The organism is Paraburkholderia sp. USG1, from assembly GCF_031570135.1.
Lineage (GTDB): Bacteria > Pseudomonadota > Gammaproteobacteria > Burkholderiales > Burkholderiaceae > Paraburkholderia > Paraburkholderia dioscoreae.
The window spans coordinates 1-57,671 of record NZ_JAMWXW010000042.1 but is presented as its reverse complement, the minus strand read 5'-3'; the positions used below and the strand labels follow the sequence as shown (position 1 = coordinate 57,671).

Genomic DNA, 57,671 nt, shown 5'->3' with positions numbered 1-57,671 from the left:
GTGTTCGTGGTGGTCGTGATCGGCGGCTTGGGTTCGCTGGGCGGCGCGCTGGCGGCGTCGCTGCTGGTCGGCTGCGTGCAGACCCTGGCCGTGGCGAGCAACGTGTCGCTCGGCGACGTGCTGTCGATCTTCGGCACATCCCTGCCGGCCGAATGGGACGCGCTGACGCTCGCGCAACTCGCACCGCTGATTCCGTATCTGCTGCTGGTCGCGATGCTGGCACTGCGCCCGCGCGGACTTTTCGGGCGGCGTGACGAACATGCGTGAGGCACCCGACTCGTCGGCTTTGTCCGCGACCGCACCGCGTGCGCTCCGGCGCGCGCTTGCGCCGTGGCTGGCGCTCATCCTGTTCCTTGGCGTGCCGCCATTTATCTGGCCGCAAAGCTGGCTGCTCGCCTACCTCGCGCAGACCGCGACGATGATCGTGTTCGCGCTTTCCTACAATCTGCTGCTCGGCGAAACGGGGTTGTTGTCGTTCGGTCATGCCGCTTACTCGGGCCTCGGAGCACTGGTGGCCGCGCAACTGTTCAACCGGGTCGGCGTGCCGCTCGTGCTGCTGCCGCTGGTTGGCGGTATCGGCGGCGCGCTCTGCGGGCTGCTCTTGGGGTTCATTTCGACGCGGCGCGCCGGCACGGCCTTCGCGATGATCACACTCGGTCTGGGCGAACTCGTGGCGGCCGCCGCGTGGACGCTGCCCGACTGGTTCGGCGGCGAGGCCGGCGTGGCGATCGATCGCGCGAGCGGCGCGCAGTGGGCAGGCTGGAGCTTCGGCCCAGCGCGCGAGGCATATGCGCTGATCGCGGTGTGGTGCCTGCTCGCGTGCGCGGCGCTGTTCGCGCTCTCGCGCACGCCTTTCATGCGCCTCGCCAACGCCGTGCGCGACAATCCGGTGAGGGCGGCGGCAATAGGCTGCTACCCGCGCCGCATCCGCTACGGCGTGGTGGTATTGTCGGCGTTTTTTGCGGGTATCTCCGGGACGTTGGCGCTGATCAACGTGGAACTGGTGTCGGCGGAAAGCGTCGGCATGATGCGCTCGGGCGCGGTGTTGATCGCCCCCGTGATCGGCGGTACGGCGGCGTTCTTCGGGCCGGTCGCGGGCGCGGTCGTACTGACGTTTTTCAGTGTCGTGGTGGCGAGCGTCACGCGGGCCTGGCTGTTCTATCTGGGACTCTTCTTCATCGTGGTCGTGGTGATTTCGCCGGATGGCCTGGCGGGCTTCGTGCAGCGTCATACGGCGCGTGTGGCCGCATATGGCTGGCGCCGGTGCCGCGCGGCTTACCTGTGGGGCGCGGCCGCCGCGCTGCTGTGGACGGCGGCCGTCGTGCTCGCGGTGCAATGGGCCTACGCCGCGCAATTCGGCGCGGACGAGGGCGCGGCCTTAGTTGGCACGGGCGCGCTGATGGGGATGGGCGCGTCGCCGCTCGGGCTCGGCACCACGGTCTTATTGCTGGCGGCGCTGGGAGGACTCTCGGCGCATTACGCGATTCGCGCGCAAGCGCACCTCGCAGCCATGCGCTCAAGCGCCACGCACAGCGCTGGAGACGCGCGATGATCCCGGCACTCGCACTCTATGGCATCAAAAAACGCTTCGGCTCGACGCAGGTTCTGCGCGGCGTCGATCTCGCGGTCCAGCCCGGCGAACGTCACGCGCTGATCGGACCGAACGGCGCGGGCAAGTCGACGCTCTTCAATCTGATTGCCGGTGGTACCCGGCCGAACGCCGGGCGCATCGATCTGTTCGGCGCCGAGATCACCCGCCTTGCGCCGACCGCGATCGCACGCCGCGGACTCGCGCGCAGCTTCCAGAGCACCAGCGTGTTCGCGCGGCTCAGCGTGTTCGACAATCTGCGCTGCGCGGCACTGCTGGCGGAGCGCGACCGCACGCGATGGTGGCAGCGTTTCAGCGGGTCGCGCACGGTCGACGCGCGTGCCGCACAGGTGCTCGACGCGGTGGGTTTGAGCGCGCGCCGCCAAGTCCTCGCCGGCACGCTCAGCTACGCCGAGCAACGCGCGCTCGATCTGGGCATCGCGCTCGCGGGCGGCGCGCATACCTTGCTGCTCGACGAGCCGACCGCCGGCATGAACCGCGCGGAAGCGGCGCGTGCCATCGAACTGATTCGCGAGACCACGGCGGGCCGTACGCTGCTGATGGTCGAGCACGACATGAACGCGGTGTTCGCGATTGCCGATCGCATTTCCGTTCTCGTGCAGGGGCGCATCATCGCGAGCGGCACGCCGGCGGCAATCCGCGCGGACGCGGCGGTGCGCGCCGCGTATCTCGGCGAAGGGTTCGGCACATGAGTGCCCTGCTCGACATTCGCGGGTTGAACGCGTGGTACGGCGCGAGCCAGGCGCTGCACGGCGTCACGCTGGGCATCGAGGCGGGCGAGGTGCTGGCGCTGGTCGGCCGCAACGGCTCGGGCCGCTCGACGCTCGCACGCGCGATCATGGGCCTCGTGCGCAGCGAAGGTGAACTGCGTTTCGCGGGCCGTGCGCTCGGCGGTCTGCGCACCTTCGAGATCGCGCGTCTCGGGATCGGCTATGTGCCGGAACATCGCGACGTGTTTCCCACGCTGAGCGTCCACGAGAATCTGCAACTCGGTGTCGCGCCAAATGATCGCGGCCGCGCGCCGCGCTTCACCTTCGACGACGCCTACACGCTTTTCCCCGTGCTGCATGAACGCAGGCGCACGCGTGCGGGCGCGCTCTCGGGCGGCGAGCAGCAGATGCTGACGCTTGCGCGGGCGCTACTGGGCGACCCCGATCTGCTTGTCATCGACGAACCCGGCGAGGGTCTCGCGAGTCTCGTGATGGAGCAGGTCGCCCGATGCTTGCGGACGCTGCGCGATCGCGGCGTGGCGATGCTGCTGATCGAACAGCGCCTTGTGATCGCACAGGATATTGCCAGTCGCGTCGCGGTGATGGGGCATGGCGAAGTCGTGTTCGACGGCGCGCTCGCGTCGTTCTTGCAGCGGACCGATGTGATGCGGGAATGGCTCGGCGTCGGTTGAGCGCGACGCTTATTGGCTGTGTTTTTATTGCAGCGCCGCATGGCGATGGATGATCGTTTTGCTGTCCTGCTGAATGCATCGTGCGCGCGGCGCTTGAATCGCACCGATCATGCCGTTTGAATCCCATCTGCCGGCGCGCCGCTCAGGCCGCGTGCATGCGGATTTCCCATGACTCGCCGCGGCGATTCAAACGCTTGATCGTTTGGTGAGCGTCCTCCAGAAATCTTGTCGGCAGCGCGCTGACAAATAAAGACAATCGGGTAAAAGACGCGCGACGGCGGCTTGCTGTTTAAAGCCCGCGTATGCGCGACTCACCATGCCGTGCCCGGGGCGCGAGAGATGCGTCGAGGCTTCAGGAGGAGACATCATGAGAGACGGACGCGTATTGGATGAGGTATCGGCGCATGATCCGCTGCCGCTAGATTCGCGAGATTCAGAACCGAAGCGCGCCTGGCGCCCGCCGATCAGCGCGGGTGCCGCGCTGTTGACGGCCGCGTTGCTGATGTCAGCCTGCGCCGAGGCCAGTTCGACTACCGGCGATGCGGCATCCGCGCCGTCAAATGCGGCGAACAGGGCGGCCGATGCGGCGGGCGACAAAGTCAGCAGCGGCGACAGTCGGGCAAATGCGAACGCCAACGCCAACGCCTCGCCGGCCGCCGCTTCCGCCGCCCAACCCGCAGCGCTCGCCGCCCAACCCGCTTTTTCAGCACGTCCGGCCCTCGAACTCGCCAAGGCCAAACAACTGGCCGCCGAACAAAGCGTCGCGGCGCGCGTGCCATCCGCGAGCGGCATGACCGAAAAGCGCAGCCGTCCGCTGACGCTGCGCGATTCCGGCATCGACGGCGCGCTGATGTTTGCACGCGACGTGGACTTCCGCGTGACCGGCGACATCGGCTTCATGATTCACGACATGGCGGCGACACTGACTCCGGTGCGTCCCGGTCAGCCGATCGTATTCGACGATCCGACCAGCGTGACGATCAACGTTCACCGCGGCCATGTCACGCTCGACAGCGCCAAACTCACGGCGATCTTCAATCGCTACCTGTTCCAGTATCAGGGCTCGCCGCTGCGCAATATGCGCGTCGTGCCGCAGGACGGCGGCAACTTGCGCATTACCGGCGAGATGCATCGCGAGACATGGGTGCCGATCGTGCTGAGCGGATCGCTGTCCATGCGCAACGCCGCCGAGCTGGTGTTTCATGCCGATCATGTCGAAGTGGCCGGCGTCGGCGCAGACAGGCTGATGCAGGCCGCGCACGTGAAGATGGCCGACCTGCTGAAGGTGGACACGCCGATCGCGCGTCTGGATGGTGACGACGTCGTGATGCAGGTGGCCAAACTGACGCCGCCGCCCGCGTTGCATATGACGATCACGCAGATCGAGACCAGCGCCTCGGGCGTGCGCTTCGCGCTCGACGACGGCAGCGTGCCCAACATTGTCTGGCCCGCGACGATGCCCGCACGCGGCATGCTGGTGGAGGGCGGCGACGTCAAATTCATGCGCTCGATGACGATGAACATCGACATGGCGCTCACGCCGATCGACAACAAAGCGCCGTTCGTGCTGGACCTGTATCACTACCGCGATCAGATGGCGGCCGGCTATTTCACCTTCGACGAAGCGGGCGCGCTGGACGTGCATCTGCCTTCATACACGACGCTAGCCGGCGCGGACAAAGACAAGGACTCGCCACTGCAAACCGGCAGCGCGAGCGCGCGCTTTAACGACAGCTTCATTCGCGCCCAGCAGGCCGCACTCGCGCAGGCGCGGCTCGTGTGGCAACGCGTGCCGCAGTCTGTGCAAACCGCGTCGGTAGCACGCGCGATTCCGGTTGGTACGCGCGCGGCGTTTTCCGGGCAACGCATGTCGACCCCCCGTTCGGCGTTCAGCGACGAGCGCCATTCGCCGGGCGCCGCGCCGTTGATTCACGTCGAGAACGTTGACTTCTACGTGGCGGGGCGCATCGGTTTTCACGTGCGTTCGCTCGATGCGCAGATGGTGCCGAAAAAGCCGGGGCAACCCGTCGATCTGGACGATCCCGATCAGTACGATATCCATATCATCGGCGGCGACGTCGTGGAGCCGTGGCCCGCAATGGCCGCGCTCTTCAACGACTATCTGCTCGATTACGAGCCGCGCTCGCTGAACGATCTGCAGTTGAAGCCGGTGGATGGCAAGCTCGAAGTGACGGGTGGCATCAAGCTGTGGAATCACTTTCCCGGCGTGTGGCTGCCCACCACGATGAGCGGCACGATCGTCGCCAAAGACGAGCGGCATCTCGTGTATGAACCGACTTCCGTGAAAGTGCTGGGCGTGCCGCAGGCCGGCCTGCTGCGTGCGCTGGATATTCCGCTCGCTTCGCTCACGCCGTTCACGCGCAAGGGTGTCGCGCTAAAGGGCAACGAACTGGTGTTCGATCAGTACACGGTGTTTCCGCCGCCGGTTCTGCAAGGGCGTCTCGCGAGCGCGACAGTCACCGATGAAGGTCTCGTGCTGAAGTTCAAACGCGACGGCAACATCGCCGCCGCGAGGCCGCCTTCGGGCGCGGGCAGGAGCTTCGTATGGATCGAGTCAGGCGACGTGAAGATGTTCAACTCGCTGGTGACGAACACGCGCACGTTCATCAAGGACAGTTCGAATCCCGGCGTGATGAAGTTCGACCTGTACGCTTATCGCAAGGACGTAGCGAAGGGAACGGTGAGAATGGGTGAGGACGGCGGCCTGGATGTCGATCTGGCCGTCAGGAAGTAGCGCGGCCTGTTCGAAGCCCGCGCGATGCCATGTCGATGCATCGCGCAGGCCTTGAATTCAAGCGTCCTTATTGATGATCCACTCATGCGCCGGGTCGTTGCGGAAATGCCAGACCCGCTTGCCGCCCGCCATCACGTTCAGATAATACGAGTCATAGCCGTACGGTACGACCACAGGGTGATACCCGCGCGGCACCATGACGACGTCATGATCTTCCACGGCCATCGACTCGTCGATGTCGCGCATATCCGTGTACACGCGCTGAAACGCAAACCCTTGCGGCGGATCCAGCCGGTGATAGTAAGTCTCTTCGAGTGAGCTTTCCTGCGGGACATTATCGGTGTCGTGCTTATGCGGCGGGTAGCTCGAAGCGTGGCCGCCGGGCGTTCTGACTTCGACCACCAGCAGCGACTCCGCAGGTTCGGTTTGCGGAAGAATATCGCACACGTATCGCGTATTCAGGCCTTTGCCGCGTGTGGAGCGTTTCATCGAAGCGGGCTCGATCAATCTCGCGGGATACTGGCCCTTGGCCGGCGCGCTTGCTACGCCGATCTCGGCATCGCGGCCAGCGCGAACCGTCGCCCGAACGTTCGGCGGCAGATACACCGCATACGGCGCGGCGTCTTCGAACACGCTGTCGCGCGAACCGAGCGAACGCCAGGTGGCGTCCGCTGTTTCGATATCCACCGTGCCGGTGAGCACGACAATACACACTTCACGCGAGGGTTCGTGCACGTGCACGACTTCGCTCGTACCGAGGCGGTAAGCGGCAAATCCCACATACCGCCAGCATGCCGACTCCGGTGTCACTCGTGCGATCGTCTGGCCTTCGCGCTGCGCCTTTACCAATAAACTCATGCCGCCTCCTGCCTGGTCTTGTCAGCCGCGTCGAGCGGCGCATCCACCAACGCGCGCAACGTCTGGTAGCCTTTCCGTGCATACTCGTACGATGGCGCCACGACCGGATCCTGTTCGGCTTCCACCACCAGCCAGCCGCGATAGCCGTGCCGCTTCAATCGTTCGATGATCGCCGGGAAATTCACCGCGCCGTCTCCCGGCACCGTGAAGGCGCCGGCGATGACCGCGTCGAGAAAACTCCAGTTGCGATTGCGCGCGAGCTTCATGACGGCAGGGCGCACGTCTTTGCAATGCACGTGGCAGACCCGCCCGATATGTTTGTCGAGCACGGCGAGCGGATCGCCGCCGGCAAACGTGATGTGTCCCGCGTCGAACAGCAGGCCGACGGCGTCGCCGGTGCGCGACATTAGTTGATCGACATCGGCCGGCGTCTCGACATAAGCGCCCATGTGATGATGGTACGCGAGCCGCACGCCGCGGCTCAGCGTATAGCGCGCGAATTCGTCGACGCGCGCCGCATAGGCGACCCATTGCGCGTCGCTGAAAAAGCGCGGCCGTTGATAAAGCGGTTGCGGTGCGCCCTGAATCGAATCGGCGACCTCGCCGTACACCATCACCGTTGCGCCGTTCTGCACAAGCAACTCCAGGTGTGGGCCGACAGCGGTGATTTCCTCTTCCACGCTGCGCCGCGCGAGCCGCCCGGAATACCAGCCCGATACCAGCGCGAGATCGTATTGCGCGAGCAGCGTCTTCAATGCCTGCGGCTCGCGCGGAAACTTGTTGCCGAGTTCGAAGCCCTGATAGCCAATCTGGCGGCCTTCCGTCAACGCCACCTCGAGCGGCGTTTCGCCGCCGAGCGAAGGCAGATCGTCGTTCATCCACGATAACGGATTGATGCCGATACGTACGTCGAAAGCAGTCATGCGGGCGTCCTCATTCATTGTCGGTGGGGTCGATGTTCCGCGCCGAGCCGGCCGGTTCGGCGCGTGCCGCGAGCTGCGATTCGTATTTCGCACGCGCGTCACGTACGGCGGGGCGCGCTGAGACTTCCGGCACGGCCACTTCCCACCACCAGCCGCCGTCGTCGGTGGTGCGCGCGGCGTCGGTATCGATGCTGATGACGTAAGTGCGATCCGCGGCACGGGCGCGTTGCAAAGCCGTGTCGAGGTCCGCGATATTCGCGACGTGTTCGGCCCGCGCGCCAAGAGCACGCGCATGCGCGGCGAAGTCGATTTTCGGCGCGCCGAGCGGGCCTTGCTTGCAGTCTTCGAGCAGGTTGTTGAACGGCGCACCGCCGCAAGCCTGCTGCAAGCGGTTGATGCAGCCATAGCCGCGATTGTCGAGCACCACCACGATCAGCTTCGCACCGATCATCACCGAGCTCGCGATCTCGCTGTTCATCATCAGATAGCTGCCGTCGCCGACCATCACGATCACTTCGCGCGCGGGTCGGGCGAGCTTCACGCCGAGTCCGCCGGCAATCTCGTAGCCCATGCACGAATAGCCGTACTCCACGTGATACGCGCCCGGTTTGCCGGCGCGCCATAGTTTGTGCAATTCGGCGGGCAGGGTGCCGGCCGCGCAGACGACGATATCGTTCGCCGGCGAACTGGCGCTCGACCGCTGTATCGCGCCGATCACATCGCCCTCGTAAGGCAGCACGGTGTCGCGTTGCGGCGCATGGGTGAGCGTGCTCACCGTATCGCGCCAACTCGCCGCGAGCTTGTGTGCGCGTGCGGTCCAGGTGCGCTCCGCGTGCCAGCCTTGCAGGGGCTCGGCAAGGGCATCGAGCGCCAGCCGCGCGTCGGCTTCGACCACCAGCGCGCGATGCTTGAGACCGTCGAAGGCATTGGCATTGATCGCGACCACCTCGGCTTGCGTGAATAACGTGTTCGAACCGGTGGTGAAGTCCTGCAGGCGGGTGCCGATGGCCAGCACGCAATCGGCGTCGTGCGCGAGCGCGTTCGCGGCGGGCGAGCCCGTCACGCCCAGCGCGCCCACGTTCAATGGATCGTTCCAGGCGAGCGAGCCTTTGCCGGCCTGCGTTTCCGCGACCGGAACGCCGTGCGTGGTCGCGAAACGGTGCAGGGCGTCGGTGGCGTGGCCGTAGAGCACGCCGCCGCCCGCGACGATCAACGGTCGTTTGGCCTGCCGCAAGCGCGCGAAGGCGGCCTCGATTTCGTCGGCGCGCGGCGCGGGCGAATAGAACGTGACGACGCGCGGCTTGAAGAGGTCGATGGGGAAATCCCATGCCTGCGCCTGCACGTCTTGCGGCAACGCGAGCGTGACGGGACCGCACAAGGCGGCGTCAGTCAGCACGCGCACGGCGCGCGGCAGCGCACTGAGCAATTGCGCCGGATGCACGATGCGGTCGAAGTAGCGCGACACCGGTTTGAGCGCGTCGTTGGCGGAGACGCCGCCGTCGTGGAAGTCCTCGACTTGCTGCAACACGGGATCGGGGGCGCGCGAAACGAAGATGTCGCCGGGCAGCAGCAGTACCGGCAAACGGTTCACGTGGGCGAGCGCCGCCGCGGTCACGAGGTTGGTGGCGCCCGGTCCGATCGACGTCGTGACGGCCATCATGCGGCGGCGGAAATGCGCTTTCGCGTAGGCGATCGCGCTGTGCGCCATTGCCTGTTCGTTGTGGGCACGCAGGGTCGGCAGTTCGTCGCGGTGCTGGTACAGCGCTTCGCCGATCCCCGCCACGTTGCCGTGGCCGAAGATGGCGAACACGCCGCCGAACAGCGGCTCGGTGCCGTGGCCGTCCTCGGTCGCGACGCGCTGCGCGGCGAGATAGCGGACCAGCGCCTGCGCGGAGGTCAGGCGCACCGTGCCGCCCGAGCCCGCGCCCGTACGGGCGTGACTGGCGTCGTTGGCGGACGCTGCGTCATGATGCAATACGCGCTGATTCATGCGGCTTGCTCCTGATGGACATGGTTCGGCATGCCAGGTTGCGCGGCGCTCGCGCCACGCGTTGCACGCCAGGAGGCGATCAATGTTTCGAAGGTGCGGCGCACGCGCGCGATCAGTTCGTCGTCGCCGATTTCTCCGGCGAGCCACGCATGACTCGGCTCATGGAAGATGGTGCGCCCGACCGTGAAGCCGCGGCATGTCGCCGATTGCGCCGCCGCGCGGAAACCTTCGTTCAGCTGCTCGACACCCGCCGACAAACCGAGCAGGACCACGCCCCGGCAATAGGGGTCGCGCTCCGCGATCAGCATGTCGATGTTGCGCCATTGCGCGGCGTCCATCGGTTCGAGCTTCCACCATTCGGGGTAGATGCCGATGTTGTAGAGACGCTTCAACGCGCGGTACACAATGTCCGGTGCTTGCGGCAAATGCGCGTGTTTCGGTGGAATCACTTCGAACAGCAGTTCGTGGCCGCTCGCTTGCGTCGCGTCGTAGAGTGCGCGCAATTGCGTTTCCTGTTCGAGGCGCTGTTCGATGGGTTCGTCGGGATGAAACTGCACGAGACACTTGGCGATATGCTCCTGCGGCCACGGGATCAGCGTGGTGCCGATCGAACGGCCATGATCGAACACGAGCGGCACCGAGCCCGGCAGTTCCACCGGCCGGCCGATCCACCAGCCACGGCCAGTGGCCGCGTTCAGCGCGTCCTGGCCGTAACGGTCGTCGATCAGCACGCCAATGCGGTTCTGCAAACCCAACGCGCTCTCGGTTTGCGCGACGGCTTCCACGAACAGACCTTTCAGGCGCGCTATGCGCGCTTCGTCGGCGCCGGTCTGCTGCGCGAGTTCGAAGAACTGGTTGCGGTGGTCGAAGGCGAAACCGAGCACTTCGTCCCACTGTTTGCGGGCCGGCGAGACGCGATGCAGCCGCGCGAGCGCCGCGTCCCGATCCGGGCGGCGCATGCGCTGCGGATCGGCTTTCGCTTCGCGCAGGAAGTAGTCGAGTTCGGCGGGCGTCGGCATGGCGGGCGCGCAGCCGTGCCGCGAGACGACCAGCGCGCCGCTCGCGTTCGCGGCGCGCGCGCACGCTTCGAGCGGTTGATCGCGCAACCAGCCGGAGAGAAAGCCGGAGGCGAATGCGTCGCCTGCGCCGAGCACGTTCAGCACTTCGACTTCCACGCCGCCGTGAATCGGCACGTCGTCGAGCGAGGCGGGCACCTGGCCGTCGATGATCTGGCAGCCCAGCGGCCCGCGCTTGAGTACCAGCGTAGCCGGCGTGACGGCGCGCACCATCGCGAGCGCATCGACCAGTTCGGTCTTACCGCCGGCAATGCGGAATTCCTCCTCGGTGCCGATCACCAGATCGAACAGCGGCAGAATGCGCTGCAAGTGCGCGGTGACGCCTTCGCTCGCCACGAAGCGCGTTTCACCGTCGGCTTTGCCGGTGAGACCCCAAAGCACGGGGCGATAGTCGATATCGAGCACGGTGCGCACCTGGTTGCGGCGTGCGTAATCGAGCGCGCGGCGGCTCGTGCGGTTCACCTGTTCGGTGGAAAAGTGCGTGCCGGTGATCAGCAGCGCTTTCGACGATGCAATGAAAGCCTCGTCGAAATCCGCTTCATCGACCGCCATGTCCGCGCAGTTCTCGCGGTAGAAGATCAGCGGGAACGTGTCGCGGTCTTTCAGGCCGAGCAGCACGAGGGCGGTCAGGCGTTCCCGGTCGATGCGCACGTGGCTGACGTCGCAGCCCTCTTTAGTGAGCTTCTCGGTGAGAAAGCGGCCCATGTGATCGTTGCCGACGCGCGCTAGCATCGACGACGCGAGGCCGAGCCGCGCGCAGCCGAACGCGATATTCGCCGACGATCCGCCGAGATACTTCGCGAAGCTCGACACGTCTTCGAGCCGCGCGCCGACCTGCTGCGCGTACAGATCGACGGCGAGCCGGCCGAGGCAGACGATGTCGCGGCTGCGGCCCGGCGCGAAGCGGCTGGCTACCGGCGCCGGGGCGGACGTGATTGCGCTGGATGTGCTGGAATGATCCATGAAGTTTCCTGAATGGCTGTGCGCGACAGCCGGCGCAGCAGCGCCGGTTCCTCGCGCGAATGAATCAGATCGTCGCGCCTTCGAGTTCGCCGATCATCTTCTGCATCTCGGCGCCGCCGGCCATCATGTCGAGCACCTCGTCCTTGCTGATGGTTTCCTTGGTGAACGTACCGAGCGATTTGCCGCGATTGAGCACCGTGAACGAGTCGCCGATCGGATACGCGTGATGCACGTTGTGCGTGATGAAGATCACTGAAATGCCTTTCGCGCGGGCCTTGTGAATCAGCTTCAGCACGTTGAAGCTCTGCTTCACGCCGAGCGCGGCGGTCGGTTCGTCGAGAATCAGCACGCGCGCGCCGAAATGAATTGCCCGTGCAATCGCGAGACACTGCTTCTCGCCGCCGGACATGGTGCCGATCGGCTGATGCGCGTCGCGCACGTTGATGCCCATTTCGGCGAGCTTGTCGCGCGCGGTGGTGGCGCTGGTTTCGAGATCCATGACGCTCAGGAAACCGAACAGTTTCTTTTGCGGCTCGCGTCCCATGAAGAAGTTGCGTGCCACGGAGAGCAGCGGCACTAATGCCAGATCCTGATAGACGGTGGCGATGCCGAGGTCGAGTGCGTCTTTCGGCGACTCGAACAGCACCGGTTTGCCGTCTACCAGATACTGACCGGAAGACGGCTGATGCACGCCGGCGAGGGTCTTGATCAGCGTCGACTTGCCTGCGCCGTTGTCGCCGAGCAGACAGTGCACTTCGCCGCGTTTCAGCCGCAAGGTCACGCCGCTTAGCGCGATCACCTTGCCGAAGTATTTGTTGACGTTTTCGAGCGCGAGGATCACGTCGTCCTGCGCAGCGCTCGCGCTGTCCACGGCATTCGTGGCGGTATTTGTATCGGACATGGTCGTCTCCCCGTTACGCCTGCGAGACGCGGCGGCGCACATAGTGATTGAACAGCACGGCGATCAGCAGCATCACGCCGAGGAACACGCGGAACCAGTCGGAGCTGACGTTCGTGTACGTAATGCCGATCTGCACGACGCCGAAGATCAACGCGCCGAAGCACGCGCCGACCACCGAACCGTAGCCGCCCGTCAGCAAGGTGCCGCCGATCACCGCGGCGATGATCGCTTCGAACTCTTTCTGCAAGCCCCGGTCGGCCGCGGCCGAGCCGATGTCGCACACTTGCAGCACCGCGAACAGGCACGAGCAGAACGCGGTCAGCACGAACAGCGAAATCTTCACACGGCGCACCGGCACGCCCACGTTCTTGGCGGCATTGGCGTCGCCGCCCACTGCGAGAATCCAGTTGCCGGCGCGTGTTTTCGCCAGCACGAAGGCGCAGACCGCGGCGAGGCCGAGCCACCACAGAATCACCTTCGGAATGCCCGGCACGAGCGCGTGGCCGTTATCGAGCAGGGTGCCGATGCCGTGTTGCGCGAGCATCAGAAAGAGACCGCGCAGCGCGACGCCGTGAAACAGCGTATCCGCGAACCAGTCCTGCTGCGCAAGGTCGCCCACGCCGGAGACGATGGTGCGGTCCGCGAACATGATTGACAGCGCAAGCGTGAGGCCGCGCAAGATGAACAGAAATGCGAGCGTGACGATGAACGAGGGCAGGCGCGTGCGCATGACCAGATAGCCGTTCAGCGCGCCGAGCAGCATGGAGCCGGCAAACGCGAACAGGATGGCGAGAGAAATCGGCCAGTGAAAATAGACCGAAGGAATCGCCACCATCATGCCGGCGAAACCGATCATCGAACCGATCGAGAGATCGAACTCGCCGGCGATCATCAGCAGACACGCGCCCACGGCGAGAATGCCGAGATACGCGGACACCTGCGACCAGTTCATTACGCCGTCGAGGTTGAACATGCCGGAGTTGCCGGCCGTCAGCGCGAAAACGAGAAACACCAGTACCGCGCCGGAAATCGCGGCGAATTCGGGGCGGTTCAGCACATGGCCGAACCTGGATTCCTTGCGCAACCGTTCATCCGAATCGGGCAGCGACGGCGCGGCCTCGGCGGTATTCGTCTTGACGTGCGGTGGGAAGTGTTTGCCGGCTACACCCATGATGTCTCCTTGGAACCCGGTTGTGCCTGCCTTGCACGCAGATGCCTTGCGAGAGCGACAGCCGGTGAAATGCGCGGTGGCGGCGGGCGGCCCGGTATCGAAACGGTGCCCGCCGTGCGCGTGACTAACTAGAGAAAAGAATCAGCGGTACTGCCCTGCGTACTTGATGACCTTGTCGAGGTTTTCCTTGGTGATGAACCCTGGACCTGAACGGATATTCTTCGGACCATAAGACGGCGCGAGGCCATAGGTAGCAAGTCGTGCCTTGAACTTCGGATTCGCTTCGAGAATCTGGCGGATCTTCACCGGGTCGGTGGTGTGCTCTTTCTTCACGATCGCCAGCACGGCCACCGGGATATAGCCTTGCAGATACGGTTGCTGGTCGATCGCGAACTGGATCGTGCCGTTCTGGATGGCTTTGGCGATGTCGTCGGAGAAGTCGAACGTGCAGAAATAGATCTTGCCCGCCAGACCCATTTGCGTGACCGCTTTCAGCGTGGCAGAAGCCGGGGTCGGTCCGAGCGTCAGGATCGCGCCGGTGTTGGGGTGATTGCGCAGATACGCACTGACCTTCGATTGAATTTCGGTCGGGTCCTGGCCGGAGTCGATGGTGGACGACTTGTAGTCGACGCCGATCGCCTCCGCAAAACCGCGGCAACGGTCGAACGACACCGTGTTGGTGGCGAGGTGATTCACGCACAGGAACGACTTCACGCCCGCTGCCTTGGCTTTTTCGCCGGCGGCTTTGCCCGCTACATATTCGGGTTGACCCACATGCATGATCGCGCCGAGTTGCGCGCTCTGTTCCTCCGTGCCGGAATTGATCGTGACGAGCGGGATCTTCTTCGCGGTGACCTTGTTGATCGAGCTTTTCAGCACGTCGAAATCGGCGATGGTGACGATCACGCCGTCGTAGTTGCGCGCGGCGGCCTGTTCGACCAGACGCGCCATATCGGCGATGTCGCCGTTCGGCGGATTGCGGTAGTCGGTCTCGACGTTGAAGTCCTCGTCGGCCTGTTTGATGGCGTTCTTGATGGTGTTCCACCACGAGTCCGAATCCGGCGCGTGGCTGATCAGCACGAAGTGAGCGTCGGCCGCGCGGGCGGCCGAGGCCGCGCCGAATCCCGTCGCCAACGTCAATGCCGTCACCAGAATCCTGAGCGTAGCCTTGCCCTTGCAAAGTCTCATTGTCTCCACCTTTCTCGGTATGTCGTTTTTGAAGGGAGCGTCTGGCCGGCGGCTTTCCATCCGCATACAAGCCGGGTGTTTCCACCACAAGCACCATCGCTCACGACCAAGATTAGGCCATCTTCCAAGGCGTTGCAATGAAAATTTCATTACAAATAAAATTGGAAAATACGTTCCATTTGGCATGGCGCCTGCCTATAATCGGCAGCGTCAGGACGCCGTGCGGCGGCCTTCGCAGGTCGCTGACGCACTGCAATAAAACACCCAAGAGAGAGTCATGGCGGAAGAGAGCACCGAGGAATTGCCAAGCGTCGAAGAATTGATGCAACGCATCGCGGAAAACTACGATGCGTTGCCGCGTCAATTGAAGAATGTCGCGACCTATATCGAACAGCACCGCTCCAGCGTGATGGTGGATCGCACCAGCGACATCGCCGCGAGCTGCGGCGTGCATCCGTCCGCCGTGGTGCGTTTTGCGCAGCGCTTCGGCTTTTCAGGCTTCTCCGATCTGCAGGCCGTATTTCGTCAGGCTTACACCGGGCAAGGCAGTTCGTCGCCGAGTTATCAGCAGCGGATTCGTAAGCTGATCGACGAGAAGCCGGGTGCGTTGTCCGGCGGGTCGGTGGCGCGCGAATTCATTGCGGCCTCGCGTGGTGGTCTCGAAGAACTCGAAGCGGGGCTCGATGACAAGCAGTTCGACGCCGCGGTGAAAATGTTGCAGCAGGCCGACAACATTTACGTGATCGGTGTGCGGCGCTCGTTTCCGGTGGCGAGCTATATCGTCTATGCATTGCAGCACACGCCTAAACGCGTGCATCTGGTGTCCGGTTTCGGCGGCATGTACCGCGAACAGATTCGCAGCGTAAAAAAGGGCGACGTGGTGATTGCGATCAGCTTCGCGCCTTATGGAAAGGAAACGCAGTATTGCCTGCGGGTTGCGCATCATCATCAGGCGAAGACCCTGGTTATTACGGATAGCCAACTATCGCCGCTCGCCCGTTATGCGACCACGCAGCTGTATGTGAAAGAGGGCAGCGCGTTCGCGTTCCGCTCGCTGACCAGCACGATCTGTTTGTGCCAGGCGTTGTTCATCGCGCTTGCGTACAAGCTCGAATTGAATGTTGAAGAATCCAAAGACACTGGAGGATACGATGACTGATGGGGCGAAGACGATCGACGTGGCGGTATTCGGCGCGGGGCGCATCGGCAAGATTCATGCGGCGAATCTCGCGCGGCAGCCGGGCGTGCGGCTCAAGTATGTGGTCGACGTGAATCGCGAGGCCGCTGCGGCGCTTGCCGCCGAGCACGGCGCGCAGGTCGCGGATATCGACGGCGCAATGGGCGATGCCTCGGTCGGCGCGACCGTGATCTGTTCGAGCACGGACACGCATGCGGATCTGATCATGCAATCCGCCGCGCAGAAGAAGCACGTGTTCTGCGAGAAGCCGGTCGATCTGACGCTGGCGCGAGCTCAGGCTTGCGCGGAAGCGGTCGAGCGCGCGGGCGTGGTGTGCATGATCGGTTTTCAGCGGCGTTTCGATCCGACGTTCTCGGCGCTGAAAGCGCGTCTCGATGCCGGCGAGATCGGCACGCCGGAGATGCTGGTGGTGACGAGCCGCGATCCGGGTGCGCCGCCGGTCGACTACATCCGGCATTCGGGTGGCATCTTCAAGGACATGCTGATTCACGACTTCGACATCTTCCGCTGGATTCTCGACGACGAGGCGGACACGCTGCATGCCACCGGCAGTTGTTTGAGCGACCCGGCGATCGCCGAGGCCGGCGATATCGATTCGACCGCGGTGACGATTCGCACGAAGCGCGGCCGCCTGTGCCAGATCAATACCGCCCGCCGTGCCGCGTACGGCTATGACCAGCGCTTCGAAGTGCTGGGCAGCACCGGCATGCTGCAGGCGGGCAATGTGCGGCCCACGGAAGTCACGGCCTATTCAAAAACCGAAGTGTCGAGCGATGTGCCCGAAGCGTTTTTCCTCGAGCGTTATCGGGCCGCTTACGCCCATGAAATCGCGCATTTCTTCGATGCGGTGACGCACGGCAAGCCCGTGCGCACAACGGTGGCAGACGGTCTGAAAGCGCTTGAGCTCGCCGAAGCCGCGAGCCGCTCGTGGCGCGAGAGTCGCGCGGTCAAACTCGGCGAGGCGTCGTGATGACGACGGCTGCGGCACGGCTTCGGGTGGGCGTGATCGGGCTCGGCCGTCTCGGCAAGCGGCACGCGGAGAATCTGGCATATCGCGTGCCGGGCGCGTCGGTCGTGGCGGCTTGCAGTCCGGTGGAGGAGGAGCGCGAGTGGGCGCGTGAAGCGTTGCCCGCGCCGCGTCTGTACGACGATTACGCGGAGTTGCTCACCGATCGCGAAGTGGATGCGGTCTGGTTGGTCACGCCGTCTTCGTTGCATGCGCAGCAGATCATTGGTGCGTTGCGCGCGGGCAAGCATGTGTTCTGCGAGAAGCCCTTGTCGCTGGATCTCGCGGAATGCGAGCGCGTGCTGGCGGAGGCCGCGCGGTATCCGCATCTGCAGGCCACGATCGGGTTCATGCGGCGCTTCGATCCGAGCTATAAGGACGCGTTCGACAAGATTGCAGCGGGGAAGATCGGGCGGCCTTTTCTCGTGCGCTCGCAGACTGCGGATCAGAATGATAGTGACGGGTTTTTTGTGCGCTTTGCGGCGACGTCGGGTGGCATCTTTCTCGATTGCACCGTGCACGATATTGACGTGGCGCGCTGGCTGCTCGGCAAGCCGCGCGCGAAACGGGTGTTTGCAGCGGGTGCGGCGGTGATGCATGAGGGTTTGCGCGAATTCGGCGATGTCGATAACGGCGTGGCGATCTGTGAGTTCGAAGATGGGAAGCTGGCCGTGTTTTACGCATCGCGGACGCAGGCACATGGCAATGATACGCATAGCGAAGTGATGGGTACGGCCGGGGCGCTCGCTATCGGCCATAATCCGCGTGCGAATCGTGTCGAGATTTACGACGCCACGGGCATTCGGAACGAATGCACGGCCAATTTTTTTGATCGGTTCGAGGACGCGTTTTTGTTTGAGGCGCGGGCGTTTGTTGCGGCTGTGCGGGGTGGGGCGACGTCTTCCGCTGCTCAGGCCGGCGCTTCGCTTGCTGATGCATTGGAGGCTACGCGGATTGGGGTGGCGTTGAGGGAGTCGTTGTTGACCGGGCAGGCTGTTACGGTGTAGTGGGGCCCGCGATGCCCGACGTCGGCTCTTCGCCTGCGGTAGAATTGAAGTCTCCGTCCGGCGTCGCGCACGACGCCCCCGTCCCCGAAGGTCATCGTCGATGCAAATTCAGATTCACAAGGAAGTCGATGCGCGCGGGCTGATGTGCCCGCTGCCTATTTTGCGCGCCAAGAAGGCGCTCGCCGACATGGAAAGCGGTCAGATTCTCAAGGTGCTGGCCACCGATCCCGGTTCGCAGCGCGATTTCGCCGCGTTCGCTAAGCAGACCGGCAATGAAATCGTCGAAGCCTCGGCACAGGACAAGGTTTTCACGTTCCTGATGAAACGCCGCTGAATCCGGTGCGCCGGCGCGCATTCCAGTCGTGCAATCGCGCGTCCTTGAGCGGCCAAAAAAAAGGCGCTGTGCCCGCGAAAGCAGGGCACAGCGCCTTTCTACTTCAGTTCGACGCTATCGGGAGGCGGGCGTAAAAAAACCGTTCAGCCTTCCAGCACCGGCGAACGCGTGCGCAGATATTCTTCGAAATCCGCAGCCACTTCCGGGTGACGCAGCGCGAATTCAACCGTCGCCTTCAGATAACCCAGCTTGCTGCCGCAGTCGAAACGCGTGCCGTGATACTTGTACGCGAGCACCTGTTCGTCGGCGAGCAGCGATTGAATTGCGTCCGTCAGCTGCAATTCGCCCCCTGCGCCCGGCTTCAGCGCACGCAGATGTTCGAAGATGCGCGGCTTGAGCACATAGCGGCCCACCACGCCGAGATTCGAGGGCGCCACGTTCGGCTCAGGCTTTTCGACGATGCCCGACATCTTGATGATCGAATCTTCCCATTCCTTGCCGTCGACGATACCGTACGACTTGGTTTCCTGCGCCGGGATCTCTTCGACGCCGATCACCGAGCTGTGATAGTGATCGAACACCTCGATCATCTGCGCCATGACAGGCGGCGTGCCGTACAGCAGGTCGTCCGCGAGAATCACGGCAAACGGGTTGTCGCCCACCAGCTTTTCGGCGCACAGCACCGCGTGGCCGAGGCCCAACGCTTCCGGCTGACGCACGTAGAAGCAATCCACATGGCTCGGCTTGATGCTGCGCACGAGTTCCAGCAGCTTGTCCTTGCCGCGTGCCAGCAGCTCAGCCTCGATTTCGTAGGATTTATCGAAGTGGTCCTCGATCGCGCGCTTGCTGCGGCCCGTGACGAAGATCATTTCGGTGATGCCGGCCGCCATCGCCTCTTCGACCGCGTACTGGATCAGCGGCTTGTCGACGATCGGAAGCATCTCTTTCGGGCTTGCCTTCGTGGCAGGGAGGAACCGGGTGCCAAGACCTGCTACCGGAAAAACCGCCTTTGTAACTTTTAGCATGTGATTACCCTGAATCCTCTGGATTAGCTATCGGTCCTTGCCCGCCTCTTAGGGGGCGGGCATGGAGCGTCGATCAGACCGGCAAGCGGGCCAATTGGGCTTTCAGCTTGCCCACCGTGGCTTCGAACTCTGCCAGTCTTTTCTGCTCCTGCTCAACGACTGCCGGCGGCGCCTTTGCAACGAAACTTTCATTCTGCAATTTGCCGTTGCACTTGATGATTTCCGTGCTCAACCGCGCAATCTCCTTCGACAACCGCTCGCGCTCGACTGCCACGTCGATTTCCACCTTCAGCACGAGCTTGTCATTCCCTACGATAGCAATTGGCGCGCCATCTGCTTGCGCATCCAGTGTTGCCTCGTCGGCAATGATCTGCACTTCGGACAAACGTGCCAATGCCTGTGCGTACGGAGCAAAGGTGCGCAGACGCTCCGCGTTGCCGGTAGCGAGCAACGGCACCTTGACCGCCGGCGACAGATTCATTTCGCCGCGCAGATTCCGGCACGCATCGATCACAGCCTTCAGGTCGGCCGCCCATTGCTCAGCGTCTTCATCGATCTTCGACGGTTCGGCAACGGGGTAAGGCTGCACCATGATGGACGCTTCACCCTCGGCCTTGCCTTCGGGATAACGCCCAGCCAACGGCGCTACTTTCTGCCACAGCGCTTCGGTGATGAACGGAATCACCGGATGCGCGAGGCGCAGCACCGTCTCGAGCACGCGCAGCAGTGTGCGGCGCGTGGCGCGCTGCTGGTTCGGCTGACCCGTCTGGATCTGAACCTTGGCGAGTTCGAGATACCAGTCACAGTATTCGTCCCATACGAACTTGTATAGGGCGTTGGCCACATTGTCAAAACGATAGTCGGTGAAACCCTTGGCGATTTCCGCTTCCACCCGTTGCAGACGCGAGACGATCCAGCGGTCCGCTGACGAGAAGTTCAGGTGTCCGTCAGGACCGCATTCGCCGCATTGTTCCGGCTTGCCGAAGCCGCAATCGTGGCCTTCGCAGTTCATCAGCACGAAACGGGTGGCATTCCACAGCTTGTTGCAGAAGTTGCGGTAGCCTTCGCAGCGCGCGAGATCGAAATTGACGTTGCGCCCGAGCGTGGCCATCGAGGCCATCGTGAAGCGCAGTGCGTCGGTGCCGAACGCCGGGATGCCGTCGGGGAATTCCTTACGGGTTTTCTTTTCGATCGACGCGGCCTGCTTCGGGTTCATCAGGCCGGTAGTGCGCTTGGCGACGAGCGAGTCGAGGTCGATGCCGTCGACGATATCGATCGGGTCGAGCGTATTGCCCTTGCTCTTCGACATCTTCTGGCCTTCGGCGTCGCGCACGAGACCGTGCACGTACACCGTGTCGAACGGCACCTTGCCGGTGAAGTGCGTGGTCATCATGACCATGCGCGCGACCCAGAAGAAAATGATGTCGAAGCCGGTGACCAGCACCGAAGAAGGCAGGAAGTGCTTGAGTTCCTGCGTCTCATTCGGCCAGCCGAGCGACGAGAACGGCACCAGAGCGGACGAGAACCACGTGTCGAGCACGTCTTCGTCGCGCTTGAGGGCGCCCGTGTAGCCGGCTGCCGTGGCTTTGGCGCGTGCGTCTTCTTCGGTTTTCGCCACGAAAATTTCGCCGTTTTCGCCGTACCACGCCGGGATCTGATGACCCCACCAGAGCTGGCGCGAGATGCACCAGTCCTGAATGTTCTCGAGCCATTGATAGTAAGTGGTGGTCCAGTTTTCCGGCACGAACCTGATTTCGCCGCTGCGCACCACGTCGAGCGCCGTTTCCGCGATCGATTTGCCCGGATTGAAGGTGCCTTCCGGCGCCGGCTTGCTCATGGCGACGAACCATTGGTCCGTCAGCATCGGCTCGATCACGACGCCCGTGCGGTCGCCGCGCGGCACCATCAGCTTGTGCGGCTTGACCGATTCCAGCACGCCGAGCGCTTCGAGGTCGGCCACCACCTGCTTGCGCGCTTCGAAGCGGTCGAGGCCGCGGTATTTCTCCGGCGCGTTGTCGTTGATCTTCGCGTCGAGCGTGAGGATTTCGATTTGCGGCAGCTTGTGGCGCAGGCCGACCTGGTAGTCGTTGAAATCGTGCGCGGGCGTGACCTTGACGACGCCCGTGCCGAATTCGCGGTCGACGTAATCATCCGCGATGATCGGTACTTCGCGACCCGACAGCGGCAGCGTGATCGTCTTGCCGATCAGATGCGCGTAGCGCTCGTCTTCCGGGTGGACCATCACGGCGGTATCGCCGAGCATGGTTTCCGGACGCGTGGTGGCGACCGTCAGATGGCCCGAACCGTCCGTGAGCGGGTACTGGATGTGCCACAGCGAGCCGTTTTCTTCCTCGCTGACCACTTCGAGGTCGGAGACCGCGGTGAGCAGCACAGGATCCCAGTTCACGAGGCGCTTGCCGCGATAGATCAGGCCTTGCTCATATAGACGGACGAACACGTCGCGCACGGCGGCCGACATCTTGTCGTCCATCGTGAAGTATTCGCGCGACCAGTCGATCGAGGCTCCCAGACGCCGCACCTGGTTCGTGATGGTCGAGCCGGACTGCTGCTTCCATTCCCACACGTGTTCGACGAACTTTTCACGGCCGAGGTCGTGGCGCGAGACGCCTTGCGCGTCCAGTTGCCGCTCGACGACGATCTGCGTGGCGATACCGGCGTGGTCCGTGCCCGGCACCCACAGGGTGTTTTCGCCGAGCATGCGGTGGTAGCGGGTGAGGCCGTCCATGATCGTCTGGTTGAACGCGTGGCCCATGTGGAGGGTGCCCGTGACGTTCGGCGGCGGCAGTTGGATCGAGAAATCTTTCCGGTTTTCCTGGATGACGGGCGTCGCGTACGCGCGCTTTTCCCATTCGGGGCCCCAATGGGCTTCGATGGTCTGGGGCTCGAAGCTTTTGGCAAGCGTGGAGGTGGTGTCGCTCGGGGTCTCGCTCATTGTGTCGATTCGGCTGGTGAATGCAAAGAATGCTCGATTATAAGCGGCGCTCCGCGGCGGGGGATTTTTGCTGGTTGAGAGGGTTGTGACGTGTGCGTCGGCGGCTTCGGCCATTTCTGTGTCGTGTTGGCGCCGCCTGGCCTGTCGGGTCTGTCACGAACGGGTGTTCGCGGCATGACATGCGGCTTTTTTCGCGCAAGCCGAGGCTGCCCGTGAAGGCCGACGTCCGGCCCATACACAGGTATCACATTTCTGGAGTTCGGCCGTGCTGGAATGGGTCCGACAGCACCGTGCCTGTGCGCCTGTTTGCTGCCGTTCTTTCCCTCACACGGAGTCTGGAAAAATGACGATATCCCCGGCCAGCGGTGCGACTTCTTCCGTCCGGGAGGAGGTTTACAGGTCGAACAGCGATACTGGAAAGCTAGGACCGGCAGACAGTGCGTTGCCGAAACCGGTTCTCGCACCGCCGATAGCTCCACAGGCAACCTCGAAGAAGAAGAGCGATGTACCCGCGCGTCCGGTAACGCCTTCCACATCAGCCGTTTTATCCGCGCGCCAGACCGTATCCGCTCGCGCCGGTGCCGTGACGGGAAAGGATCTCCAGGGATCGAACGGCGCGCGCTCCGCTGCGGCCGCCAACCCGCAGCGGACCACGCAAGCCACCGGCACGCTGCCCAATGCAAGCCTGGGGGAGTTCAAGGGGCTCCTCGGCAAGTACGACACGGTAGATGGCGAGGTTCACCGCAGCAGCGACGCTAACTCGCAAATTGCACAAAAGATCGAAGCGGGCATCCAGCAGGAAATGACCGGCTATCCTCCTGAGGTGATCCGGTTCCAGGAAAGACAAACGCGCCTGCAAGGCATGCTGGCTGAACTGCCCGATAGCGAACGTCAATTTTACGGCGGTGTGCTTGCGACTTTGGGCACGGCCTACCAGCTTGAAACCGATAACGACAAACGCTACGCGATCGATGAGAAACTGACCGGTCTGGAGAACGCCGTTCTTGAAGAAAGCAACCGGGTTCGCAACGATCCTGTGGACCGGGTGCTGGGCCAGTTCAACCCGCCGATGGGGGAGGCCTATCTGAACAGGGAAGACCGGGAACGGGTGGGCAGGCTGGAAAAACTGCGCGAAGAGTTTCTCGGGGCAACGGATGCGGACGAACGGGAGGACATATTCGCCGAAGCCAGCGACCTCAAAAGAAAACTGCAGGAACGCATTTCCGTCGAAGTCGGCAAACGCCAGCAGGTAGAACGGGCGCAGTGGAAGGAGGCCAACGGCGAAGTGGACCGCATCGTGCAGGAAGCCCAGGCGCAGACCGATCCCGCAAAACGCTACGAACTGGTAGGCCGTCAACTGTTTCAGATCAACCCCGGGCAGGACGAGTTGAAAGACAAGGTGGTTCTGGCCTTTATGCAACGCATGCACGACTCGCCGGAACTGCGGGACAAACTGGACGCCTGGCATGATCAGGTGAGCGGCCCACTGAATGCGCAATCAGTGGGCGCGGCCAAACGATATACGGACATTCTCGGAAACCTGCCGCCGGTGGGCGCCGACTACGTGCGCGATCTGAGCGACCGGTACAACGCCGTCCTCAAGGACGCCAGTTACAAGGACTATTCCATCACGCCTGCGGCGCGGGCGGAGAAGCTGGCCGGCCAGGTGCTGGAAGGCATAGCCCGGGTGCTGCTCGGTCTGACGCCTCTGGCCCCGCTGGCTGATCTATTGCCCTCGACCCTGCCGGACAACGTCCGCATGGGGCTCGATTATGGTTCGGCGCTGCTGGGCATGCTGGGTGGAGAGGGCTCGAGTGTTGCGAGGGAAGTCAGCCTTGCGGGTAAAGCGGTTTCTGCGGCAGCGCGGGAGGCCGAGGCGGCCAGCATGGCCGGGGAAGGCGGGGGCACTGCGGGCAAAGACCTGGTTCAGGCGGCGGGTCGAGGCATCGTCGATGGGCTACGGGCAGAACAGACCTTGAGCCGCGAGGCATTGGCCGCGGAAAAGGCGCTGCAGGAGAAGACGCTTGCCGAGGCTGGACCGGCGGTGGATCCGACCAGCCTGCTGGCGCACCAGAGCGTGGGAGACAACCCCTATGGGTCACTGGTGAGCTATGCCGATCCCGACGTTGCGGTGAAGGATCTCCGTGCGGGGCCGACCGAAGGCATTCTGGTGGATGCCCACGGTGACCGGTATATCGAACTGGGCGGAAAGGCTTATCACGTCCGCTTTGACCGGGACACAAACGGCTGGCGGGTGTTTAACAAGGGAGCGGATCTGAAGCCGCAATATCCTGTCCGCCTGAATGAGACGTCGCGCCAATGGGAGCTTGATGGGGAGGTGGGGCTGAGGGGTGGAATGCCCCCCAAAATTAGCGGTGAAATCCGGCAGGAAGTCATCAGACTATTGAGGGAAGGGGAGATGCCGATGAATCAAATAGCCAAGGAGGTGGGAATAGACCCTAGGTCAGTAAGCAAAATTGCCAGAGAAGAAAATATCCCCCTTTCTGCCCCCGCTTCCTTAAGTAGACGACCCCTCTCAGATGTAACCAGACGAGACATTCTCAAGCTGTTGACAAACGGTCAGCTGACGCAAAAGGAGATCGCCGCGCAACTGGGAGTATCTCCGTTTGCCGTGAAAAAAATTGCCCGCGCCAATGGTGTCAAATCACCTGCGGGGTTAAAGCCGGAAATTCGACGGACAGCTATCCAGTTGCTGGAGCAAGGCGAGTTGACACATAAAGAAATAGCGCAAAAATTGAGAATAGCGCAATCTTCGGTAAGCAATATTGCCCGTCAGCAAAATATTCCCTTAAAGGTTGCGGCCTCTTTGCGCGCTTTGAAAATCTCACCGGGAGACCGCCAGGAAATCATCAAACTGCTCAACGAGGGAATGTCACAACGGAAAATAGGCGAGCTGATGGGTGTGTCTAGAACCACGGTAGGGAAGATCGCCAAGCAGAATGGGATCGCTGCTCGCATGCCGGGGAGTGTTACGCCCGGGCAGATAGATCAGGTATTTGCACTGAAAAACCAGGGGAAATCCACTCGCGAAGTTGCTGATGCAGTCAAGCTTTCGCAGAAAAAAGTCAGGGATATTTTGGCGAACTACAACGCCAACACTTACAAAAAGTCGTGGTGGGACACGACGCCGGAAAAGCGGACCGCGGCCATTCAGCAACTGGACGACGGCAAAACTCCCAAAGAAGTTGCCGGGGAGCTGGAACTCCCGCTGGAAACCGTGCGGGGAATTGCCAATCAGCACCGAATGGCCAGGGATTCGTTGGCAACCGAGCTTCTGGCGCAGGAAAAATCGCCCGAAGCGGTTGCTGATTCGCTCGACATGCCTCCGGGCTATGTCAGGCGTCTGAAGCAGGGCGTGCCCGAGGGCACGCATGACATCCATTTCACACCGAAAGATCGGGATGCGGCAATGGCCATGTTCGAAAAGGGCTATACCCGGGAGGAGGTTGCCACGAAACTCGGCATCTCTCCGTGGAAAGCCCGTAGTCTTGCTAACGAATTCCGTACGCAAACCATGGACTCCGTGACGCCGGAGCAACTTGACGATATTGCGCGCGCGCTCGGCACCCGGGATTACGGCTTTACGACCGGCGATCTCGCCCGGGGCACCAATCTGCCCGAGAGTACGGTCGCGCTCGTCGAACAGGAGTATGCGAGCGGCTTCATATCGCGCCCAATGTCGCCGAAACCCGGCACGTCTTCGGCCCTGTCGCCGGAGATGGTCGATCACTACGAATGGATTCCACCGCTTTCGCCAGAGCAGGAAATCGAGGCGATTCGTGCAATGAATGAAGGCGATAGCCTCAAGGACGTCGCGACCCAGCTCAAGCAGCCTCACGCGGCCATTGAACGCTTGTATGAAGAGGATCTTCCCCTTGTGGCGCCACAGGACGATGTTGTTGACGCCCCGCCAGCAGAACGGCCTCCTCAGGGAACGATGGTGTTCAGCGAAGCCGATAAAGCTGAAATTCGAAATCTTGCACGGACGAGCGGATTGAGCCCGTCATTCATTGGCCAATTGTTTGGTGCGTCGGAGGAAGACATAAAAAGAGTCCTGAGCTCGAATCCCTGAGCACCCGGGCATCCAATGAGGAAGGGCCTGTTGTATGTCGGGGTGCTTCCTCAGCGCAGCGACGCCTCGCAGGCGAGGGCGCTTTCCCTCATAGGCGCAACGCCAGCACACCGCCAGGTTGGGAAGCGCGCTGACACACCCGAACACGCACAGACAAAAGCGCCGTGAAGACAAAAAAGCCATTCCTCCCAGGGGCATATAATGACGAACGATCCGCCGCCCCTCCAGACAAATGCCCGACCTGCTAGCCAATCTCAACCCCGAACAACACGCCGCCGTCACGCTTCCCAACGAGCCCGCGCTCATTCTCGCCGGCGCGGGCAGCGGCAAGACCCGCGTTCTGATCACGCGCATCGCGTGGCTCATCCAGCACGGCCTGGCGTCGCCCGCCACGATTCTGGCGGTGACCTTCACCAACAAGGCCGCCCGCGAAATGATGTCGCGCCTGTCGGCGCTTCTGCCGATCGACACCCGCGGCATGTGGATCGGCACCTTCCACGGTCTGTGTAACCGCATGTTGCGCGCGCATCATCGTGACGCGGGTTTGCCGGCCACCTTCCAGATTCTCGACACGGCGGACCAACTGTCCGCGATCAAGCGTCTGATGAAGGGCCTTAACATCGACGACGAAAAGTACCCGGCGAAAAACCTCCAGTACTTCATCAACAACGCGAAGGAACAAGGCCTGCGGCCCAAAGACGTCGACGCCACGGACAACTTCAACCGCAAGTTCGTCGAACTCTACGAAGCCTACGACCAGCAATGCCAGCGCGAAGGCGTGGTCGACTTTCCGGAACTGCTGCTGCGCTGCTACGAGTTGCTCGCGCACAATCCGCCGCTGCGCGCGCACTATCAGGCGCGTTTCCGGCACATTCTGGTGGACGAGTTCCAGGACACCAACAAGCTGCAGTATGCGTGGCTCAAAATGCTGGCGGGCCAGACCAATTCGATCTTCGCGGTCGGCGACGACGACCAGTCGATCTACGCGTTCCGGGGCGCGAACGTCGGCAACATGCGCGACTTCGAACATGAGTTCAACGTTCGCCACCTGATCAAGCTCGAGCAGAACTACCGCTCGCACGGCCATATTCTCGACGCGGCCAATCAGCTGATCGCCAACAACTCGCGGCGTCTGGGCAAGAATCTGCGTACCGACGCGGGTCACGGCGAACCGGTGCGCGTGTATGAATCCGCAACCGATTCGCAGGAAGCCGGCTGGATCGTCGAGGAAATCAAGGCGCTGATCAGCACCGGCACGTCGCGCAGCGAAATCGCGATCCTGTACCGCAGCAACGCCCAGTCACGCACGATCGAACACACGCTGGTCAACGCGGGTATCGCGTACCGCGTGTACGGCGGCTTGCGCTTTTTCGAGCGCCAGGAAGTCAAGCACGCGCTTGCCTATCTGCGCCTGATCGACAATCCGAACGACGACACCGCGTTCGCGCGCGTCGTCAATTTCCCGACCCGTGGTATCGGCGCGCGCTCTATCGAGCAACTCGCGGACGCGGCGCGTCTGTACAACTGCTCGATGGCCGCGGCGATTCCGTACGTGGCGGGCAAGGCGGGTTCGAGTCTCGCGGGCTTCGCAAACCTGATCGGCAAGATGCGCGCGGAAACGCAGCAGATGAGCCTGCCGGAAACCGTCGAATACGTGGTTCGCGCGAGTGGTCTGTCGGAGTTCTATCAGAATGAACGCGAAGGCCAGGACCGGCTGGAGAACTTGCAGGAACTGGTCAACGCGGCAGCGGCGTTCGTCAGCGAAGAGGGCTACGGCATGGACACGCCGGCCCGCTCCATTCCGCTGCGTCCGGGTGCGACCGCCGCGCCCGAACTGGCGGTCGCCACCGACGATCCGAACACCGTCGTGCTGGACGCCCCCGGCATCGCCGATCCGGCGCAAAACCCGGACACGATGACGCCGCTCGCCGGTTTCCTGTCGCATGCGTCGCTCGAAGCGGGCGACAACCAGGCGCAAGCCGGCCAGGAAGCCGTGCAACTGATGACGGTCCACGCCGCCAAGGGCCTCGAGTTCACGGCGGTGTTCATCACCGGTCTCGAAGAAGGGCTGTTCCCGCACGAGAACAGCGCAATGGAATCGGACGGCCTGGAAGAAGAGCGCCGCCTGATGTACGTGGCGATCACGCGGGCCAAGGAGCGCCTGTATCTGTCGTTCGCGCAAAGCCGCATGCTGCACGGTCAGACCCGCTACAACATCCGTTCGCGTTTCTTCGACGAACTGCCGCAGGAAACGCTCAAGTGGCTCACGCCGAAGATCGAGCCGGGCGCGCGCTGGGGCGGCCGTTCGGACAACGCGGGTTATGGGCGCGACTGGTTCGCGCGGCCGGGTTATACGGGCGCCGCGTCGTCGACGCCCGCGCCGTTACCTGCGTTCGCGAACGAACAGCGCGCGGCGGAAACGGGTTTCCGCGTGGGCCAGCAAGTGTTCCACACCAAGTTCGGCGAAGGCACGATCACCGCGCTCGAAGGCGGCGGCACCGACGCGAAGGCACAGGTCAAATTCAAGCGGCATGGCGAGAAGTGGCTGGCGCTCGCGGTCGCCAAACTGCAGGCGGTGGAATGAGCGGGGCGGGGGCAGGCATGCCGGGAACGGGCGCGCCCGGCGCAGCAGCGGCCGGCACACCAGTGACCGGCGCGGGAGCGGCTGACGCAGGCATGATGTCGGCGCCCATGTCCGCTATCGATCCGGACCGCGGCGGCGCGCCGGTTTCGCATCGGCCGCTCGGGATTCTGGCGGCTTTGCCGCAAGAGCTCGGCGATCTGCTCGAAGCGATGCGCGCCGAGGCCGGCGTGCGCACGATCACGCACGGTCAACGGGACTATCACCTGGGCACCGTTCACGGTGCGCCGTGTGTCGTCACGCTGGCGCGCGTCGGCAAGGTCGCGGCGGCGGCCACGGTCAGCGCGCTGATCCACGCGTTCGACGTGGAAGCGATCGTGTTTACGGGCGTGGCCGGTGGCGTCGGGGCGGAGGTGCGGGTGGGCGATATCGTCGTCGCCGACGCGTTGCTGCAGCACGATCTCGACGCGTCGCCGCTGTTCCCGCGTTTCGAAGTGCCGTTGCTGGGCGTCTCGCATTTCAGCGCCGATGCGGCGTTGGCCGCACAGTTGGCCGCGGCCTGCGAGCGTTTCGTCGCGGAAGAGGGCCCGGCCTCGGCGGCGCGTTTCGGTACGCGCGAGCCGCGCGTGCATCGCGGTTTGATCATCAGCGGCGATCAGTTCGTGGCCAGCGCAGCCGGCGTTCGGGCTTTGCGCGATGCACTGCCGAACGCGCTCGCCGTGGAAATGGAAGGCGCGGCGATCGCGCAGGTCTGTCACGAATACGGCGTGCCGTGCGCGGTCGTGCGGACCATCTCGGATACGGCGGACGATCACGCGCCGGCATCTTTCGTGTCGTTTCTCACGGAGATTGCCGGCGCGTATTCGAACGCGATCCTGACGCGGTTTCTGCAGGCGCGGAGCTCGCGGGCCTGACGGCCGGCGTCGAACGCGTATTGCCGGAGCCTTATTGCCGGTGGTCCGTGTCTGCAACAATGGCGCGCGCTTCGATCCGCCTCGCCCGTGCCCGCTACTTGTCCCCGGCGTCGCCCAGCGCGTCGCTCACCTGCTGCAATGCCGCCGGATCTTCGATGGTCGGCAGATCGCCCGGATCGCGGCCTTCCGCGAGCGCCGCGATCGCGCGGCGCAGCAGCTTGCCGGAGCGCGTCTTCGGCAGCATCGACACTACGACCACGCGCGCCGGCCGCGCAATCGCGCCGAGCTGGCGGTCGACCGTCGCCATGAGTTCCACCTCCAGTTTGCTGCGCCTGGTGGCGTCCGCATAGGCCTGCGCGTCGCGCAGCACCACGAAGGCCATCGCCGCCTGACCCTTTAACGCGTCCGTTACGCCAACTACCGCGACTTCCGCGACGCCCGCGTGGCTCGACAACGCCTCCTCGATTTCGCGCGTGCCGAGCCGGTGGCCGGCGACGTTGATCACGTCGTCGGTGCGGCCGAGGATCGTCACGTAGCCGTCTTCGTCCTGCACGCCCCAGTCGAACGTCGAATAGACCTGCTGGTTCGGTATGCTCGACCAGTACGTGCTGACGAAGCGCCTGTCGTCGCCCCATACCGTCGACATGCAGCCCGGCGGCAGCGGATAGCCCAGCGTGAGCACGCCCTTTTCGCCGGGCGGGCAAGGCTCGCCGGTCAATTCGTTGCGCAAGGTCAGATTGAAACCGGCCGATGGCACGCCCGGCGAGCCGAGCTTGGTGGGCAGCGCCTCGACGCCGCGCGGAATGGCCAGCATCGGCCAGCCGGTTTCGGTCTGCCAGTAGTTGTCGATCACCGGCTTGCCGAGCGCGTCGGCGATCCATGCGGCGGTCGGTTCGTCGAGCGGTTCGCCGGCGAGGAACAGCGTGCGCAGGCTCGACAGATCGGCTTGCTTCAGGAACGCCGGATCCTGCTTTTTCAGCACGCGCAAGGCGGTCGGCGCAGTGAACATCAGATTGATCCTGTGATGCTCGACGAGGCGCCACCAGATGCCGCCATCGGGACGGATCGGCGTGCCTTCGTACATCACCGTGGTGAGGCCGGCGATCAGCGGCGCGTAGACGATGTAGCTATGGCCGACCACCCAGCCCACGTCCGACGCGGTGAACATGACGTCGCCCGGCTTGCCCTGGAAGATATGTTCCATCGAGGCCGCCAGTGCGACCGCGTAGCCGCCGACGTCGCGCTGCACGCCCTTCGGCTTGCCGGTCGTGCCCGACGTGTACAGCACATAGGAAGGCTCGTTGGATTCGAGCCACTCGCACGGCACGTGGGCGTCGAAGAACTGTTCGCGCAGCGGTTCGTAGGCGACCAGATAGCTGGCGTTGAGGCGCTCGGGCGCGAGCTGCCGGTCGATCAGCAGGACGCGCGGCGTCTTGTGGGTCGCGCGTGCGAGCGCTTCGTCCACCAGCGGCGTGTAGTCGATCACTTTGCCGCCGCGCGCGCCCGCGTCGGCGGTGACGATCAGCACCGGCTTCGCGTCGTCGATGCGGGCCGCGAGGTTGGGCGCCGCGAAGCCGCCGAACACCACCGAATGAATCGCGCCGAGCCTTGCGCAGGCGAGCATCGCGAACAGGGCTTCGGGGATCATCGGCAGATAAAGCAGGACGACGTCGCCACGCTTCACACCGAGCGAGCGCATGACCGCGGCCATCCGGTTGATCTCCGCGTGCAGCTCGGCGTAGGTGTAGCGGCGTTCGATACCGGTTTCCGTCGATACGTACACCAGCGCGTTCTGCTGCGCGCGCTCGGCCAGATGGCGGTCCACTGCGTTATGGCACAGATTCGTGCGACCGCCGACGAACCAGCGCGCGAACGGCGGATTCGAGCGGTCGAGCACCGTGTCGAACGGCGTCTGCCAATGGATGCGCCGCGCTTCGTCGCGCCAGAATGCCTCGGGGTGCTCGATCGAACGGCGGTGGAAGTCGCGATAGCTGGTCATCTGCGGCGATCCTTCTGCTGCGTAAGTGAACGGTTGTCGGGTCGTGCGGCCGTGCGGCGCGGCGCGAGAACACGGGGGTATCCGCACAAGCATAGAGCACGCGCGGCTCGGCGGACAACGCGGGTTCACCATGAGCGGCGCGGCGTACTGTCGGGCGCGGCAATGGGCCGCGTCCCCGACACGGCGCAGTCCCTGAGTTCACGCCAGGACAACGACAAAGAAAAAAGGCGCCGAAGCGCCTTTTCTCATCAGACCCGAGGTCGGACTGCCATCAAGCCTTTGCGCGCTTGCCTTCCACGTCCGGCAGGAACACCGTCAGCACGCCGATTAGCGGCAGGAACGAACAGACCTTGTAGACGTACGTGATGCTCGTGGCATCGGCCAGTTGCCCGAGCACGGCCGCGCCGATCCCGCCCATGCCGAACGCGAAGCCGAAGAACAGGCCCGCGACCATACCCACCTTGCCGGGGATCAACTCCTGCGCATACACGAGGATCGCCGAGAAGGCCGACGCCAGCACCACGCCGATGACCACCGTCAGCACGCCGGTCCAGAACAGATTGGCGTAGGGCAGCAGCAGCGTGAAGGGCGCCACGCCGAGAATCGACACCCAGATCACATATTTGCGACCGATCCGGTCGCCGATCGGTCCGCCGATCACCGTGCCCGCCGCCACCGCCGCGAGGAACACGAACAGATGGACCTGCGCGGCCTGCACCGGCAGATGGAATTTGTCGATCAGATAGAAGGTGAAGTAGCTGTTGATGCTGGCGAGATAGAAGTACTTCGAGAACACCAGCAGGATCAGCACGCCCATCGCGAACATGACCTTATTGCGCGAGAGCGTGGCATGGCCGGCCGCGCTGCGCGCCTTCTTCACCGACGGATGCTGCTTGTACCAGCGGCCGATCTGCGTCAGCACCACGATCGCGACGAGCGCCGCCACCGAGAACCACGCAATGCTGCGCTGGCCGTGCGGAATCACGATCAACGCGGCGAGCAGCGGGCCGAGCGACGAACCCGCGTTGCCACCCACCTGGAACAGCGACTGCGCGAGGCCGTGACGGCCGCCCGACGCCATGCGCGCCACCCGCGACGATTCCGGGTGGAACACCGACGAACCGCAGCCCACCAGTGCCGCCGCCACCAGCAGCACGCCGAAATTGGGCGCGACCGACATCAGCAGCAGGCCGGCGAGCGTGAAGCCCATGCCGACGGGCAGCGAATATGGCTTCGGATGCTTGTCCGTATAAATGCCGACGAGCGGCTGCAGCAGCGACGCGGTGATCTGGTAAGTCAGCGTAATCAGGCCGATCTGTCCGAACGACAACGAGAAGTTGTCTTTCAGCATCGGGTAGATCGCGAGGATCAACGACTGGATCATGTCGTTGAGCAGATGCGAAAAGCTGATTGCGCCGAGCACGGAGTAGACCGTGCGCTGGACTTTGGCCGCCGGCTGCGGCGCGCCGGTGGTTCCGGCTCCGGCTGGCGCGCCGGCGAGGGCGCTTTTATCGAGGCTCGTTTCCATACGGTAGATGAGAGAGGAGAAAGAGAGTGATTTGAAGCCGCCTGCGCTGCTAAAACGCACATTTTGAACGTTGCGGCATTGGGACGCGACATCTGGCGTCGTCAGCTATTCGTCGAAGTTTAATGTGGCCTGAGCGAATTGTAAGGACAAGTTTTGTCGCGAATCGGACGCACGATGCTCAGGAGGGACAGAAGTCGTGCGCCGAAACCGGGAGCCGTGCGCACCGCAGCGGTGCGGCCAGGTGGTGTCATGCCGCGACCACGTGTGGGCGATATCTCGTCTGATAAATGCCGCCTCCGGGATTTTTGGCCGTGTATAAAACCCGTCGCGGGCGCGAAGCTTACGAGGCGGCGCGTCGAGGACCGGGCGACATGCGGTCGGCATTTCGCGAGCGACGCTAAAGATCGCAGACGTTTGTGCCGTAGACCCGGAGAGATGGGCAGCAATGCCGGAACCGACCTTTCCGGCAGTTCTACACGTGGGGACGGGGAAATATGAAAGCAGTTTCGCTGGGTAGCCAGACAGGCGCCGGGTTCATACCGGAAGGAGAAGCGGCCGGCAAAACGCCGCCGCAGGGCGAGCGCAGCCGCTCGCGGGCGGTCAGGCTCAAGGGTTTGTCGGTGAAGGCGATGCTGCGCCTCGCGTTCGCCGTCTTGCTGATCGGTACACTGTTGATCGGCGTGTTTGCGCTGACCCAGATCAGCCGTCTGAACGCGTCCGCCCAATCCATTTACGATCAGGGGCACGTTGCCAGCCGTGCGGCCGAAGAGGCGCGCGGCTACATGCTGCGCGCGAGCCGCGCGCAGAAAATGCTGCTCACCGCGACCACCGCGAAAGAACGCGACGATCTCGGCGCCGACATCGAGACGGGCCTGAGCGGTCTCGCTACGCAACTGCGCATGCTGCAACAGTACGTCGACACCTCCGACGCGAAGGCGGTCGACCAGCAGAAGAAATTCGCCGCCGCCGTGACGGCGTGGAGCGGCCATCTGCGCGACTTCGTGACGCTCGTGAAAGCGCAGCCGCTCGATCTGTCGCAGATGAACTGGCAGGTCGGCACGCAGGACGTGTCGCTGCTGGTCGAAACCGGCAAGCTCGAAAAACTCGTCGACGAACTCGTCGCGCAGCGCGCGACGGCGGCGAAGGCGACTATCGAGGCGTCGGGGTTCATTTACCACTCGTCGTTCGTGATGATCGCGCTGGCCACGCTCGGCCTGATCGTGCTCGCATTCGGCATCAGCGAGTGGGTGGTGCGGCGCCTTGCCGGCCAGCTCGGCGGCGAGCCGGTGTACGCGAAGGAAATTGCCAGCCGGATCGCGGCGGGCGATCTGTCCGTCGAGATCGCGTTGGGCCGCAAGGACAGGTCGAGCATGCTGTTCGCGCTGCAAGACATGCAAAGCGGCCTCGCGACGACGGTCGCCGACATTGCGTCGAGCGCGGACGCGATTGCGACCGCGTCAGGCGAGATTTCGATGGGCAACCTGGATCTGTCGCAGCGTACCGAGCAGCAGGCAATGGCGCTCGAGCGCACCGCGAGCAGCATGGAGCAGCTGACTTCGACCGTCCGTCAGAACGCCGACAATGCGAAGCAGGCGAGCACGCTGGCCAATAACGCTTCGGAGATCGCGGAGAAGGGCGGCGCGGTGGTGAGCCGGGTGGTCGCGACCATGAACGAGATCAACGATAGCGCGCGCAGTATCGGCGACATCATCGGCGTGATCGAGGGGATTGCGTTTCAGACCAATATTCTTGCGTTGAACGCGGCGGTCGAGGCGGCCCGTGCCGGCGAGGAAGGGCGCGGGTTTTCCGTGGTCGCCGCGGAAGTGCGTAATCTGGCGCAGCGTAGCGCGGCGGCGGCCAAGGAGATCAAAGGCTTGATCAGCACGTCGGTCGAGCGGGTGAGCAACGGGTCGACTCTGGCTCAGGACGCCGGGCAGACTATGGATGAAGTCGTCAAGGCCGTGAAGCGTGTTACCGACATCATGGGCGAGATTTCGGCGGCTTCGTCCGAGCAAAGCGCCGGGATCGAAGAGATCAACCTCGCGGTGACGCAGATGGATTCCGGAACGCAGCAGAACGCGGCGTTGGTGGAACAGGCGACAGCCGCGGCCAGGTCGCTGGACGATCAGGCGCGCGGGTTGAAGGTGATGGTGGGGAAGTTCAGGTTGTGAGTTCGGGTGAAGCGATCCTCGTAGAGGATCGCGAGCTGATTGATTGCTGCCTTCCAGTCATTGAGCATGCATTGGGCATGCGGGAGAATCGTCGCGCCTCCCGGCGGTTAATTCGCATCCCTGAAAAGATTTCCCTCTGCGTGGCGACGGTTTACGGAGCGTGATTATTCCGTTGGCATAAACCACGGCCCGTGGTCCAAAACCAGAACTTATCCGACAATCTTCGCGTGACTCCGCTGATAGCCTGTTCAGCACAAAAACGTTCTTCACCTGAGTCCCATCTTGCCGTTCAGTAAATCAAGCGCCGCGATGTACTTGAATGTACCGGGCTGACTGAGGCAATATGAAAAAACTCACCGCCCTGATCGTCTCTGCGCTATTGCTCTCCGCCGGATCCTTTTCCAACAGACGGCATCAGCCGACGACAATATCTCGGCAGACGTAAACACGAAAGCGTTTTACGCCTGGTACATCAAATCACAGTCTGCCGACACCTATCCTCTGTTGAACAAAGGCGTTTACGCCTATGTCGCAAAAGGGACAGTCGATCGGCTGCGTGACGCCTACCTTCGCAACCGCCTGCCGGGCGATACCGATTATTTCACGAAAGTTCAGGACCATGACGCGTCCGACTGGACCGACCATATCGCAACACACGCTCCCGTCATGCTCGGCGAGGTTGCCGTGGTGCCCGTCACCTTTGGCTCCAGAGATCGAATCAGCGTCCTGGTTTTCCTGCGAAAGGAGGCGCGCGGCTGGAAAATCACCAAAGTCGACGACACGCTCGATTATCACTAGGGTGGCCACAACCTGTCCAAACAGGGCCACCGCTAACCAACCACCGTGACCGCCCAAAAAGCCGACATCCCCGCAACACTCCCAAAAGCACGCAAGCAAAAAAATCAGCTAGCCTTGGCGCTCCCAGGCGTAATCACAACCGTACAAGTAATCCCCGCCGCCAGCACGACATTGTCGGGTACCGAATCGATCTTCACCCTTACAGGCACGCGCTGCGCCAACCGCACCCAGTTAAAAGTCGGATTCACGTCAGCAAGCAGCTCACGGCTTTCAGGATTGTCCCGATCATAAATCCCTCGGGAAATACTCTCGACATGCCCCTGCAGCGTGCCGCCGCTCATCAACCGGACTGCTGCCTTATCGCCGACGTGCACGTGCGGCAGCTTGGTTTCTTCGAAATACCCATACACCCAGAACGAGTGGCTATCGACAATCGCCAGCTTGGCCGAACCAACCGTCGCGTAGTCGCCGCGGAACACGCTCAGGTTCGTGACATACCCGTCGACCGGCGACACCACGCGCGTGCGTTCGAGGTTCAGCTTGGCTGCATCGAGCGTAGCCAAAGCCTGCTGATAGGAAGCCTCGGCGGCCGAAGCCGTGTGAGTGGCATTTTCACGGTTCTCTTTCGACACCACCAGCGCATCCATATCCGCACGCCGTTGCGCGTCATCGCGCCTCATCTGCAACTCGGCCTTTCGCGCGGCGACCGCAGCCTGGGCCTGTTCAACCGCAAGCTGATAGTGCGACGGGTCGATCTGCATCAGCAGATCGCCTTTCTTCACCAGCTGATTGTCCTTCACGGGCAGATCGACAATCGCTCCCGAGACATCCGGTGCGATATTTATGATCTCGGCGCGCACGCGACCGTCGCGGGTCCACGGTTCGTCCATGTAATGGACCCACAGCACGCGTCCAATCAGAATCGCGACGATAAAAATAACGGCTGTCGCGACGAAGCCCACAATATTTCGGATGGTCATGTTTCGACTCTTATCAACGATAAACGGCAAGGCCCAGCATGCCGCATACACACACGAGCAGGCTGGCCCGGAACAAGGACGGATGCCACACCACGCGATACAGGCCCGTGTGGGCAATCACGCGGTCCAGCATCCAGGTAAGCGCGGCGCCCGCAATAAACAGCAGCACGATGGCCGGTATGTACGCGTCCAGAACGGCGATATCACGTGGCATGACGAACTCCCTCTGACGCGCTGGCACGTCCGCTCATCAGCGACTCAAGCGGTGATTGCGGATCGAGCAGCGCGGTACGAATGAAATGCAGTTGACTCAAAATGCGTTGCAGCTGGTGGCGCTCTTCACGCGGCGGCGTAAAAGCGGCCAGCATCTGTTGAACGGCGGCGATCGCGTCCGCGGTCGCGGCGAGCGCGCGGTCGAAGCGGTCTTCACGCGGCCGCTCGAATAGCGCGGCCAGCGCGTCGCGCATGGCACGCAGCGAGACGCGCCACGGCATTGACCGTGCGTAACGCGCGTCGGCGGGCAGCGCCGCCACTTCGCGGCGCAGGTCGATCACCGCGTTGCCCACTTCGAGCACCGAGAAGAGCCAGCGCAACGTGTCGCGTTTGAGTTCGGGCTCGTGCTGCGCGAGCGCGTTGATCTGGAACATCAGATCGCGCGCGCCGCTCTCGAAGCGCGACCGCACCCGGCGCATGCCCGCGCGGCTCGCCAGCACCACCTGGCGACGCAAATCCACCAGCAGGCGGTTACGCAGCCAGGGCGTCGAAGGCGGCAGCAACACCGCGAACGCGATCGACGCCACCAGCATGGACAGCACGAGCGCTACGGCATCGTTCATGTAGCCGCTCGGATCGTAGTGAATCACGTTGTCCGGGCCGGCCAGGAAACAGAAGAAGATGCAATAGCCGACACCGTAACCGGCCAGCGCGGGCCGTGTCGTCATGAGCACGCCGAGCAGCAGGAACGGCGCGAGGGTGGCGCACAGCAGCGGGAAGCCATCCACGTGCGGGAACACGCCGAATACCGCGATCATCCCCATCACCGTGGCGACCAGGGTGCCGGCGGCCATCTGGAACGCCGTGCGTTTCGGATTCGGCGACGACGACGCCAGCGCGCACACGGCCGCGGCCGTCAACGTCAAGGTCGAACCGCTCGGCCACGCAGTCGCGATCCAGAACGCGCCGAGCGCGATCATCACGATGGCGGCGCGCACGCCCGCGACGCTGGCGGCAATCGCGTTCGTCTTCGGTTCGTAACGCTCGATCCAGCGCTCGCGCTCATGTGTATCGACGGCGAGCGACGCATACGTGGCCGCATAGGCATGCAGATCGTCGATGAAGCGGTACAGCAGTTCGGCGCCGGTGTCGAAGTCGAGCAGCGGCGCGTCGGGATGCACTTCCAGTTCGGCCCGCGTCGCGCGCACGCGTTTGGGCAGCTCGGCTTTGAAGACCTCGAGTTGCGCAGCGGCGTGCACAGCGTCGGCGGCGGTCAGCACGGGCTCGCCGGATTTCGCGAGCAGCGGGGCGATTTCCCTGAAGTACGGCTCGAGCGCTCCGACTGCAATGGCCGCGCCGCTCGTGTTCGAGTTGCGCAAGCGGTTCATCAACTGGTGCAGCGCGTGAAAGCGCGTCGAGGCGGTCATGAACTCGCTGTTCAGACGCGCGAGACGGCCACCGCGCATGCGCGAATCCGGGCCCTCGAACACGGCGACACTGCGTGCCGCTTCGAAGCCGACGATATCGGCGACAAAGCGCGCATTGGTCGCTTCGATCTGCTCGCGGTCGTTATGGCCGGCGAGCGACGCCGACACATACTCGACGAACGCCGAGAAACGCGCACGCACGGTGCCGCGCATCTGCATGCCGGCGAAGCGCGGAAACACGAGGCCGCTCACCGCACCCGCGCAGACGATGCCGACCACCACTTCGGCCACCCGCGTGAGGGCGCTCAGAAATGCGCCGTCCGGATGCTGCGAAGCGGGGATGCCGATCAGCGCGGCCGTGTAGCCGGCCAGCACGAAACCATACGATCTGAAGTTGCGGTTGCGCGCGGCGCCCGCCGTGCAGATGCCGACCCACACGCCGGTTGCGACGATGAACAGTTCCGGCTGCTGCGCGAACAGGCCGATCAACGCGAGCATCACGACGAGACCGACGAGGGTGCCGCAGATCCGGTAGAAGCTCTTTGCGAACACCATGCCGCTTTGCGGCTGCATCACGATGAAGACGGTAGTCATCGCCGTGCGCGGCTGCGGCAAGTCGAGTTTCATTGCGACGCCGAGCGCAAGGAAGCAGGCGGCGAGCGCTTTGAACAGATAGACCCACGTCAGGCCGTCGTTACGCGCCCAGTCGGCGGCGGCCGCGTATAACGCAGCGAACGACGCCGAACGCGGCGCGGAAAAAGGGGAAGCGGACATGGTCAGCTTCCTGACCTGGCCGGCTGGGCGCTGGCGGTCGAACCGGGCGCCACCGTCTTACCCTTGCCATGCGCCGGCAAAGTCTCGTTCGCCAGCGGACCGTTGGCCGGGTCGTCGAGCCCACCGCCCAGTGCCGTGACCAGCGACGCATGCGCGCCGAGCCGTTCGGCCTGAATCTTCGCCACGCCTTCCTGCGCGTGCAGCAACTGGTTTTGCGCGATCAGCACGTTCAGATAGTCGGTCAGCCCGCGCCGGTAACCTTCGCGCGACAAATCGTAGTTCTTGCGGGCCGTCGCGACAGAACGATCGGCGTCCTCGGCTTGGGTCGCAAGCGAGCGGATCCTGATCACCTGATCGGAAATGTCCTTGAGCGCGCCGACAATCGACTGGTTGTAGCGGTCGACGGCTTCGTCATAGCCCGCCGAGGCCGCGCCGAGTTGCGAACGCAGGCGGCCGCCGTCGAGGATCGGCAGCGACAGCGCCGGCCCACCGCTCCAGCTGTGCGACGGGTTCTTCAGGAACTGGAACAGCGGCCCCATGGCCGCATATCCGCCAATCGAGGCCAGCAGGTTGATGTCCGGATAGAAGTCCGCCTTGGCGACGTCGATACCGCGCGCCTGCGCCGCGACCGACCAGCGCGCCGCGACGACGTCCGGCCGATGGCCGATCAGGTCTGCGGGCAATGCGCTCGGCAGTCCGGCCGGCGTGTTCAGCGAAAGCGTCGGGCGCTGGATCGAATCGCCCGCGCCCGGACCTTTGCCGGCCAGCGCGGCCAGCTGATTGCGGCCGAGCGCGATCTTTTCTTCGATCTCGTCGATCTGGCGTTCGTATTCCGGCAGCGGCGTTTCGGCCTGGCTTACTTCCAGTTGCGTGCCGATGCCGCCTTTCAGGCGCCGGTTGGCCAGATCCACGATCTGTTGCTGCTGCTGCAAGGTGGATTTGGCGATGTCGAGCAGCGCGTAGTTCATCGACATCTCGATGTACGTGCGCACCACGTTGCCTTCCAGTTCGAGCTGGGCGGCGCGGGCATCCGCCGCGCTCGCGTGGGCGGCGTCGAGCGCGCGCTCGGCGGCGTTCTTGTCCCTGCCCCAGATATCAAGGTGATACGACAGGCCGAGCGTGCCGGTGTTGTTCCACGATTGCTCGCCCGCGAGCGCGCCTGGGCCGTAGTAGAGGTTGTCGGCCCACTTCTGGCGCTGCACCGACAGGTTGCCGTTGACTTGCGGCGACAACGCCGAACGGGCGACGCCTGCCATCGACATGGCTTCGCGCACGCGTGCCTGGGCAGCGGCGAGGCTCGGATTGCCGGCCTGCGCCGCGTCGATCCACTCGTTCAATTGCGGATCGTTGTAGGCGCGCCACCAGTCGACGGACGGCCATTGGGCGTCCGCATTGGCGGCGCGGATCGCGTTGCCGACGTCGAGCGAAGCGGGCTGGACTCCGCTCGCTTGCGGCGCGACGCCTCCGGTACTGGCACAGCCGGCGATTGTTAATAGGATCGTAAGAACCGCGGCTGCGGCGATCCCTTTAGGTACCGGAGACTGCACGATTTCCTCCAGAAATGACTATAGAAGCATGTGCGTCATTATATTTTTTGATCAATTGCGGAATAACCGGTAAAGGTGCAAGGCATTTTTACGCAATGTGTGACAATCGCCTTTGCGAATCGTGTAACAATCGCTTCCGATCACAAGGGAAAGTTATGGATACGCTTCAAAACATGCGCGTATTTGTCCGCGTCGTCGAAGCGGGCAGCTTTACGGGTGCCGCGCAGCATCTGAACACGACCACGGCCTATGCGTCGCGCGCAGTGTCCGATCTGGAAGCGCATCTGCGCACGCGCCTCTTGAACCGCACCACGCGCCGCATCGCGCTGACCGAGGCCGGCGAGCGCTACCTGCAGCGCTGCGAGCAGATTCTCGCGTACGTGGATCAGGCGGAAGCCGAGGCGGGCGACGCCCACGCCCGTCCGTCCGGCAAGCTCAAGGTGCACGCCATGACGAGCTTCGGCCAGCACTATGTGGTGCCCGCCGCGGGCCGCTATCAGGAGCGCTACCCGGACGTCCAGATCGAACTGACGCTCGCGCAGCGTATGCCCGATCTGCTCGACGAAGGCTTCGACGTGTCGCTCACGCTCGCAACCGGTCTGCCGGATTCGGGGCTGGTGTCGCAGCGCCTCGGCAGCGCGTTCAGCATTGCATGCGCGTCGCCGGCCTATCTGGAACTGCACGGCGTGCCGCAAACGCCCGCGGACCTTGTGCGTCACACCTGTCTGCAAATGGTCACGCCGGTTTTCCCGACCGACAAATGGACCTTCGACGGCCCGAACGGCGAGGAAACGATCGCCCTCGGACCGACCACCTTCCAGGTGAACGTGGCCGAAGCGATGGCGGTGGCTGTATCGAGCGGCATGGGCGTCGGGCTGATTCCGATCTACTCGGCGATCAGCGGCTTGCGAAGCGGCGAACTGGTGTGGCTGCTGCCGGAATACACGTCGCAGGCGATGAATCTGTACGCGTTGTACCCGTCGCGGCAGTATCTGGACGCCAAGATCCGCACGTGGGTCGAGTTCCTGCGCGACGTATTGCCCGCGACGCTGGCCGCGGATCACGCCGAACTGCGCGAGTTCGCGCGCACCTGAAGTACGGCGCGGCGCGATTTTTGACAATAGTTGACTAAGCGGCGGGCGCCGGTGTGCGCGCCTGTTACATAAGTGCCGCATCGCAACATTTCCTTACTTCTGCCGCGCGGTCGATTTGCTAACGTGTCATTCATGCGCTGCGGTTCTGCACCGGAGCCGCTCAGTTCGCTGCCGTCCGGCACTATTGCAACAACAGAAGCACGAGGGATTCATGGATACGCATCTGATGATCGGCGTGGCCGTCATGATTGGATTGATCGGAATTGCCGCGTCGCGCGATCTGCTGCGCCGCCTGCGCGAGCAGCAGCCGCAACTGGTGCCGGTCAAGGTCGAGCGCCCGGATTTGCAGGCACAACGGCGCGATCGTTGAGTTTCGTGGGGGTGGCTGTTTAGCGGGCGGGCTGTTGCGCGGCCTGTTGCGTCTTCGGGCGCGCGCCGGTTTATCCAGGTTGGTGGCTCGCGTTCCGCGCTTATCCTCAGTTCACCGCGGCGATCAAACCCGGTTCGTCATTGAGCGTGCGGTCCACTTCGCGGCTCACTTTGTGCCAGCGAAAGCGCGCGGCGGCTAAACCCGCACTGCGCGCCAACTGCTCGAGTTCGTCGAGCGGCAACGCCGGGTCCAGCCAGCGGCGCGCAGCGTCCGGCGCGAATGCCAGCGGACGGCGACCGTGCACGTCTACGAGACCCGCGTCCGCAGTGGCCGTCACGATCACCATTCCCATACCTTCCGTTTGCGCCCCGGTGCCGCGTACGCTCGATAGCGCCGCCAGGTACATGGGGGCGTCGCTTTTCAGGTGCACGAAGTAGGGCTGGCGCACCGAGGACTCGTCTGCTTTGTCTTTGCTCTCCGCAATGCTGGCCACGGGCGAGGTTTCCACGCGCCATTCGAACCAGCCGTCCGCGGGTACCAAGACCCGTCCGGTTTTCCACAGCTCCTTGAAGTAGCGCCCGTTCGGCGCGGCGTCGGCGCGCGCGTTGACGGTCTGCGGCAGATGCTGTTCGCGTGCCCAGTCCGGGCAATACCCCCAGTGGATCGCGCGCATCGTCTGATCCGGGTAGACCGCGAGCGGGTGCGTGCCGGGAGCGAGGTTGTAGCCGGGACGCCGGTCAGCGGCATCGAAGAGCATCAGCGGATCGGCAAGGCCGAGGCGCTCGGCGTAGAGATGCGGATCGCGGTACTGGCTGATTCGACCACACATGAGCAACCTCCGGAGACGACCGGCGCGGGTTTCGACAGCCGCGGCCGGATGGCGGCGGTTCGACGACTTCACCAGCGTAGCGCCTGGCGTGCGGACTCGCTACCCAGATCGGCCCGGAGTCGGGCGACCTGGGCGACCTGGGCGACCGACGCGGCTCAAGTGGCTCAAGTGGCCCGAGTGGCTCAAGTGGCTCAAGTGGCTCAAGTGGCTCAAGTGGCTCAAGTGGCTCAAGTGGCTCAAGTGGCTCAAGTGGCCCGAGTGGCCCGAGTGGCCCGAGTGGCCCGAGTGGCCCGAGTGGCCCGAGTGGCCCGAGTGGCCCGAGTGGCTCAAACGGGCTCAAACGGGCTCAAACGGCCCGAGCGCCTCAAGTGACCCAACCGATCCAGGCGACTCAAGCCACCTCCCAATTTCCCGCTAGATCTCGACAACCTTATCCCACGCAAACAACGGATTCTCCAGCAGCCCTGTGCGCCGGTCGAGATAGCCGCGCGGATTGCAGACCACGCGCGTGCCGTTCACGCTGTAGTCGAACGGCGTATGCGTATGCCCATGAATCCACAACGCGACCGGCGGTCCCACGAGGTCCGGCAAATGATTGACAAAGCCCGCCGACACGAGGTCTTCCGCATAGCGCTCGGCAAGACTCAACCGGTGCGGCGCGTGATGCGTGACGACGATCGTTTTGCCGCCGAACGGTTTGACGAGTTCGCTTTCCAGCCAGGCGTGCGCTTGCCGGTGCAGCGCGAGCGAGTCGTCGGGAGTGAAGTCGCGCGTTGCGTCGTGAGTGTCGTGCGGCCAGTTCATCTGGATCAGGCCGCGAAAATCGAGCATGGCCCGGCGCGAAGCCTCGATCGACCCGGCGAGCGTATCCGTGTCGTTTCCATATAACGCGAAGTCGGTCCACAAGGTCGTGCCGAGCACCCGCCACCGGCCTTGCGGGTCGACCAGCGCGGCGTTGTTCAGCACATGCACGTTGTCGACCTGCGCGGCCGCGTCGTGAAGCGCGGCTTCGAGCGCACTGAACTCGCCGTCGTAGTACTCGTGATTGCCGGGCACGTAGACCACCGGCACGGCGCCGTCGAAAGTCTGAGCGGCCCAGCGCGGTCCGGCCGCGTGATTGTGAATGTCGCCCGCCAGCACGATCAGATCCGCCTGCGCATGCGGAATCAGTTCGGGCTCGTCATTCTCCAGATGCAGATCGGACAGCACTCGAATCTTCACGACCACGACTCCTGCAAGGGGCTCCGCAAGGGAACGCGAAGCTTCAGACGCTAGCGTAGCACCTTGCCCGGATTCATCAGGTTCAGCGGATCGAGCGCGCGTTTGACGGCGCGCATCAACTGCACCTCGACGTCCTGCTTGTAGTGCATAGCCTCGTCGATTTTCAACTGGCCGAGCCCGTGTTCCGCGCTAATGCTGCCGCGATGCCGATGCACGCTGTCGTAGACGATCTGATTGATCGCGCCTTGGTACTGTTCGAGGAACGCCTTTGCGTCGACGCCCTCGGGCGCCTGCACGTTGTAGTGCAGATTGCCGTCGCCGAGATGGCCGAACGTCACCATGCGCGCGCCGGGCACAGCCTGCGCGATTGCCGCGTCGGTTTCCTCGATGAAATGGCCGATGCGCGAGATCGGCACCGCGATATCGTGCTTGATGTTCAGGCCTTCTTCGGCCTGGGCGAGCGGAATGTGTTCGCGCAGATTCCAGAACGCCCGCGACTGGCCCAGATTTTCCGCGACCACGGCGTCCTGCACCAGGCCGTCTTCGAGCGCCGTTTCCATCAGACGCTCGAACAGTTCGCGCGCGTGCTCCTCGCTTTCGCTGTCCGACAGTTCGAGCAGCACGACCTGCGCGTACGGCTCGGCGAACGGATAACGCATCTGCTCGAAGTGCCGGCCGACCAGACGCAGGCAAAAATCCGACATCAATTCGAAACCGGTCAGCAGCGGCCCGGCGACGCGCTGCGTGAGCGACAGAAAATCGAGCGCGGCGTGCGGCGACGCGAGTGCGGCGAGCGCCGTGACGCGCGCGGCCGGTTGCGGATGCAACTTGAGCACGGCGGCGGTGATGATGCCGAGCGTGCCTTCCGCGCCGATAAAGAGGTCGCGCAGATCGTAGCCGGTATTGTCCTTGCGCAGTCCGCGCAGGCCGTCCCACAGTTCGCCTTGCGGCGTGACCACTTCGAGGCCGAGGCACAGCTCGCGCGTGTTGCCGTAGCGCAGCACACCGGTGCCGCCCGCATTGGTGGCGAGATTGCCGCCGATCGTGCAACTGCCTTCGGCAGCGAGGCTCAGCGGGAACAGACGGCCGGCCTCCTCGGCGTGCTTCTGCACTTCGGCGAGGATGACGCCGGCTTCCACGGTAATCGTATTGTTGTGCGGATCGATGTCACGCACCCGGTTCAGACGCCGCAAGCTGATGACTGCCTGTGCGCCGCTTGCGTCCGGCGTTGCGCCGCCGGCGAGACCCGTGTTGCCGCCTTGCGGGACCAGCGCGATGCGATGCTCGACGGCGAGCTTCACGAGCGCCGCGACTTCGTCAGGCGTGGCCGGACAGAGCACCGCGCCCGCCGCGCCGGTGTAGCGGCGGCGCCAGTCGGTCAGGTAGGGGGCGGTGTCGTGCGGATCGGTCAGCACCTGCGTGGCGCCGATGGCCTCGCGGCAGGCAGCGAGAAAAGCGGTTTGGGTCATGTGGGTCGGTCAGCTTGTTCTGGCAAAAAATGTCGGGGCGTTGTGCGGACGGCTGTGTTGGCTCGGTCAGGTGGTCGTGTTGGCCTGTTTTGCAGCTTGTCTTGCGGCCCGTTTCGCCGCGCGTTTGAACGGCGCGACGTAAGCCAGCGCGCAGACGAAAAACACCGCGGAGAGCGTGGCTTCCAGCCAGCCGAGACCGGCGCTCAGCCCGCGGTCGCTCCAGCCCCGCACAACGCCTTCGGCGAAGTACAGCAGGATCAGCATCGACGCCCATTGCAGCGTATAAAGCCGCTGCCGCCACACGCCCGGCAGCGCGAGCAGCAGCGGCAAGGCCTTGAGCACGAGCGCCGAGCCGCCGGGGCGCAGCGGCGCGAGCCGCCACTCCCACGCGACGCACAGGGCGATCAGCACAGCCAGTGCAGTGGTCGCGCCGAGCGCGGCGGCGCGATTTCGCTGCACAGAGGTAGCGTTTGGGCGCAGCGGCCCATGCGTTGAGACGTCTGCGGCCGGTTGTTGGGCGTCCGGCTTGTTCACGGCCTTTCGCTCATGGATGCCGCCGTGCGTGCGACACGTGCGCCGAGCGCGATGGCGAGCGTCTTCTCGTCTGCGGAGATGCCGTGTTCGGCTCTGCCCGCGCGCGCGAAATGCGACGCACCATAAGGTGTGCCGCCGGTTTGCGTGGTGCTCAGCGCGCTCTCAGTGTACGGAATGCCGACAATCAGCATGCCGTGATGCAGAAGCGGCAGCATCATGGAGAGCAGCGTGGATTCCTGGCCGCCGTGCAGGCTGCCGGTGGACGTGAACACGCAGGCTGGCTTGCCGGCAAGGGCGCCGGACAGCCACTGCGGCGTGGTGCCGTCGAGAAAGTATTTGAGCGACGCGGCCATGTTGCCGAAGCGGGTAGGCGAACCGAGCGCGAGACCGGCGCATTCTTCGAGATCGCGCAGTTCGACGTAGGGCGGCCCTTCGGCGGGAATATCGGGCTGGGTCGCTTCACAGACGGTGGATACCGGCGGCACGGTGCGCACACGCGCCTGCATGCCGGGGATGCTGTCGACGCCGTGCGCGACCGCCAGCGCAAGCTCGCGCGTGGCGCCGTGACGGCTGTAATAGAGCACGAGAATGTCTTTCATAGGCCTCATCGGTGAACGGGTATTATAGGGGCTGGGTCCGCTCGATAGGCCACCCATAGCCGTTCGGCCAGGTCTTGCGCGCGGTCCCGAAACATTGCTACAGGAAGCCAGGGAGGTGGGTTTGTTGTCCAGGGTGCGTTTCGATCTCGATACGCTCAAACGGCTCGCGCAATTTGCCGCGCAGCGCAGCAGCGAAGACCGCATTCCGCAGGTGGCCGGCAGCCTCACGTTCACCACCATGCTCTCGCTCGTGCCGCTCGCCACGGTCGCGTTCGCGTTGTTCACCGCGTTTCCGATCTTTGCTTCGTTCCAGATGTCGCTGCAGATTTTTCTTGCCGACCATCTGATGCCCGCGCAGCTCAACAGTCAGATCTTCAATTATCTGAATCAGTTTGCTTCGAAGGCGAAGGGCCTGACGACCATCGGTATGATTTTTCTGTTCGTCACCGCCGTGATGACGATGATGACGGTGGAGTCCGCCTTCAACGTGATCTGGCGCGTGCGCAAGGCGCGGCCGATCGCGCAGCGCATTCTGGTGTATTGGGCGATCATCACGCTCGGCCCGATTCTGATCGGCGTGAGCCTGTCGATTTCATCGTACCTGTTCACGCAATCCATGACCTTCACGGCGGCCCAGCGCATGACGCCGGTGATCGAGTGGGCGCTCGCCGGCGCCGCGCTGCCGCTGACCGCGGTCGCCTTCACGATTCTCTACGTCTATCTGCCGAATTGCCGCGTGGAATGGCGCGACGCGGTGATCGGCGGCGTGACCGCCGCGGTCGCTTTCGAGCTCGCGAAGCGCGGCTTCGGCTATTACGTGCGGCGCATTCCAACCTACACCGCGGTGTACGGCGCATTCGCGGCCGTGCCGCTGTTTCTGCTATGGATGTACCTGTGCTGGTTCATCACGCTCGCGGGCGCGATGATCGCTTCGGCGTTGCCGGCCATACGCATCGGCCAGTTTCACCGGCCCACCTTCGAGGGCAGCAATCTGTTCGACTCGCTCGAACTGCTCGCGCGGCTCTCGGAAGCGCGCGACGCGGGCAAGCGCGGTTACACCGTGCCGGAACTCTCGCGCATGCTTCGCCGCGATATGGGCACCACGATCAACCTGCTGGAGAAGCTCGAGGAGATCGAGTGGATCGCGCGTTTGCAGGAGAACGGGGCGCGTCCGCATTTCCTGCTGCTCGCGAATCCGGCGCAGATCACGGTCGAACGCCTGTTCGGCCTGTTCGTGATCGACCGCGCGGAGCTCGGGTATCAACTCGAACTGGCGTCCACCCGTGTGGATGGTGAAATGCTGCTGGCGGCGCTGGAGAACGACAAGCTGAAAGTGACGCTCGCCGCGTTGCTGACCGCACGCGCAGCCGCCCGTGCCGCGCAGGCCGCAGAGAACGAATCCGGCACGTCTTCCATGCCGCATCAGGCGGCTTGAAGCCGGTTTCAAGCCGCTCCACGCAGCCTCGATGCCGCCCGCATGCGGCTCCTTGACGCGCGCCTCGATGCCGCGTGAAGCTGCGGAAGTTCGGGCCTGGATACGGCGATGACGTCAACGCCTCGCTACAACGAAATCTTGCCGACGCAGATGTCCTTGAACATCACCCAGTCGCCCATCAGGCTGTAAAGCGGATGCCGGAAGGTAGCCGGCCGGTTCTTCTCGAAGAAGAAATGCCCGACCCAGGCAAAGCCGTATCCGCAGATCACGGCAGCGGGCAGCCATAGCCAGTCGCCCGTGGCGAGCGCCATCGCGAGACAGCCGATCACGCCGAGCGACCCCACGAAATGCAGCCGCCGCGAGACGGTGTTGCGATGCTCGTTCAGATAATACGGATAGAACTCCGCGAAACTCGCAAAGTGATCGGTGTGTGTGGTTTGAGCCATCACGGCCTCCGGATTGCTACGCTTCCCTATTTTCCGGCGTGCGCCGGCATGCTGGACGCACGCACTCGAAACAGGACAGGCTTGACCCATTGTGCGGCTATCGTGCCACGCACGCAACCTGGCCATTCGGCCGATGGCGCGGCGCTCCCGACGCAGCTATCGTGATGGCTCGCAACCTTCATCGAGCTTCGTGAGGTGTTCAGGAAGCGAAGCTGAAGAGGGCGTCGAGCGTGGCGTCGGGTTGCTCGGTCATCAACGCGTGGCCGGCTTCGAGCGTGACCGTATCGACCGGTACGCCTGCCTGCGCGAGCGTGTCGGCGAGCGCCCTGGCTGCGCGCGGCGGCGTCATCGCGTCGCGCCGGCCTACGATCAGGCGCGCGGCGCAGCGCACCTGTGCGGCGCGGGCCGGCCCGTCCGCGTAGGTATTGCAGGCGGTGAAATCGGTGTGGAACAGGTGTGGCTCGCCGCGTGCCGACACACGTTCCATCAGCCGCTGGTTCATGCCGTGCAGCCAGAAGCCGGGGCCGGGACAGGAAGGCTTGGCGGCGATGGTGGAATGCGACCACTGGTTGACCATGCCGATCGCTTCGGGTTCGCGGTTGAGGGCGGCGTCGAGCAACGCGTCGGAAACGTCCATCGGCATTGCCGTGGCGAGCAGGGCGAGGTGCGTCGCCCGCTCCGGATAGCGGCCGGCGAAGTCGAGCGCGATCAGCGAGCCCATGCTGTGGCCGGCTATGAACGCGCGTTGCACGCCCGCGGCGTCGAGCAGCGCGGCCAGCCAGTCGGCGAGCGCCGGGATAGTGGTGAGCGCCGGGCCGCTGCTGCGGCAGTGGCCGGGCAGATCCACGGCCAGCACGCCGAAGCCGTGATGCGCGAAGTAACGGGTCTGCAGCGCCCATACGCTGTGGTCATGCTCGGCGCCGTGGATGAATACGGCGGTCGGCAGGCTAGCGTCGAACGCTTTGCCGCCGGTGTACGCAAAGGCGGGCTTGCCTTGAACGGTGAGGATCATGCGGACTCCGGGCGGGGTTGGGCGGCACTGCCGGACGCGCCGCCGTGCAGTGCGCTCGAACTGCCCGCTTTCTGTGCGGCCTTTAGCGCGCGCTTGAGGTCGTCGATCAGATCGTCGGGATCTTCGAGGCCGATCGAGAGGCGGATCGTGCCTTCGGCGATACCGGCCGCGGCGAGTGCGGCGGTGTCCATGCGAAAGTGCGTGGTCGATGCGGGATGGATCACGAGCGAGCGCGCGTCGCCCACGTTTGCGAGATGCGAGAACAGCGAGAGCGCCTCGATAAAGCTGCGTCCGGCCGCGCGGTCGCCGCGCAGATTGAAGCTGAACACGGCGCCGGCGCCGCGCGGCAGCAGCCGCTTCGCGAGCGCGTGGTCGGGGTGCGTCGGCAGTTCCGGATAGGCGACGGCCTCGACCGCGGCGTGACCGGCGAGGAAATCGACCACCCGGCGCGTGTTGGCAACGTGCCGTTCCATTCGCAACGGCAGTGTCTCGATACCTTGCAGCAGTTGCCATGCGGCTTGCGGATGCAGGCATGCGCCGAAGTCGCGCAGGCCCTCGCGGCGCGCTCGCAGCAGAAACGGCGCGACGGTGCTCTCCTCGGTGAACACCATGCCGTGAAAGCCGTCGTAAGGTTCGGTGAATTCGGGGAAGCGCCCCGAGGCTTCGAAGTCGAACGTGCCGCCGTCCACCAGCACGCCGCCGATCGTCGTGCCGTGGCCACCGAGGAATTTGGTGGCCGAGTGATAGACGAAGTCCGCTCCGTGCTCGAACGGTTTGAGCAGATAAGGCGTGGTGAAGGTCGAGTCGACCAGCAGCGGCACGCGGTGCTCATGCGCGATCTGCGCGACGGCGGCGATATCGAGTACGTCGAGCCCCGGATTGCCGAGAGTCTCGCCGAACAGCAGCCGCGTGTTTGGGCGCAGCGCGGCGCGCCACGCGCCGAGGTCGCCGGGTTTGACGAAAGTCGTCTCGATGCCGAAGCGCCGCAACGTGTAGTGCAGCAGATTGTGCGAGCCGCCGTACAGCGCGCTGGAGGCGACGATATGCGAGCCCGCGCCCATCAGCGTGGCGATGGCCAGATGCAGAGCCGCCTGGCCGCTCGCCGTGCCGATCGCGCCCGCGCCGTTTTCCAGGGCGGCTACGCGTTCCTCGAATACGGCCACGGTCGGGTTCGAGATGCGCGAATAAACGTGACCGGCGCGCTCCATATTGAAGAGCGCCGCGGCGTGGTCCGAATCGCGGAACGAAAACGAGGTAGTCTGATAGATCGGCGTGGCGCGCGCGCCGGTGGTCGGGTCGGGAGCAGCGCCGGCGTGCAGCGCAAGCGTGTCGAAACGGTTCGCGGACATGCTGGGCGGCGGGGCCACGGACGGCCTCGCGAAAGGTGAAAGTGGCGGCCATCCTATCACCGGCATGCAGCGCTTCAAGCGCGGTTTTCCCGATGCGCATGGGCGCGAGGCCCCGGGTGCGAACATTCGTGCACCCGGCACGCCTTGGTGGGCGGGCGGCTTTCCTTTTACGGGTCTTTCCGCTAGGATCGAAAGTCATTGATGTATTACGAGCTTAGCGGCATTACGGGAGACAGATCATGCGAGTCAGCGACATCCTCAAAGTCAAAGGCAACACCCTTTTCACGGTTACGCCGGATACCACGCTGCACGACGCAGTCAATACCATGGCGGAGCACGACATCGGCTCGCTGGTGGTGATGGAATACGGCGACCTCGTCGGCATGCTGACTTTTCGCGAAATTATTTTGACGCTGAGCAAGAACGGCGGCAGCGTCGGCACGTCCACCATCCGCAAGGTCATGGACGATCATCCGCTCACCTGCACGCCCGAAACGGACGTGAACGAAGTTCGCCGCATGATGCTCGAACACCACGTGCGTTATCTGCCGGTGCTGGAAAGCCGCACGCTGATGGGCGTGATCTCGTTCTACGACGTCGCCAAGGCAGTGGTCGAAGAGCAGGGCTTCGAAAACCGCATGCTCAAGGCCTATATCCGCGACTGGCCGGAAGAACAGCAGGAACAGCAACCGGCGCGCTAATGCGCGGCGACTCACTGCGACGCTTCAGCCGTTGTCGTGAGCGCGAAGAGGCGGTCAAGGCGCGCGCGAAAGCGTGCGCTTTTTTTGTGTCCGGCGCCGGGTTCGGCTTCCGTTCAGCTTTGCACCTGGATGCGGCCTTCCGGCTGACTCGACGCCAAGGCTGGTGCGAGCCCGCGTGATCGGCTTGCAGGGCGCCAGTGCCATGTGTGCCGCCCGGTGAGCCGCCCACGCGCAGCTGCGCGCAGGGTGCTTTCTTCATCGTTGCTCTTTGGCTTGCTTCCGGAACTTCATGAGCGATCGTCCGTTACCCGCTGCCCGCCGCGCCGCCCGCCAACGCGACGCGCACGAATCCCAGTTCCGGTTGCTCGGCCAGCGCCGTTTCGCGCCGTTTTTCTGGACGCAGTTCCTCGGCGCGATGAACGACAACGTCTTCAAGATCGGCTTCACGTCGCTCGTCACCTATCAGGCGGCGCGTTTTTCCGGCGTCGATCCGAAAACGGCGGCGTTCCTGATTTCAGCCATCTTCATTCTGCCGTTCGTGCTTTTTTCGGCCACCGCCGGGCAGATTGCCGACAAGTACGACAAGGCGATGCTCACGCGTCTGGTCAAGAGCTTCGAAATCGTCGTGATGCTGATCGGCGGCGCGGGTTTCTGGCTGCATAGCGCGCCGCTTCTGTACTTGTGCACATTTCTGATGGGCGTCCATTCAACCGTGTTCGGCCCGGTCAAATACTCGTACCTGCCGCAGCATCTGTCGACGTCGGAGCTCGTCGGCGGCAACGGCATGGTCGAAATGGGCACTTTCGTGGCGATCCTGGTCGGCACGATCGTCGGCGGCGTGAGCGCGGGTTTCGTCGAACACGGCGCGATTGTGCTGGCCGGCGCCTGCGTTGCGATTGCGCTGGTGGGGCGCGTGGTGTCGGGCTTCGTGCCGCTCACGCCGGCGCCGCAAGCGGATTTGCGCATCAACTGGAATCCGGTCAGCGAGACGTGGCGCAACCTGAAACTGGCGCGCGAAAACCGGACCGTGTTCCTGAGTCTGCTGGGAATATCCTGGCTGTGGTTCGTCGGCGCGATCTTCCTGTCGTCGTTTTTCAGCTTTGCGAAAGACGTGCTGTCCGCCGACCCGGATGTCGTGACCGTGCTGCTCGGCACCTTCTCGGTCGGCATCGGCCTGGGTTCGCTGATGTGCGAAAAGCTCTCGAAGCGGCGCATCGAAATCGGCCTCGTGCCGCTCGGCTCGATCGGCATGAGCGTGTTCGCGATCGATCTGTTTTTCGCGAGCCATGCGTTGCCGCCCGCGGGGCCTCTGCTGAGCGTAGGCGAATTCATCGTGCGGCCCGCCCACTGGCGCGTGCTGGCTGATCTGTTCCTGCTCGCCATGTTCGGCGGCTTCTATAGCGTACCGCTGTACGCCCTGATCCAGAGCCGCAGCCAGCCGAGCCACCGGGCGCGGATCATCGCGGCGAACAACATTCTGAACTCGCTGTTCATGATCGTTTCGTCGCTGATGGCCGTGGCCCTGACCGCGGCAGGCTTCGGCATTCCGGCGATTTTTCTCGTCACGGCGCTGCTGAACATCGTGGTGGCGACCTACATTTATTCGCTCGTGCCGGAATTTCTGCTGCGCTTTATCGCGTGGGTGCTGGTGCACACGTTTTACCGGATTCGCCTCGTGCATGCCGAGCGGATTCCGGAGGAGGGCGCGGCCGTGCTCGTGTGCAACCACGTGAGTCTTGTGGACGCGATCGTCATCATGGCCGAGAGTCCGCGCCCGATCCGTTTCGTGATGGACCATCAGATATTCAGGACGCCGTTCGCCGGCTGGGTGTTCCGTCACGCAAAAGCAATTCCGATCGCACCGGCGCATCAGGACGCGCAGTTGCTGACGTGCGCCTACGAGCGCTGCGCGCAGGCGCTTGCCGAGGGCGATCTGGTGTGCATCTTTCCGGAAGGCAAACTCACCAGAACCGGCGAGATGAATCCGTTCCGTCATGGCGTGACCGAGATCATCAAGCGTACGCCGGCGCCGGTCATTCCTATGGCGTTGCGCGGGTTGTGGGGCAGCGTATTTTCGCGGGCGGGCGACGCGCGCTGGCTGCGGCCTATCCAGAAGGGTGTCATGAGCCGACTGACGCTGGCGGTGGGTGAGCCGATCGATCCGGCGCAGGCGACGCCGGAGAAACTGCAGCAACTTGTCACCGAATTGCGCGGCGCGCGGAAGTAGCGTGGTCGGACCTTTCTGGCCGGCGGCGGTATGTGTATCGGCGAACTGGGGTATGGCGGCGGGAACCGGCCGCGCGTGCGCCCCTGGCCAATCGGGCAGAACCGCCGTACGACGCGGTCCGGTCGCCACGGGGCTGGCATAATAGCGCTTTCCCCGCATTTCTTTGGACGACGCCCATGTCCGGCAACACGCTCGGTACGCTTTTCACTGTCACGACCTTCGGCGAATCGCACGGTCCCGCTATCGGCTGCGTGATCGACGGCTGCCCGCCGGGCCTGGCGCTCAACGAAGCCGACATCCAGCTGGAACTCGACCGCCGCAAGCCCGGCACGTCGCGCCATGTCACGCAGCGTCAGGAAGAAGACAAGGTCGAGATCCTGGCGGGCGTGTTCGAAGGTCAGACCACCGGCGCGCCGATCGCGCTCCTGATCCGCAACACGGACCAGCGCAGCAAGGACTACGGCAACATTGCCGACACGTTCCGCCCGGGCCACGCCGACTACACCTACTGGCAGAAGTACGGCATTCGCGACTATCGCGGCGGCGGCCGTTCGTCGGCCCGTCTCACGGCGCCGACGGTGGCCGCGGGCGCGGTTGCGAAGAAGTGGCTGCGCGAGAAATTCGGCACGGAAATTCGCGGCTATATGGCCGCGCTCGGTGAGATCGACGTGCCGTTCGTCGACTGGGCGCACGTGCGCGAAAACCCGTTCTTCGTGCCCAACGAGCAGATCGTGCCGCAACTGGAAGCGTATATGGACGCGCTGCGCAAGGAGGGCGACTCGATCGGCGCGCGCATCAACATCGTGGCGTCCGGCGTGCCGGTCGGCCTCGGCGAGCCGCTGTTCGACCGCCTCGACGCGGACATTGCGCATGCCATGATGGGCATCAACGCGGTGAAGGGCGTCGAAATCGGCGCGGGCTTCGCGAGCGTCGCGCAACGTGGTTCGGTGCACGGCGACGAATTGACGCCGGAGGGCTTCGTCGGCAATCACGCGGGCGGTGTGCTCGGCGGTATTTCGACCGGGCAGGACATCACGGTGTCGATCGCGATCAAGCCGACTTCTAGCATTCGTACGCCGCGCCGCTCCATCGACAAGGCGGGGCAACCGGCTGTCGTCGAAACATTCGGGCGGCATGACCCGTGCGTCGGCATTCGCGCCACGCCGATCGCTGAATCGATGCTCGCGCTGGTGCTGATCGACCACGCGCTGCGCCATCGCGCGCAATGCGGCGACGTGTCCGTCAGCACGCCGAAGATCGCGGCGAGCGCGCCTTAACGAGCCTGCGTCAAGCGCATCTGTATTCGTCTACGCGAGCAGTGTCGTCTCTCATGACTGATTTCGGCGCCGAGCCGGCAGCAAGCCGCCTCGCGGATCTGCGCGCGCGTGCCGCCGCACCCCATGCCACCGCTGCCGACTGCCTGGCGTTCGGCCAGACGCTGTTGCAACACGCGGGGCGCGACAAGGCGAGCCAACGTGAGGCGCTTGTTGCGCTGGTGCGTGCATACCAACTCGATCCATTCTGCGAACCCACGCTGTTGCATACGATCGCGCAAACGGCCTTCGTGTTGCGCGACTGGGCGCTGGTCGACTCCGCCACCGGGCTGCTGCTCTCGCACCATGCCGAAGATGCCAATGCGCTGATCTGGCGCGCGGCGGCCGTGCAGCAACGCGACGACTTCGCCAGCGCCGAGGCGCTGTTGCGCGAAGCCGTGCGCGTCGTGCCCGGCAATCCGGTGGCGCTGCACAAGTTGGCGTTGTGCGTCAAGGAACAGGCGCGGTTTGCTGAGGCCGAGGCGTTGCTCCGGCAAGTCCTGGTGCTCTCGCCGGAGAATGCCCATGCGTTGTTCGATCTGTCGGAACTCGAAATTCGCAGCGGACGTTTCGCCGAGGGCTGGGCGCATTACGAATCGCGCGTCGCGTTTGCCGGCGGCGAACTGAATAATGCGCAACAGGCGCTCGCCGCGATCAGTGCGCCCTGGCAGGGTGAGTCGCTTGCCGGCAGGACGCTAGTGGTCTATGGCGAGCAAGGCAATGGCGATTGCCTCTGGGCAGTGCGCTTTTTGCCGATGCTGGCCGAGCGGGCGCGGCGCGAGGGCGGCCGGGTGATTTTCGGTCACGACGGGCCGTTGCGCCATCTGTTCGAACGGATGCTGCCCGCTGATCTTCCACTCGAGACGAGTCTGGAGACACGCCCTGATTTTCACTGCGGGCTGGTGAGCCTGCCGCTGCGGCTCGGCATTTTCGACGCAACGGGGTGGGGCGCTCCGTACTTGAGCGCTGATCCAACGCTCAGGCAGACATGGCGCGAGCGAGTCGATGTGCACACGGCCGGCAAACTCGGCAAATGCGGCAATCGAAAGGTCGGGCTGGTGTGGAACGGCAATCCGGACCACATCCGCGACATGCGGCGGTCGGTGCCCGTCGGGCAAATCGAACCGCTGCTGAACGTAGCTGGCGTGAGCTATTTTGCTTTGTCGCCGGGACGCGCAGAGACGGTCGCGCAGTGGCGTGCCAAGGGTTTCGACATCGTCGATCTTACGCATCATTTTCAGTCCGGCTTCGACGATGTCGCGGCGTTGCTGGCGAATCTGGATCTCGTGGTCACGATCGATAGCGGGCCCGCGCATCTGGCGGGGGCGCTCGGCGTACCGACCTGTCTGATGATCGATCACGTTTCCGCGTGGTTCTGGGGCGACGGATCCCCAGTGACGGCCTGGTACGATTCGATCGAACTGGTTCGACAGCCGCGCGTCGGCGACTGGGCGCCGGTCGTGGCGAAAGTGCGGGAGCGGATTGAAGCGGTGGGGCGGAGTTGAAGCAGGTTGCCTTCACAGCGCGGGCATTCAGTCGCCGGCGCTGCGAAGGGAGGTGACGCGTGCGGAAGTTACATGTTCGGGTAGTTCGGACCACCGCCGCCCTCAGGCGTGACCCAGACGATGTTCTGCGTCGGATCCTTGATATCGCACGTCTTGCAGTGCACGCAGTTCTGCGCGTTGATC

At 63.9% G+C, this 57,671-nt stretch carries 45 protein-coding genes (1 of these 45 running past the window's edge); 21 read left to right on the top strand and 24 right to left on the bottom strand.

The window, feature by feature from the left end:
• The 5 genes from NE850_RS35625 to NE850_RS35605 form a co-directional block, all read left to right on the top strand.
• Positions 1-267, top strand: partial view of a branched-chain amino acid ABC transporter permease gene (locus NE850_RS35625; protein ID WP_007181061.1) — the final stretch only. The gene continues 672 nt to the left of window position 1, outside the view; only the last 267 of its 939 coding nucleotides appear in the window; its start codon lies off the left edge, out of view; its stop codon occupies positions 265-267.
• On the top strand, positions 260-1,552 hold the full coding sequence (locus NE850_RS35620; RefSeq protein ID WP_310700095.1) for a branched-chain amino acid ABC transporter permease: 1,293 nt from the start codon (positions 260-262) through the stop codon (positions 1,550-1,552). The genes NE850_RS35625 and NE850_RS35620 overlap by 8 nt, the downstream gene beginning before the upstream one ends.
• Positions 1,549-2,301, top strand: coding sequence for an ABC transporter ATP-binding protein (locus NE850_RS35615; RefSeq protein WP_165186697.1), 753 nt, complete (start codon positions 1,549-1,551; stop codon positions 2,299-2,301). Before NE850_RS35620 ends, NE850_RS35615 begins: the two co-directional genes overlap by 4 nt.
• Positions 2,298-3,011 (top strand): ABC transporter ATP-binding protein, encoded by a 714-nt coding sequence (locus tag NE850_RS35610; RefSeq protein ID WP_007181064.1) that lies wholly within the window; start codon positions 2,298-2,300, stop codon positions 3,009-3,011. Before NE850_RS35615 ends, NE850_RS35610 begins: the two co-directional genes overlap by 4 nt.
• Positions 3,012-3,378: 367 nt before the next feature.
• The gene (locus NE850_RS35605) at positions 3,379-5,766 is read left to right on the top strand and encodes a hypothetical protein (protein ID WP_165186695.1); all 2,388 of its coding nucleotides are present in this window, start codon (positions 3,379-3,381) and stop codon (positions 5,764-5,766) included.
• Between the two features lie 57 nt (positions 5,767-5,823).
• Here the strand turns inward: NE850_RS35605 and iolB are convergent, their stop codons facing one another.
• From iolB to NE850_RS35570, 7 genes are all read right to left on the bottom strand, one after another.
• Complete coding sequence (gene iolB, locus NE850_RS35600) at positions 5,824-6,624, bottom strand: 5-deoxy-glucuronate isomerase (RefSeq protein WP_165186692.1); 801 nt, start codon at positions 6,622-6,624, stop codon at positions 5,824-5,826.
• Entirely contained in the window at positions 6,621-7,547 is a 927-nt protein-coding gene (gene iolE, locus NE850_RS35595; RefSeq protein ID WP_007181067.1) for a myo-inosose-2 dehydratase, read from the bottom strand. The genes iolB and iolE overlap by 4 nt, the downstream gene beginning before the upstream one ends.
• Positions 7,548-7,557: 10 nt before the next feature.
• Positions 7,558-9,537: a 3D-(3,5/4)-trihydroxycyclohexane-1,2-dione acylhydrolase (decyclizing) gene (gene iolD / locus NE850_RS35590; protein WP_165186689.1), complete on the bottom strand. Its 1,980-nt coding sequence runs from the start codon at positions 9,535-9,537 to the stop codon at positions 7,558-7,560.
• The gene (gene iolC, locus NE850_RS35585) at positions 9,534-11,576 is read right to left on the bottom strand and encodes a 5-dehydro-2-deoxygluconokinase (RefSeq protein ID WP_165186687.1); all 2,043 of its coding nucleotides are present in this window, start codon (positions 11,574-11,576) and stop codon (positions 9,534-9,536) included. The genes iolD and iolC overlap by 4 nt, the downstream gene beginning before the upstream one ends.
• Positions 11,577-11,640: 64 nt before the next feature.
• A complete protein-coding gene (locus NE850_RS35580; protein WP_007181070.1) occupies positions 11,641-12,477 on the bottom strand; it encodes an ATP-binding cassette domain-containing protein in 837 nt (278 codons plus the stop codon).
• 13 nt (positions 12,478-12,490) lie between these two features.
• On the bottom strand, positions 12,491-13,648 hold the full coding sequence (locus NE850_RS35575; protein WP_007181071.1) for an ABC transporter permease: 1,158 nt from the start codon (positions 13,646-13,648) through the stop codon (positions 12,491-12,493).
• A 141-nt stretch (positions 13,649-13,789) separates the two neighbouring features.
• Entirely contained in the window at positions 13,790-14,836 is a 1,047-nt protein-coding gene (locus NE850_RS35570; protein ID WP_007181072.1) for a sugar ABC transporter substrate-binding protein, read from the bottom strand.
• A gap of 277 nt (positions 14,837-15,113) precedes the next feature.
• Here NE850_RS35570 and NE850_RS35565 point away from each other — a divergent pair, with 277 nt between their 5' ends.
• From NE850_RS35565 to NE850_RS35550, 4 genes are all read left to right on the top strand, one after another.
• Entirely contained in the window at positions 15,114-15,995 is an 882-nt protein-coding gene (locus NE850_RS35565; RefSeq protein ID WP_007181073.1) for a MurR/RpiR family transcriptional regulator, read from the top strand.
• The gene (gene iolG, locus NE850_RS35560; RefSeq protein WP_165186685.1) at positions 15,988-17,004 is read left to right on the top strand and encodes an inositol 2-dehydrogenase; all 1,017 of its coding nucleotides are present in this window, start codon (positions 15,988-15,990) and stop codon (positions 17,002-17,004) included. The genes NE850_RS35565 and iolG overlap by 8 nt, the downstream gene beginning before the upstream one ends.
• The gene (locus NE850_RS35555; protein ID WP_310700097.1) at positions 17,004-18,047 is read left to right on the top strand and encodes a Gfo/Idh/MocA family oxidoreductase; all 1,044 of its coding nucleotides are present in this window, start codon (positions 17,004-17,006) and stop codon (positions 18,045-18,047) included. Before iolG ends, NE850_RS35555 begins: the two co-directional genes overlap by 1 nt.
• A 106-nt stretch (positions 18,048-18,153) precedes the next feature.
• A complete protein-coding gene (locus NE850_RS35550) occupies positions 18,154-18,381 on the top strand; it encodes a sulfurtransferase TusA family protein (protein ID WP_035518532.1) in 228 nt (75 codons plus the stop codon).
• A 143-nt stretch (positions 18,382-18,524) separates the two neighbouring features.
• On the opposite strand, the gene galU is transcribed toward NE850_RS35550, so the two are convergent.
• Positions 18,525-19,406 (bottom strand): UTP--glucose-1-phosphate uridylyltransferase GalU, encoded by an 882-nt coding sequence (gene galU, locus NE850_RS35545; protein ID WP_007181077.1) that lies wholly within the window; start codon positions 19,404-19,406, stop codon positions 18,525-18,527.
• 73 nt (positions 19,407-19,479) lie between these two features.
• A complete protein-coding gene (locus NE850_RS35540; RefSeq protein ID WP_310700094.1) occupies positions 19,480-22,359 on the bottom strand; it encodes a valine--tRNA ligase in 2,880 nt (959 codons plus the stop codon).
• A 343-nt stretch (positions 22,360-22,702) separates the two neighbouring features.
• Here NE850_RS35540 and NE850_RS35535 point away from each other — a divergent pair, with 343 nt between their 5' ends.
• The 3 genes from NE850_RS35535 (at position 22,703) to NE850_RS35525 (ending at position 29,947) form a co-directional block, all read left to right on the top strand.
• Positions 22,703-26,452 carry a helix-turn-helix domain-containing protein gene (locus NE850_RS35535; protein WP_310700093.1) on the top strand — a complete coding sequence of 1,250 codons (3,750 nt, stop codon included), beginning with the start codon at positions 22,703-22,705 and terminating at the stop codon, positions 26,450-26,452.
• Between the two features lie 232 nt (positions 26,453-26,684).
• Positions 26,685-29,036: a UvrD-helicase domain-containing protein gene (locus NE850_RS35530; protein ID WP_007181080.1), complete on the top strand. Its 2,352-nt coding sequence runs from the start codon at positions 26,685-26,687 to the stop codon at positions 29,034-29,036.
• 92 nt (positions 29,037-29,128) lie between these two features.
• Positions 29,129-29,947, top strand: a complete 819-nt coding sequence (locus NE850_RS35525) for a 5'-methylthioadenosine/adenosylhomocysteine nucleosidase (protein ID WP_157187874.1) — start codon at positions 29,129-29,131, stop codon at positions 29,945-29,947.
• 94 nt (positions 29,948-30,041) lie between these two features.
• Here NE850_RS35525 and NE850_RS35520 read toward each other — a convergent pair whose 3' ends face one another.
• On the bottom strand, positions 30,042-31,946 hold the full coding sequence (locus tag NE850_RS35520; RefSeq protein WP_007181082.1) for a propionate--CoA ligase: 1,905 nt from the start codon (positions 31,944-31,946) through the stop codon (positions 30,042-30,044).
• A gap of 271 nt (positions 31,947-32,217) precedes the next feature.
• Positions 32,218-33,474: an MFS transporter gene (locus NE850_RS35515; RefSeq protein WP_007181083.1), complete on the bottom strand. Its 1,257-nt coding sequence runs from the start codon at positions 33,472-33,474 to the stop codon at positions 32,218-32,220.
• Positions 33,475-33,968: 494 nt separating this feature from the next.
• On the opposite strand from NE850_RS35515, the gene NE850_RS35510 reads away from it, so the two are divergent.
• Both NE850_RS35510 and NE850_RS39580 read left to right on the top strand, forming a co-directional pair.
• The gene (locus NE850_RS35510; RefSeq protein WP_007181084.1) at positions 33,969-35,645 is read left to right on the top strand and encodes a methyl-accepting chemotaxis protein; all 1,677 of its coding nucleotides are present in this window, start codon (positions 33,969-33,971) and stop codon (positions 35,643-35,645) included.
• Between the two features lie 333 nt (positions 35,646-35,978).
• On the top strand, positions 35,979-36,443 hold the full coding sequence (locus NE850_RS39580) for a DUF3828 domain-containing protein (protein WP_405044919.1): 465 nt from the start codon (positions 35,979-35,981) through the stop codon (positions 36,441-36,443).
• Positions 36,444-36,547: 104 nt separating this feature from the next.
• On the opposite strand, the gene NE850_RS35500 is transcribed toward NE850_RS39580, so the two are convergent.
• The 4 genes from NE850_RS35500 to NE850_RS35485 are packed head-to-tail and all read right to left on the bottom strand — an operon-like array spanning position 36,548 to position 41,384.
• Entirely contained in the window at positions 36,548-37,423 is an 876-nt protein-coding gene (locus NE850_RS35500) for an HlyD family secretion protein (RefSeq protein WP_007181086.1), read from the bottom strand.
• 13 nt (positions 37,424-37,436) lie between these two features.
• Positions 37,437-37,637, bottom strand: coding sequence for a DUF1656 domain-containing protein (locus tag NE850_RS35495; RefSeq protein WP_007181087.1), 201 nt, complete (start codon positions 37,635-37,637; stop codon positions 37,437-37,439).
• Positions 37,627-39,837, bottom strand: coding sequence for an FUSC family protein (locus NE850_RS35490; protein WP_007181088.1), 2,211 nt, complete (start codon positions 39,835-39,837; stop codon positions 37,627-37,629). The genes NE850_RS35495 and NE850_RS35490 overlap by 11 nt, the downstream gene beginning before the upstream one ends.
• Before the next feature lie 2 nt (positions 39,838-39,839).
• On the bottom strand, positions 39,840-41,384 hold the full coding sequence (locus NE850_RS35485; protein ID WP_007181089.1) for an efflux transporter outer membrane subunit: 1,545 nt from the start codon (positions 41,382-41,384) through the stop codon (positions 39,840-39,842).
• A gap of 155 nt (positions 41,385-41,539) precedes the next feature.
• Between NE850_RS35485 and NE850_RS35480 the strand changes: the two genes are divergently transcribed.
• Both NE850_RS35480 and NE850_RS35475 read left to right on the top strand, forming a co-directional pair.
• Positions 41,540-42,478 (top strand): LysR family transcriptional regulator, encoded by a 939-nt coding sequence (locus NE850_RS35480; protein ID WP_007181090.1) that lies wholly within the window; start codon positions 41,540-41,542, stop codon positions 42,476-42,478.
• Positions 42,479-42,689: 211 nt separating this feature from the next.
• Positions 42,690-42,848 carry a hypothetical protein gene (locus NE850_RS35475; RefSeq protein WP_007181091.1) on the top strand — a complete coding sequence of 53 codons (159 nt, stop codon included), beginning with the start codon at positions 42,690-42,692 and terminating at the stop codon, positions 42,846-42,848.
• Between the two features lie 106 nt (positions 42,849-42,954).
• Here the strand turns inward: NE850_RS35475 and NE850_RS35470 are convergent, their stop codons facing one another.
• The 5 genes from NE850_RS35470 to wrbA form a co-directional block, all read right to left on the bottom strand.
• Positions 42,955-43,677, bottom strand: a complete 723-nt coding sequence (locus NE850_RS35470) for an SOS response-associated peptidase (protein WP_310700092.1) — start codon at positions 43,675-43,677, stop codon at positions 42,955-42,957.
• 414 nt (positions 43,678-44,091) lie between these two features.
• The gene (locus tag NE850_RS35465; protein ID WP_165186679.1) at positions 44,092-44,898 is read right to left on the bottom strand and encodes a metallophosphoesterase; all 807 of its coding nucleotides are present in this window, start codon (positions 44,896-44,898) and stop codon (positions 44,092-44,094) included.
• 50 nt (positions 44,899-44,948) lie between these two features.
• Positions 44,949-46,367: an FAD-binding oxidoreductase gene (locus tag NE850_RS35460; RefSeq protein ID WP_165186677.1), complete on the bottom strand. Its 1,419-nt coding sequence runs from the start codon at positions 46,365-46,367 to the stop codon at positions 44,949-44,951.
• Positions 46,368-46,433: 66 nt separating this feature from the next.
• Positions 46,434-46,901, bottom strand: coding sequence for a DUF2069 domain-containing protein (locus tag NE850_RS35455; protein WP_165186674.1), 468 nt, complete (start codon positions 46,899-46,901; stop codon positions 46,434-46,436).
• Complete coding sequence (wrbA, locus tag NE850_RS35450) at positions 46,898-47,500, bottom strand: NAD(P)H:quinone oxidoreductase (RefSeq protein ID WP_165186672.1); 603 nt, start codon at positions 47,498-47,500, stop codon at positions 46,898-46,900. The genes NE850_RS35455 and wrbA overlap by 4 nt, the downstream gene beginning before the upstream one ends.
• Before the next feature lie 121 nt (positions 47,501-47,621).
• On the opposite strand from wrbA, the gene NE850_RS35445 reads away from it, so the two are divergent.
• Positions 47,622-48,935, top strand: coding sequence for a YihY family inner membrane protein (locus tag NE850_RS35445; RefSeq protein ID WP_197740253.1), 1,314 nt, complete (start codon positions 47,622-47,624; stop codon positions 48,933-48,935).
• Positions 48,936-49,060: 125 nt separating this feature from the next.
• On the opposite strand, the gene NE850_RS35440 is transcribed toward NE850_RS35445, so the two are convergent.
• The 3 genes from NE850_RS35440 to NE850_RS35430 form a co-directional block, all read right to left on the bottom strand.
• Positions 49,061-49,381, bottom strand: a complete 321-nt coding sequence (locus tag NE850_RS35440; protein ID WP_165186669.1) for an Mpo1-like protein — start codon at positions 49,379-49,381, stop codon at positions 49,061-49,063.
• Between the two features lie 199 nt (positions 49,382-49,580).
• Positions 49,581-50,393, bottom strand: a complete 813-nt coding sequence (locus tag NE850_RS35435) for an alpha/beta fold hydrolase (RefSeq protein ID WP_007181100.1) — start codon at positions 50,391-50,393, stop codon at positions 49,581-49,583.
• Positions 50,390-51,742: an O-acetylhomoserine aminocarboxypropyltransferase gene (locus NE850_RS35430; protein ID WP_035517978.1), complete on the bottom strand. Its 1,353-nt coding sequence runs from the start codon at positions 51,740-51,742 to the stop codon at positions 50,390-50,392. The genes NE850_RS35435 and NE850_RS35430 overlap by 4 nt, the downstream gene beginning before the upstream one ends.
• 239 nt (positions 51,743-51,981) lie before the next feature.
• Here NE850_RS35430 and NE850_RS35425 point away from each other — a divergent pair, with 239 nt between their 5' ends.
• From NE850_RS35425 to NE850_RS35410, 4 genes are all read left to right on the top strand, one after another.
• On the top strand, positions 51,982-52,443 hold the full coding sequence (locus NE850_RS35425) for a CBS domain-containing protein (RefSeq protein ID WP_007181102.1): 462 nt from the start codon (positions 51,982-51,984) through the stop codon (positions 52,441-52,443).
• A gap of 289 nt (positions 52,444-52,732) precedes the next feature.
• Positions 52,733-54,670 (top strand): MFS transporter, encoded by a 1,938-nt coding sequence (locus NE850_RS35420; RefSeq protein ID WP_165186664.1) that lies wholly within the window; start codon positions 52,733-52,735, stop codon positions 54,668-54,670.
• Between the two features lie 176 nt (positions 54,671-54,846).
• Positions 54,847-55,947: a chorismate synthase gene (gene aroC, locus NE850_RS35415; RefSeq protein ID WP_165186661.1), complete on the top strand. Its 1,101-nt coding sequence runs from the start codon at positions 54,847-54,849 to the stop codon at positions 55,945-55,947.
• 53 nt (positions 55,948-56,000) lie between these two features.
• Positions 56,001-57,488, top strand: a complete 1,488-nt coding sequence (locus tag NE850_RS35410) for an ADP-heptose--LPS heptosyltransferase (protein WP_007181105.1) — start codon at positions 56,001-56,003, stop codon at positions 57,486-57,488.
• 68 nt (positions 57,489-57,556) lie between these two features.
• Here NE850_RS35410 and NE850_RS35405 read toward each other — a convergent pair.
• A partial coding sequence (locus tag NE850_RS35405) for a 4Fe-4S dicluster domain-containing protein (RefSeq protein WP_148092860.1) occupies positions 57,557-57,671 on the bottom strand: 115 nt, incomplete at its 5' end.

What these genes read in the sequence shown, in the direction of transcription:
- NE850_RS35575 (WP_007181071.1), bottom strand. Translation starts at nt 13,648, where the DNA reads ATGGGTGTAGCCGGCAAACACTTCCCACCGCACGTCAAGACGAATACC.
- NE850_RS35470 (WP_310700092.1), bottom strand. Translation starts at nt 43,677, where the DNA reads ATGTGTGGTCGAATCAGCCAGTACCGCGATCCGCATCTCTACGCCGAG.
- iolB (WP_165186692.1), bottom strand. Translation starts at nt 6,624, where the DNA reads ATGAGTTTATTGGTAAAGGCGCAGCGCGAAGGCCAGACGATCGCACGA.
- NE850_RS35440 (WP_165186669.1), bottom strand. Translation starts at nt 49,381, where the DNA reads ATGGCTCAAACCACACACACCGATCACTTTGCGAGTTTCGCGGAGTTC.
- NE850_RS35530 (WP_007181080.1), top strand. Translation starts at nt 26,685, where the DNA reads ATGCCCGACCTGCTAGCCAATCTCAACCCCGAACAACACGCCGCCGTC.
- NE850_RS35460 (WP_165186677.1), bottom strand. Translation starts at nt 46,367, where the DNA reads ATGACCCAAACCGCTTTTCTCGCTGCCTGCCGCGAGGCCATCGGCGCC.
- NE850_RS35420 (WP_165186664.1), top strand. Translation starts at nt 52,733, where the DNA reads ATGAGCGATCGTCCGTTACCCGCTGCCCGCCGCGCCGCCCGCCAACGC.
- NE850_RS35615 (WP_165186697.1), top strand. Translation starts at nt 1,549, where the DNA reads ATGATCCCGGCACTCGCACTCTATGGCATCAAAAAACGCTTCGGCTCG.
- NE850_RS35565 (WP_007181073.1), top strand. Translation starts at nt 15,114, where the DNA reads ATGGCGGAAGAGAGCACCGAGGAATTGCCAAGCGTCGAAGAATTGATG.
- iolG (WP_165186685.1), top strand. Translation starts at nt 15,988, where the DNA reads ATGACTGATGGGGCGAAGACGATCGACGTGGCGGTATTCGGCGCGGGG.
- NE850_RS35490 (WP_007181088.1), bottom strand. Translation starts at nt 39,837, where the DNA reads ATGTCCGCTTCCCCTTTTTCCGCGCCGCGTTCGGCGTCGTTCGCTGCG.
- NE850_RS35525 (WP_157187874.1), top strand. Translation starts at nt 29,129, where the DNA reads ATGATGTCGGCGCCCATGTCCGCTATCGATCCGGACCGCGGCGGCGCG.
- galU (WP_007181077.1), bottom strand. Translation starts at nt 19,406, where the DNA reads ATGCTAAAAGTTACAAAGGCGGTTTTTCCGGTAGCAGGTCTTGGCACC.
- wrbA (WP_165186672.1), bottom strand. Translation starts at nt 47,500, where the DNA reads ATGAAAGACATTCTCGTGCTCTATTACAGCCGTCACGGCGCCACGCGC.
- NE850_RS35510 (WP_007181084.1), top strand. Translation starts at nt 33,969, where the DNA reads ATGAAAGCAGTTTCGCTGGGTAGCCAGACAGGCGCCGGGTTCATACCG.
- NE850_RS35435 (WP_007181100.1), bottom strand. Translation starts at nt 50,393, where the DNA reads ATGATCCTCACCGTTCAAGGCAAGCCCGCCTTTGCGTACACCGGCGGC.
- NE850_RS35605 (WP_165186695.1), top strand. Translation starts at nt 3,379, where the DNA reads ATGAGAGACGGACGCGTATTGGATGAGGTATCGGCGCATGATCCGCTG.
- aroC (WP_165186661.1), top strand. Translation starts at nt 54,847, where the DNA reads ATGTCCGGCAACACGCTCGGTACGCTTTTCACTGTCACGACCTTCGGC.
- NE850_RS35500 (WP_007181086.1), bottom strand. Translation starts at nt 37,423, where the DNA reads ATGACCATCCGAAATATTGTGGGCTTCGTCGCGACAGCCGTTATTTTT.
- NE850_RS35475 (WP_007181091.1), top strand. Translation starts at nt 42,690, where the DNA reads ATGGATACGCATCTGATGATCGGCGTGGCCGTCATGATTGGATTGATC.
- NE850_RS35580 (WP_007181070.1), bottom strand. Translation starts at nt 12,477, where the DNA reads ATGTCCGATACAAATACCGCCACGAATGCCGTGGACAGCGCGAGCGCT.
- NE850_RS35620 (WP_310700095.1), top strand. Translation starts at nt 260, where the DNA reads ATGCGTGAGGCACCCGACTCGTCGGCTTTGTCCGCGACCGCACCGCGT.
- NE850_RS35610 (WP_007181064.1), top strand. Translation starts at nt 2,298, where the DNA reads ATGAGTGCCCTGCTCGACATTCGCGGGTTGAACGCGTGGTACGGCGCG.
- NE850_RS35535 (WP_310700093.1), top strand. Translation starts at nt 22,703, where the DNA reads ATGACGATATCCCCGGCCAGCGGTGCGACTTCTTCCGTCCGGGAGGAG.
- NE850_RS35515 (WP_007181083.1), bottom strand. Translation starts at nt 33,474, where the DNA reads ATGGAAACGAGCCTCGATAAAAGCGCCCTCGCCGGCGCGCCAGCCGGA.
- NE850_RS35430 (WP_035517978.1), bottom strand. Translation starts at nt 51,742, where the DNA reads ATGTCCGCGAACCGTTTCGACACGCTTGCGCTGCACGCCGGCGCTGCT.
- NE850_RS35425 (WP_007181102.1), top strand. Translation starts at nt 51,982, where the DNA reads ATGCGAGTCAGCGACATCCTCAAAGTCAAAGGCAACACCCTTTTCACG.
- iolD (WP_165186689.1), bottom strand. Translation starts at nt 9,537, where the DNA reads ATGAATCAGCGCGTATTGCATCATGACGCAGCGTCCGCCAACGACGCC.
- NE850_RS35555 (WP_310700097.1), top strand. Translation starts at nt 17,004, where the DNA reads ATGACGACGGCTGCGGCACGGCTTCGGGTGGGCGTGATCGGGCTCGGC.
- NE850_RS35495 (WP_007181087.1), bottom strand. Translation starts at nt 37,637, where the DNA reads ATGCCACGTGATATCGCCGTTCTGGACGCGTACATACCGGCCATCGTG.
- NE850_RS35520 (WP_007181082.1), bottom strand. Translation starts at nt 31,946, where the DNA reads ATGACCAGCTATCGCGACTTCCACCGCCGTTCGATCGAGCACCCCGAG.
- NE850_RS35410 (WP_007181105.1), top strand. Translation starts at nt 56,001, where the DNA reads ATGACTGATTTCGGCGCCGAGCCGGCAGCAAGCCGCCTCGCGGATCTG.
- NE850_RS35480 (WP_007181090.1), top strand. Translation starts at nt 41,540, where the DNA reads ATGGATACGCTTCAAAACATGCGCGTATTTGTCCGCGTCGTCGAAGCG.
- iolE (WP_007181067.1), bottom strand. Translation starts at nt 7,547, where the DNA reads ATGACTGCTTTCGACGTACGTATCGGCATCAATCCGTTATCGTGGATG.
- NE850_RS35570 (WP_007181072.1), bottom strand. Translation starts at nt 14,836, where the DNA reads ATGAGACTTTGCAAGGGCAAGGCTACGCTCAGGATTCTGGTGACGGCA.
- iolC (WP_165186687.1), bottom strand. Translation starts at nt 11,576, where the DNA reads ATGGATCATTCCAGCACATCCAGCGCAATCACGTCCGCCCCGGCGCCG.
- NE850_RS35540 (WP_310700094.1), bottom strand. Translation starts at nt 22,359, where the DNA reads ATGAGCGAGACCCCGAGCGACACCACCTCCACGCTTGCCAAAAGCTTC.